The organism is Streptomyces sp. NPDC048643, assembly GCF_040650615.1.
GTDB lineage: Bacteria > Actinomycetota > Actinomycetes > Streptomycetales > Streptomycetaceae > Streptomyces.
This window is the reverse complement of sequence record NZ_JBEZHO010000059.1, coordinates 1-55,637: the sequence shown is the minus strand read 5'-3', so window position 1 is coordinate 55,637 and position 55,637 is coordinate 1. Positions and strand designations below refer to the sequence as shown.

Below are 55,637 nucleotides of genomic sequence, written 5' to 3'. Positions count from 1 at the left end.
GACGGAGGCGCCAAGACCGCCTGGGAGATCATCCGCTGGCCGCTCGGGCTGCTCCTGGCCCTCATCTCGGCGAGCGCGATCTTCCGCCGCTCCCCGCGCCGTCAGCAGCCCGGCTACACCTGGCTCGCTTTCGGCGCCGCCGTGTACCTGGTGCTGTGGACCGCGCTGACCTGGGTACTCAGCCTCTACCTGGACATCAGCGGCTCCTTCGACACCATCTATGGACCGCTCAGCGCGTTCATGTCGCTGGCGCTGTGGGCCTATCTGACGTCCATTGCCCTGTTCCTCGGACTGTCCTTCGCCGCACAGCTGGAGGCCTCGCGGGCCCGACGCCCCGGTCCGATCCAATCCGACCCGGGAGTCTGATGCCTGTGCGTGTCGCCGTCCGCACCCTTCGAGAGCGCCGCCGCCGTGAGGCAGACCGCAGGTTCGGCGCCCGGCTTCTCGGCTCGGCCGCCGTCGCGGCCGTCGCCGCCGTGCCCTTCGGTCTGCTCCTGGTTCTGGTGGAGGGGCGGTGGCAGCCCCTGCGCCGGCTGGACTCGGATGCGGCGCACTCGCTGCACGCCACCGCATTGGACCACCCGGCGTGGACGAGCACACTGCGGTTCCTGTCCGACTGGGTGTGGGATCCCACGACGCTGCGCGTGGCCGTCTTCGCGCTCACCGTGTGGCTGCTGTACCGCCGGGCGTGGCGGCTCGCCGCCTGGTCCGCCGTCACGGCCGTGGCCGGCGGCGTTATCGGACTCCTGGTCAAGACGATCGTGGAACGGGCGCGCCCGTCGCTGGAGGACCCGGTGGCCCAGGCCCCTGGTTTCTCCTTCCCCTCGGGTCACGCGATGACCGCCACCACCTCGTTCGCCATCGGGCTCCTGGTTCTGCTGCCCATGGTGCCGCGCTCGTGGAGGGTGTTCTGCTGGTGTGTCGCCGGACTGTCCGTGGTGGGCGTCGGCTTCACCCGGGTCGCGCTGGGCGTGCACTGGTTCAGTGACGTGGTGGGCGGCTGGCTCCTCGGCATCGCCGTGGTCGCGCTCACGGCCTGGGCCTTCGAAGCCTGGCGCACCGATGCCGGCCGCGGTCACGCGGACATCGGCGGCGGCCTGGAGCCCGAGCTCATCCACGATCACCCGGAACCGGAACCGGGACGGCGCTAGAGCACATGGCTCAAGGGCGGCGGGCGCAACAGCGCCCGCCGCCCCACGTATGTCCCGACCCCCAACCCGGGCCGTCGCGTGCTCAGCGGTCCGTCGGGGTCAGCGGTGCGGGTGCCCCTGGTCGGGGTCGCCTTCCGGGGTCTGCCATCCGTCGCCCTGCTGTGCGGGGTCGGCCGTACCGTGCGGCACGTGCGCTGGATCCTGCACCGACGTGGAGATCTGACGCCGGGCGGAGCGTCGGCTGCCGACGAAGAACGCGATCAAGAGCCCCACGACGATCACGACTCCCGCCACGATCAGCCACAGGGCGCCGGTGGAAGACGCGGCCAAAGTGGTTTCTGCTGCATTGATCATGCGGTCCGGGTACCCCTACCGGCGGGGAATCATCACGTTCGACGGTCACGGCACCCGTCTGGCCGTCCCGGGCGCCGTTCCACGGACGAGCGGCACCAGCCCGACCGGGGCCCTTCGCCCGTCCCCCGTTGGCTAATAGCTGTCGTAGGTGGGCTTGCCGTTCGACCGGTAGACGGCGACGACAGTGCCGCTTTTCGTTGTCGAGACGCTGACCGGTTCCAGGGCGGTGGGGATCGCTCCGTCGGCAAAAAGCCGCTTGCCGGTGCCGATGATCACCGGGTGGATGGTCAGCTTGTACTCGTCGACCAGGCCGTGCCGCATGAGGGTCTGGGCGAGGTCGCCGCTGCCGACGACATTGATGTTGCCGCCGTCGGACGCCTTCAGCTTGCGCACGGCATCGACCGTGTCGCCCTCCAGCAGCGTGGAGTTCTGCCACTCGACGGACGTCAGGGTCCGAGACGCCACGTACTTGTGCATGCTGTTCATCCGATGGGTGAACGGGTTCTCGGGATCGGCGGTCGGCCAGTACGACGCGAAGATCTCGTACGTCTTGCGGCCGAGCAGCATCGCGTCGGAGTCCTCGTACCAGCCGGCGATGGCCCCGCCGACCTCGTCGTCGGACACCGGCTTCTGCCAGCCGCCGTAGGCGAAGCCGCTCTCGGCGTCCTCGTCCGGACCGCCCGGCGCCTGCATGACGCCGTCCAGCGTCAGGAACGTACAGAAGATGATCTTGCGCATGGCGCGCTCCCTTCGTCGACGGGTAGACGACGCAGCCGCCTGAAACTCATCGGCGGAGCCTCCGCGGCGCATCACATTGCCTCGGATCGTCCACCGTCACGAGCACGGTACGTGCTGTCGGACCAGGCATCCTCGTGCAGAGACGCCGGTGCCCGTACGGCTGCGCGCAAGGGCCAGGGCTTGGGGCCGGACGGGATCAGCCTGGCAGACGGTGGCGTTCTCAACGCCGCACAGTGGCGTTCTCATCGCGGAACATTCGGGCCGTTGCCTCCCTCCGCGGCGGCTTCAATGACCAGCCCAGACCCGCGTCTGGTGTCTGATGAACGTGGTTCAGGGACGCGGGTGTGGAGGTGGTAGCGGCAGTGTCAGCTGCACGGGTCAGTGATGTGACGGGCTACAGCTTGAGGTTGCTCGAGCGGCTGGTGCTGGTGGCAGGGGTGGCGCTGGGGCTGCTTGTCCCGACCCTGCACAGCGCCACGTTGGTGCGCGCCGGCTCGTCCTTGGGGATGGACGCCACGGATCGGGCGGCAACGCAGATTTTGGTGGTTGCCGCGTCTCTGGCCGGGGTGTTGGCGGGAGGACGGGCCACTGACGTGTGGGGCACGCGCCGTGTCGCTCTGGTTGGGTTGACCGCCGCCTGCGCGGGAGGGGTCGGGCTGGCTGCCGCGCCGGTCGTCTGGGCTTACTGGGGCGGCGTGTTGCTGCAGAGCGCTGCCGTCATGGCCGCAGTCGTGGGGTTTCTGGCCTCGGTGCCGGTTGCGCAACTGACGGGCCGGATCCGCCACCAAGTGGCGGGAGCCTTCGCCGCCCTGGCCGCGGCTCTGATCGCCGGCGTCGGGCTGGCGTTGATCGCCGAGCGAGTCGGCGGCTGGCGGGCGGGCGAGTCGGTGCCGGTCCTGCTGTGCCTGGCACTGCTCATCGCCTCGTTACGACTGCGCTCGCTGACAGGCCCGCCACCCCGGCCCCGTCCCGCACCGGAACGGTTCGCGATCCGTTCCGTGCTCGTCGTCGTGCTGGGAGCCGGCCTGCAAGCCACCCCGCTGCGCAACTGGCTCGACGCCCAGGTGGTGGTGCTGCTGGCCCTCGCACTCACGGTGTTGTTCGCCTGCTCATGCGGCGAGTGGCCCGCTTGGCCGCTCCGAAGGAGACCCAGGAACGCCGCGGCGCCGACCAAGCGGCACGCACCGGTCGCGGCGGCGGTGACCGCCGGTGGGGTCTGGGGCTTCGGGCAGTCCGCGCTCGCGACGGTGCTCCTGGTCCTGCTGAGCGAACGTGGCGCAGGGCAGGCGGCCGGCCTGATCGCCTTCGCGGGCTTCGGTGCGGGGTTTGTCGTGGCCGGACTCGTCTGCCTGCGGCACGCCGTCACCCAACGCACCGCCTCCGCTCTGGGGCTGACGCTCGCAGCGGTCAGCGTCGCACTGATGTCGACGCTTCCCCACCACCAGCCGGTCCTCGCGACCACCCTGGCCACGGCACTGGCCATGGTGGTCGGCACCGGGATCGCCATGGCCCAGGTCGCCTCGGCCACCGAGTACCTGGCCGCCCTGCCGGCCGGATCGCGCGGTGTCGCCGCGGCGGCCTACCCGGCAGCCGTCGTCCTGGGCGGCGCCGCGGTCTCCGGCATCCCCTACGAGACGGTCATCACCGACGCCACCCGCGTCGCCACGATCAGCCAACTGCTGTGGATCACGGTCGTCGTCCTGGCCCTTGCCGCCGTGCTGCTCGGACGCTCGGCAGTCGCCCTCGCGGTCGCCGGCGCCGCAGCAGTCCAGTACGTCCTGGTCACGCTGCTGAGCGAGCCCCGCTACGCCCAGCGGCCACTGTCCCTGGCGGTGTTCGTCCTCACCGGCGTCATCGTCGGGATCGCCGTGTGGATCCGCGGGCGCCAGAGCGAGCGCCTGGCCCGCACCATCGCCGGCGCGACCGCACTGCAGCAAGCCGTCCTGCGGCACCCGCCCGAACACGTCGGCGACCTCGAGCTCGCGTGCCTGTACCGTCCGGCGACCACCGACTCCGGAATCGGCGGCGACTTCTACGACGTCGCCCGAACCGACCACACCACCCGGATCCTTCTCGGCGACGTCCGCGGGAAAGGACTGGATGCCCTGCGCATCGTCAACGACGTTCTGGGCTGTTTCCGCAGCCGCGTGCACGACACCGCGGACCTCACCGAACTGGCCACCCACCTCGACCGCCACGTCGCCCGCACCGCTGCTGCCCGCAACGACACCGAACTCTTCGCGACCGCACTGCTGCTCGAACACCACGACCACAGCGACGAAGTACGCGTCCTCAACTGCGGCCACGTCCCACCCGTACTCCTCGGCCAACAGCGGGCCGAGGAAGTCGACCTCCCCGTCCTTCTGCCACTGGGCTTCGCCGCACTCCACCAGCACACCAGACCAGCCCCCACCTCCGTGCCCCTCCAGCCGGGCACCGTCCTTTTGCTCTCCACCGACGGCCTGAGCGAAGCCCGCAACGCGTCCGGCGACTTCTACCCCCTCCTACCGCGCCTGCTGGACATCCCGGCCGGTGACCTGTCTCGCCTGCTTAGCTCGCTGGTGGCCGACGCGCAGCAGTGGACCCTTCGCCTCACCGACGACATCGCCCTTGTCGCGATCGCGCCCCGAGTCGGCCCGTGAACCCTCTCCCGGTCAGACAACCCTCACCACCACATCCCCGAGGAACCCATCCGAGCCCGGCTCAGGACCGAACCAGTGGCGCTGGAGCGACGAGGAGCATGTGCAAGGCCGCCACGTCGGACCTGTGGCGGTCATGCGTTCTCGCCGATCCTCCGACACCACGTGGCCGACAGACAGAGCCCACGTTGGCCGTCTGTGCCTCGGCCCGGGCGTACCCGCCAAGGGCCCCGGATCAGGCGATCACTTGGTCGAGCCTGCTGGTGCTCGCCAGGCTCAAGTGCTCGTCCTCACAGATCACTTGCCCGCTCACGAGAGTATCGCCGGCGTCGGCCCCGGCGATCGCCTGGAGCAGGGCACACCAGCATCTGTTCGAGCTGCCGGCTCACTCGTCATCGACCGCCCTTCTGGTACCCAGACGCCGACCCGGGAGGCAGACTGCGCACATGCAGCTCCCCGCCGAAGCCGTTGCCGCCACCGTGCTGATTCAGGTCGTACAGATCTCCGGCCTGCCCACAGAGCGGGACGTCGCCTACCCAGGCAAGACGGTTGCTCACTGGACCGGGAGCGAAGCAGCCGCTGCCCTGACCCTGATCGAGAGTCTGCCCGGCAGTGCGCAGCACCGCTGCGGCTTCTGGCCCGGCTGGAGCGTCCGGGCGTACGACGACTCTCTCGACCTGGCCTTGTTCGAGGCGGCGTTCTGCTTCACCTGCCACGAGGTCCGCATGCACGGCACGGCTGTTCCAGCGACTCTGGCCACGCAGTTCTTCGACCCGGAAGCCCCGCCGGCCCGGAACTTGCTGTCTCTCTTCCGCACCACAGTTTCGTAGCCGCCCGCCCGGGTGAGCGCTACGCCTGGCCCCGAGGCAATAGGGCGCGCGGTGGCCAGCCCCGACCAACTGGACCGGCCACCACGAGAACGACTGCTCCAACGGCAATGTCATCGCCCATGCAGCCGACTCCCTGCCCCTCGGCCACTGACCGTCAGACGACGTTCGGTCCCCCGCGACAACGTCCGCCAACGCGTCCAGCCCGAGCCATCCCTCCCGGTCCCACGGGGAGGCCGTCCCGTCCGCGGCCCCAGTTGGCGGGAAGCGCTATTGGAATTGCGCGGTATGCCGCTTCTGGCGCGTCCAGCGGCTACGGCGTTCGTTGACACAGCCATCGCGCAAACAGGGTGCGTGAGTTGCGTCAGGGCCCGAAGCTGCCCGGGGTTCGGGCCCTCACGCCCGAGGTGTTGAGGGGCCGTGATCCGCGGAGGGAACCAGTCGGCCGGTGGCCGCTACGCCGGTCGCCTCCGCTGGTCGCGGCGACATCCGCCCGGAACGCTCTCGCGTCCCGGGCAGCCAGCACGGTCAATAGGTGGCCAGGGAGATGGCGATGTAGTGCGCGGTGAAGGCTGCCACGGTCAGCGCGTGGAACACCTCGTGGAAGCCGAACCAGCCCGGTGAGGGGTCGGGGCGCTTAAGGGCGTAGACGACCGCGCCCGCACTGTAGAGAAGCCCACCGGCCACCACCAGGGTGAGTACGGCCGCTCCGCCGTTGTGCAGGAAGTCGGGCAGGTAACGCACCGGTGCCCACCCAAGAGCCAGGTAGCACGGGGTATAGAGCCAACGTGGGGCTCCCACCCACAAGACCCGGAAGGCGATGCCGACCAGCGCACCCGTCCACACGATCCACAGGAGCAGGGATCGCTGTCCCGCCGGGAGGAGTTCCACCGCGAGGGGCGTGCAGGTGCCGGCGATGATGAGGAAGATGTTGGCGTGGTCGAGACGCCGCAGGATCGCCTCGCCGCGCGGCCCCCAGGTACCGCGGTGGTAGATGGCGCTCGTTGCGAAGAGCAGCCAGGCGGTGACCGAGTACACGGCGCAGGCCGCGGCTGCCTGTGAGGTGGGGGCCAGGCAGATGAGCACGATGCCGGCGGCCACCGAGGCGGGGACCATGCCCGCATGGAGCCAGCCACGCAGCTTCGGCTTGATCGGCTCGACCAGGTCGGACGCACGCTCCACCAACGCCGCGACCGGGTGAGCGTGCTCTTCTTCGTCGGCTTGCGATCCGATGGACCGCCCGCCTTCACGACCCTCTCCACGCCCTGAGGAAACATGGATGTTTTCGGTTTCAGCGGCGTCGCGTGACACTGCTTCGCGTCCTCCTTCGGACTCTTGGGCATCACCGGTGATCATGAAGGCATGCTAGAAGGTGACACTCGGACGGTAATTGGGGAGGGCGCTCGCGAACCCCGCGCTCACCGTTAACGGCCTGGTTGTCCGCAACGGTTCGTACTGCATCCTCGTTGATCCTGGCGTCAATCGGGTCTGCCGGAGCCGAATAGACCAGCCCGTCGTGGGAACGATCAGGGTTTCCGAACGGGCATTGGGCCCGCCTACGCGCAAGGATCGTCGATGCTTCCTGAGGTCCGACCCCACGTATCCACGCCCCTCACGACCCAGCTGGAACACCAGCTGGGTCTGGCTCCGCATCTTGAGGCGGGCCATCTCGACGTGGAGCGCGTCGCCGGCATCGCCGTCGTCGCAGCCGCCCACTCCGACGGTTACGCCGCCACCGGTCATCTCCTCGGGCTGCTGGCCGCGCTGCCTGCCCCCACCAAGGCGGGAGAGCGCTTCTGGTCGGAGCTGTGGAGGTCGTCGGGCACCGCGTATCTGCTGCCCGCCAACATCAAGTCCCTGGTGTTGCGATCGTTGACCGGAGACGGAACTGCCCTGGCCCGGCAGATCCTCTCCGCCGTCGACCAGATGACCCCGCCCCAGCGCCTCGCAGCAAGCGAAGTGATCGGTCAGGCCCTCGTCGAGTCCGACGATTTCCCCGACCTCAAAACAGAGGTCATCGGCGAGCTCTGGCTCAGAGATCTCGAGCTCACCGCCTGGCGCGTCCTGCACGCAGACCGCAGGTCCGACGATCCCGCCGGCCGCAAGGCCTTCCTCGACGCCTGGACAAGCGTCTGAGGTTGTCTGCGATGCGTTCACGACATGCCCAAGGCACCTCGACGCCGTGCGGGCGGCTCTGTGGTGCAGCAACCGACGGATTAAGGCCTCAGAGCTGCCTGCAGTGAAGGGCCCGGGTGGCCGGCCAATATAATCTGCCTCATGTCCAAGCCTGACGAGCTGCTCGTTTCCGTCGCCGCCCTGGTGGAGTCCGGGCAGAGCAACCAGATGTCCCTGACCGTGGTCACCGGTGGTGCAGTCATCACCGGCCGATTGGCTCCCGAAGCAGTGTGGAGGCAGAGAGTGTCGGACGTACTGACAGACTCCGCCCGCCTGGGCCAGTTCTCCAGCGTGTTCGCCGCCCCCGCGAAGAGGGACGAACCACCCACCCACCTGCACTTCCACGTCGCCCGCATCCTGCAGGGCACCGTCGGAATCCCCGAGACGGGCGGCATGTACCGCGTCGCGATCGCCGATGTCAGCGCCTGGACCATGGGCGACTTCAGCTATTCCGACCACTGAACGATCACTGCGACACGAATCCGCTACAAGGAGGCTTGGCCCGGCGCCCGTGGGCTCGGGCTCAGCCTGCTGTCCTGATGTCGGTTCGCTGCGCACCTAGCCGGTCACGCGGACACGGGGGTGCCGAGCATCGCGGAAGCGTGCTGCAGGGAGCTGAGGACGCGTACGGGTGCGGTCTTGGGCAGGGTGCGGCAGGTGAAGCCCAGCTGCGTCATCGCGCGGAGGACCTCGGCGGCGGTGAAATCGCGGCGGTCCTGGCGGGTGACGACCTGGCCGACTTGCTTGACGGGGTAGTGGCGGCGGCCGACGATCACGGACTCGCCAGAGCCCGGCTCCGGCTTGATGCCCTTCATCGACTCCAGCACTCCGGCCTTGGTGAGCTCGAAGGGGAAGCGGGCGATGACGCAGCGCATGTGACCTCACAGAGAGAAAGAGGGATAACGGGTCGGCCAGGGTGTGACGGTTCAGCAGGAAAGGGCGAGGACGCCCAGAGCGCTGCCTCGCTCGTCGACCACCGGCAGGGCACCCAGCCGCTGCCTCGCTCGTCGACCACCGGCAGGGCACCCAGCCGGCGGGCGCGCATCGCGTGCTCAGCCTCGGCCATCGTGGTCACGGGTGAGGTGAACGCCCCGTGGTCGCTAAGGAGGTCGCGCAGGCGGACGCGGTCCGTGTAGGCGGAGCTGTCGCGGATCGCGGTGAGTTCGGTGTGGGTGACCAGACCGGTGCACTGGCCGTCCTGGTCGCAGACGACCAGCCGGCCCGTGCGGGCGGCGGCCATGACGGACAGCGCCACCTCTACGCTCATGTCGTCACAGACCTGCGGTCCGGTCGCATCCATGACATCAGCCACCACCAGCGTGGCGTGCACGGGGCCGGCGCTCGCCGGGCGGGGCTGCATCTGAACCAGCGTCAAAAGGTGCCTCCTGAAGAGATGGGTCAGCTTCCTGATCACCAAAGTTCAGGCCGCCGCATCGAAGGCGGTCTGGCGTGCGCCCGCGCGCCGGCCCGTCGAGGAGGGGCGGCGCCGGCCTCGGGAGGTGGCGCCGCGCTTGGCGCGTTCGGCCACCGGTGCGGTGATGACGACCGGGATGCCGGACGGGGCCTGGGCGCCGGTGATCCGGTGCAGGGCCTCGTCGCCCGAGTGGATCTGAGTGGTCTGCGGCCGGATCCCGGCGTCCGACATGAGGCGGACCATGCCACGGCGCTGGCCCGGTGTGACCAGGGTGACGACGCTGCCGGACTCGCCGGCCCGGGCAGTGCGGCCGCCGCGGTGGAGGTAGTCCTTGTGGTCGGTCGGCGGGTCCACGTTCACGACCAGGTCGAGGTTGTCGACGTGGATTCCGCGCGCCGCGACGTTGGTCGCCACCAGGACAGTGACGTGCCCCGTCTTGAACTGCGCCAGCGTGCGGGTGCGCTGCGGCTGCGACTTGCCGCCATGCAGCGCCGCGGCCCGTACACCGCTGTTGAGGAGGTCCTGCGTCAGCCTGTCGACGGCGTGCTTGGTGTCCAGGAACATGATCACGCGGCCGTCGCGGGCGGCGATCTCCGTCGTGGCGGCCTGCTTGTCGGCGCCGTGGACGTGCAGGACGTGGTGCTCCATCGTTGTGACCGCACCGGCCGAGGGGTCGACCGAATGCACGACGGGGTCGGTCAGGTAGCGGCGCACCAGCAGGTCGACGTTGCGGTCCAGGGTGGCGGAGAACAGCATCCGCTGGCCGTCTGGGCGTACCTGGTCGAGGAGCGCAGTGACCTGCGGCATGAACCCCATGTCGGCCATCTGGTCGGCCTCGTCCAGCACCGTGATGCCCACCTGGTTCAGCCGGCAGTCGCCGCGGTCGATGAGGTCCTTGAGCCGGCCCGGGGTCGCTACGACGATCTCGGCCCCGCCGCGCAGCACGCTCACCTGCCTGCCGATCGACATCCCGCCCACCACCGTGGCCAGCCGCAGCCTGACGGACCGGGCATACGGAGTGAGCGCGTCGGTCACCTGCTGCGCCAGCTCACGCGTCGGGACCAGGATCAGCCCCAGCGGCTGGCGGGGCTCAGCACGTTGTCCGGCGGTACGGGCGAGGAGGGCGAGGCCGAAGGCGAGGGTCTTGCCGGAACCGGTGCGCCCACGGCCCAGGACGTCGCGGCCCGCGAGGGAGTTCGGCAGCGTCGCGCCCTGGATCGGGAACGGCACGCTCACGCCCTGCCTGCCGAGTTCGGCCAGCAACTGCGCGGGCATGGAGAGATCAGCGAAGCTCTCCACGGCAGGCAGCGCGGGGGTGATTGTCTTGGGGAGCGCGAACTCACCCTGCACCGCGGCGGGCCGGCGGCTGTAGCCACCGGAACGGGCAGGGCCGCCGGAGCGGCCCGGTGCCGGCGAGCCGAAGCGTCCGGCGGCCCTGCCTGCGGCGGCACTGCCATTACGGGTGCGGGGCGAGCGGTCGTTCGTACGTGTGCGATTCATGCGGAACCTTCCTCGATGTGGCACATATCAAGGAATTCCCGCAAGCGATGAGCAGCACGGAATTACAGGTATGAACCGATGGCAAAGCAAATCCGGCCGACGGTAATCCGTCGGCAACGTAAATGCTGAAATAGGTGACGCGGCGGGGACGTAAAGTCTCGGACGCCGGGTCGGTGCAGCTTTCAGGATGAGTCTGCATCCTGAAGGAGTAGCCGCTTGAGAATGCGGATACTTCGAGCCGTCCAGCAGGGCGGACCACTGCGGGAAAAAACGTGTAGCTGGGGCCCGCACCCCGAGGGGTGCGGGCCCCAGCTACACGAGTGCGTCAGGCCGGAACGATGTTCTCGGCCGTCGGGCCCTTCTGGCCCTGCGCGATGTCGAAGGTCACCTTCTGGCCTTCGAGCAGCTCACGGAAACCCTGGGCGGCGATGTTCGAGAAGTGGGCGAACACGTCAGCGCCGCCACCGTCCTGCTCGATGAAGCCAAAACCCTTTTCCGCATTGAACCACTTCACGGTACCAGCAGCCATGTCATATCTCCTTTGGGGCAGTACACCGGTGTCCGCACCGTGCGGGCACCGTGTCGCCGCGATGATTGCCCCACCCGGAAATGACCGGAAATACAAAAGCGCTCTCCCCGACAGAAGCCGGGAAGGGCACTTGAAGTTTGGGAACCACAACTGCAACTGAGATGGACAGTAGCACGCCGCAACGGCCTCCACCGGTTAAGAAATTCCACTCCACTCATTGACGCAAAAACCCTCACCACACGGTCCGGCAAACTCTCAGCTGACGAGCACAGATATTGGCGCACTTCAAGTGCAGCGTTCCAAAAAAGGAGAGCGGGGTTGTCAGCTGCAACGCAGTTGGCAAACGCACCACCACTGATGTCACCTCACCGCTGCCGGCCTACAGGCGATTGGGGGACCTGGCTGTTCAGAAGGGGCAGACCGGGGACATGGCTCCGGCGCGGCCCCTGATCGGGAGGAGAGGACCGATCAGCATGCCGACCAGGTCAGGGCGGTCAGCAGGACCGTGAGGCCGCTGGAGTCGCAGTATCTCCAGGCCGGTCAGTCCAGGATGAGCAGGTGCCCGTTGGCCAGGGGGAAGATACGTGCGGGGGCGGGCCGTCGTTGCGGTCCTGTTCGCACATCACGTCGAGGAGTTCTGCGATGCTGCAGGCCTGGCGGGCCGCAACGCGGACGGGGTCGAAGCCGGGGCAAGTCCGCTCGGTCATGCGTGGACCCTCCACGGGGCCCGATTCCTGATCCGGGCCATGCACGCGCGGCCGGACGGCAGCAAGGTCCGGTCCGGGCGGATAGGACCCATGGGCGCGGTCGCCGAGTATCCCGTTCTCTCGCGTATGACGAATGACAGCCTTGAAGCTCCGCCTAAGCGGCGGCTCCCGATAGGCGCCTCCACCCCGCGCACCGGCGCACGACCGCGTTGCCGAACGCAGCTGTCTCAGGCCGCGGCCGTCGCATCCGCCGATCCCGCGGCGCGCCGGTACTCGGCGTTGATGCGCTGTGCTTCTTCGAGCTGGTCTTCAAGGATGACGATGCGGCAGGCGGCCTCGATCGGTGTGCCCTGGTCGACGAGCTCACGGGCGCGGGCGGCGATGCGCAGCTGGTAGCGGGAGTAGCGGCGGTGGCCGCCCGGCGAGCGGAGCGGGGTGATCAGGCGGGCCTCGCCGATCGCGCGGAGGAAGCCCTGGGTGGTGCCGAGGAGTTCGGCGGCCCGGCCCATGGTGTAGGCGGGGTAGTCGTCATCGTCAAGCCGGTTGAGCGATTCGTCTGCTGTCATTGCACCCGTCTCATGGAACGCGTGGAGGGGCCCTGGCACCTTTTGTGCCAGGGCCCCGAAGGAACTGCTACACCATCTGCCGGCCCTGGTACTGCGCCGGCCTTCTGTTTCCGCGGGCCCGACGGGACTGCTGTCGGGTGCGCGGGGATCGCGGTTGCTCGACCGGAGACCACCTCACTATCGATGTCCTGCGGTACCCGGGCTCAGTCATTCCACCCGGGCGATCCTGATGGCGCTCGGCTCCTCCGTTCTTTCCCTCTTGATCCAGCGCCTTCGGGAGGCGCTGTCTATTTCTGGTGATGCGAACTGCTCGGTGACCTGCGGAAGCGTCACTCTTCGGCAGCCAGCCCCGTCGCCCGTCCTGCAACTACCGCTCTGGCTTAGAACCCCACTGCCGAACCTCCCGATGCGCGCGCCCGCAGCCGACGCCTTCACCGAGGTACCACTCACCTACCTTCACTGCTGGATACCGCGAACGGCACTAACGGGTACTACACCTTCAATCGCGGTCCTGCTCGTGGCGGCCCCTGATCACCGCAGGCCACCCGGTCCGGCCGTCAGCCCCGTCGCCGACCTGCGACAACCTGGCTTCGAAGCTCCACCACCGCACCGTCCTTGTAACTGCTACTGCGTGACACTGCCCGACAGTTCGTGTCTGCCGGGCCCCGCTGATCTCGACTACGAGAGAAACCATAGCCAGCCGATCAACCAATGTCTACTCCAGCCAACATAGATTTCCGTGTCGTTGGTGAGGAAGTAATCGGGCTCGAACAGGCCAGCCGAAGTCGGCCGTGAAGCAGCGGACAGCGCAGGGACTGGCGGGGGTGGCCGGACGAGCCGACGCCGCACGTACCAGTGCACCGCGGCCGGCTGGGCGACGACCACGACGGCGATGAGGAGGACAGGCAGTATGACAGTAGTTCTCCTGTCGCCCTTGGCATCCTCCTATGGGCCCGAAACGCCAGCGCCGCTGAGGCGATGTCCTCGTCCGCCCGTGGACAGCAGCCCGGGCTGCTCGGCGATCTGTTCCACCCCGGCGCAACCATCGCGATCACCTGGTTCGACGGCCTGGCCACCTTCGTCGAGGGCTCGGCCCGTATGGGCGCCTCCGACCTGCGCAACAAGCACTTAGTGGGCACCCCCCTCGATCACGTTCAACAGCGACAGGGCCTTCGTGGAGACCAACGCCAAGATCGTCGCCGAGAACGTGGCCCTCGAACTGGGAGCGACCACCCACAACCGCTTCCTGGACTAGGTCGAGAAGCGGGACGGCGTCTGGAGGATCGTCCGGCGCGAGAGCAGCTACGACATAGCTACTTCACCTTCCTGGCCAAGGTCCAGGAAGTCGACGAGAAGCAGGACGTGACCCTGCCGCGCGTACCTCCAGGGTGAGTTCCTCGTCGCGGAGGCATTGCTGGAGAAGGCCCCAGTGGGTGTCTTCATCAGCAGAAGCGTTGGTGTCCGGACTCGGTCACGCTGCCGAGGGCAGTATTGCGACCTGTCGGTACCTGGCTGTGGAGTAGCGGGTGTTCGCGCGGCGCCGGGCACCCGCCCACAGCACCACGTGCGAGGGGCCCCTGGCGGGCTGGCAGCACTTCCCACCTCAACCCGACTTGACCTTACCCTCAGGGGCAAGGTTTAGCGTTCTTCGAGGTGAGAGGCATGCAGATCAGTGAGCTGGCCCGCCGGGCAGGCGTGACAACGAAAGCGGTGCGCTACTACGAATCGCTGGGCTTGCTCACGCCGGGACGGCTGGCCAACGGCTACCGGGACTACAACGAGCACGACGTACGACTCACGCTGGAGATCCGGGCGCTCGGCAGTCTCGGAATTCCTGTTGAGCGCACCCGCCCATTCCTGGACTGTCTCACCGCCGGCCACCGACACGCCGACGGCTGTCCGGCCTCGCTGGCCGGTTACCGGGACGCGATCGGCGAGCTCACCCAGCGGATCGAGGGACTCGCCGCCCGCCGGGCGGTACTGGTCGCACACCTGCAACAGGCCGCCCACCGCGGCAGCCACGTCTCACCGGCCGACGAAGGAGAGGACCTGATGACCGACTTCACGAGCCTGCCCGCCGACCTGCCCGTCCTCGAGGACGACGGCGCGGCTGCTCACCTGCCCGGCACAAAGGTGCCGTACCTGGAACTCTGGGGCACCGGCGGCACGGCCGTCCGCCTCGACGCGCTCGGCGCAGGCCGCACTGTCATCTACGTCTACCCGCTCACCGGACGCCCGGGCGTCGACCTGCCCGACGGCTGGGACTCGATCCCCGGGGCCCGCGGCTGCACCCCCGAGGCATGCGGCTTCCGCGACCACCACCAGGATCTTCTCGCCGCCGGCGCAGACAGCGTGTTCGGCCTCTCCAGCCAGGAAACCGACTACCAGCGAGAGGTCGTCGAGCGGCTCCAACTGCCGTTCCAGATGCTCTCCGACCCTGACCGGAGCCTGGCTGCGAAACTCAGCCTGCCCACGTTCGAGACAAGCGGGCTGACGCTCTACAAGCGGCTCACTCTGATCATCCGTGATGGCGTGGTCGAGCACGCCTTCTATCCGATCTTCCCCCCGAACGAGCACGCCGACCAGGTCCTGGCCTGGCTGCGGGACAACCCCCTGTAGACAGCTCGGTGGCGCAGCTGTGGCAGCGCGGGGTTGCTCCGCCGCAGGTAGCAACGCCAGTCGCCCATCGCCGGGCACCTAGGGCGTGTTTTAGGTTTTGAGGATCCCCGCGGTTGCTGAGGCGTGATGATCTCGGTGTGGGGCGTGGGGATCTGTCTGATGAGCAGTGGGCGGTATTGGAGTCTGTGTTGCCTGCGGCGGGTGTGATCCGGAGATCGGAGAACCGGCGGCGGTTGGTGGATGGGGTTCGTTGGCGGGTGCGGACCGGTGCTCCGTGGCGTGATCTTCCCCTTGAGTACGGTCCTTGGCAGACGGTCTACGGGTTGTTCCGCAGGTGGCAACGCCAGGGTGTCTGGGCGCGGGCGCTGACGTTGTTGCAGGCTAGAGCGGATGCGGCAGGGCTCATCTCGTGGGAGGTGGGTGTCGATTCGACGGTGTGCCGGGCCCATCAGCACGCGGCCGGCGCACCGCGGGACGGGGTTGGGCAGAAGGAGCCGCCGGGCGGAGTGGTCCGAGAGCCGGACGATCACGGGCTGGGCCGGTCCCGGGGCGGGTTCGGCACGAAGATCCACCTGGCGTGCGAGCAGGGTCAAAGGCCGCTGGCGCTGCTGGTGACGGTAGGTCAGCGAGGTGACAGCCCGCAGTTCGTGCCGGTTTTGGAAGCCATCCGGGTGCCCAGGGTCGGGGCAGGGCGGCCGCGCAGGACTCCGGTACGCGTGCGGGCGGACAGGGCGTACTCGTCGGCTTTCAACCGGGCCTACCTGCGCAGGCGTGGGATCCGGTGCACGATTGCCGAGCCCGCCGACCAGGTCGGCAACCGTCGGCGGCGGGGCCGCTTCGGTGGGCGTCCACCGGCCTTTCACCGGGAGGACTACAAGGCGCGTCACGCGGTGGAATGCGGTATCGGTCGGCTGAAGCAGCACCGTGCCGTCGCCACCCGGTACGAGAAGCTGGCCTGCCGGTTCGAAGCGACGGTCCACGTCGCGGCGCTTCAGCAGTGGCTCTGACCGGTGGGGATCGATCCGGCTTGGGATTGCGGGGCCTGCGGGCCTGGCGGTTCACGGGCGTTGGATGCAGCGGAAGCCGAGGTGGCAGGTGGAGGTGTCCTCGCTCTCGCCTTGGCGGGCGGCGGGGCGGTAGCGCAGGCAGTAGGAGGGGGCGCAGAGGTGGGAGCCGCCCTTGATGGTGCGGTGGGCGAAGGTCTCTGATCCGCCGTCCGGGCGGTGCTCGACGCGGGGGTTGCGGGGGATGCAGCAGGACGTGGCGGGGGCGGCGGGGTGGCGGATGCTGTGGTGGTCGGCAGTCCATTCCCAGACGTTGCCGGCCATGTCGTGCAGGCCGTAGCCGTTGGCGGGGAAGAGGCCGACGGGGGTGGTGCCGGGACGGCCGGTGGGGGTGTCGGCCCGCCAGGGGAAGTCGCCGTGCCAGGTGTTGGCCATCCGGCGGCCGCCGGGAGCGAAGTCGTCGCCCCAGACGTACGCGGCGCTCTCCAGGCCGCCGCGCGCGGCGTACTCCCACTCGGCCTCGGTGGGCAGGTCCTTGCCCACCCAGGCGGCGTAGGCCAGGGCGTCCTCGTGGGCGACGTGGGTGACGGGGTGGTCCTCGCGGCCGTCCACCACGGAGCCCGGGCCTTCGGGGTGGCGCCAGTTCGCGCCGGGGACGTACGCCCACCAGCGCCGGTAGTCGTCCAGCGGCACCGGGCCGGGTGTCTGTCGGAACACCAGCGAGCCGGGCACGAGCAGGGCAGGGTCCGCGCCGGGATAGAGCGCCGGGTCGAGGGGGCGCTCGGCCACGGTGACGTGGCCGGTGTCGTCCACGAAGCGGCGGAACGCGGCGACGGTGACGGGGTGGACGTCGAGGAAGAAGCCGTCCACCGCCACCGGATGGACGGGGCGCTCCTCCGGGTAGAAGCCGTCGCTGCCCATCAGGAAGATGCCGCCGGGGATCCAGACCATGTCCAGCGATGCGGGCCCGGGCGGGGCCGGCGGGTTCGGGGCGGTGGTGGTCTCGTCCATCCGGTCATGATCCGAGCCGGGTTGCCCGGCCGACTGCCGCCACGCCTTCCAGGCATGTGACCGTTATATGCCTAATGTCATTTCGAATTTTCGGCGACTGCAGGAGGACAGCCATGACCGACGCGACGGCCGACACAGCGATCCCCTACCCCGACCCGCCGTTCACCGGGCACATCGGCCGCACCTACCAGGACTCCACCCCCGACTACCCGCAGCCGGCCGGACCCCCGGCGGGAGCGCCGAACGTACTGCTGATCCTGCTCGACGACATCGGGTTCGGCCAGGCGTCCGTCTCCGGCGGCCCCGCAGCGACCCCGCACATGGAAGCCCTCGCGGCGACCGGGGTCAGCTACAACCAGTTCCACACCACCTCGCTCTGCTCACCGACCCGCGCCGCACTGCTGACCGGCCGCAACCACCACCGGGTCGGCTTCGGCACGATCACCGAGGGCTCCAGCGGCTACCCCGGCTACAACTGCGCCCTGCCGCGCAGCGCCGCCTCGATCGGCGCGATCATGACCGCCAACGGCTACTCCACGGCCTGGTTCGGCAAGAACCACAACACCCCCGACTGGGAGTCGAGCGCGGTCGGGCCCTTCGACCGCTGGCCCACCGGCCTGGGCTTCGAGTACTTCTACGGCTTCCTGGGCGGGGAGACCTCCCAGTGGGAGCCGCAACTGTACGAGCAGACCACGCCTGTCGAGCCGCCGGCCGACGAGAGCTACCACCTCACCGAGGATCTCGTCGAGCGCACCCGCATGTGGATCACCCAGCAGAAGTCGCTCGCCCCCGAGAAGCCGTTCTTCGCCTATCTGGCCACCGGGGCGCTGCACTCCCCGCACCACGTGCCCAAGCCCTACATCGAGAGGTACAAGGGCGCCTTCGACCACGGCTGGGACCGCGAGCGGGAACTCACCCTGGAACGCCAGAAGGCGATCGGCATCGTCCCCGCAGACACCGAGCTCACCGCCAAGCCCGAAGGCATCGCCGACTGGGACTCCCTGCCCGAGGAGGAGAAGCGGCTGTTCGCCCGCATGCAGGAGGTCTTCGCCGGGTTCGTCACCCATACCGACGACCAGGTCGGCCGCCTCCTGGGCGTGCTCGACGAACTCGGCATCAGGGACGACACCCTGGTCGTCCTCGTCGTCGGCGACAACGGGCCCTCGGCCGAGGGCGGGCCGGCGGGCACGGTCAACGCCGTCGCCGCGATGAACGGCCTCCCCGACACCGTGGACTTCATGCTCCCCAAGATCGACGAACTGGGCAGCCGTCTGCACGACAACCACTACCCCGTCGGCTGGGCCTGGGCCGGGGCGACCCCGTTCGCCTGGATGAAGCAGGTCGCCTCACACTTCGGCGGCACCCGCAACCTCGCCGCGATGTCCTGGCCCGGCCGCATCCCCGCCGACGGCGTCCGCCCGCACTTCCACCACATCATCGACATCCTGCCCACCATCCTGGACGCCGCAGGCATCCCCACCCCCACGCACGTCGACGGCATCGAACAGCTGCCCGTGGACGGCGTCAGCATGGCCTACAGCTGGCCCAGCGCGAAGATCCCGCCGCGGCGCACCACCCAGTACTTCGAGCACGGCGGCAACCGGGCGCTCTACCACGACGGCTGGATCGCCTCGGCCCGCCACGGCGTCCCCTGGCAACTGATCGGCAAGCAGGGCGACTTCGACCACGACCCGTGGGAGCTCTACGACCTGTCCACCGACTTCTCCCAGGCCAGAGACCTCGCCGCCCGCCACCCCGACAAGGTCGAGGAGTACCAGCGTCTCTTCGACCAGGAAGCCTGGGACAACAACGTCTATCCCCTTGACGACCGCTTCGCCGAACGGGCCAACGACCCGCTGCGGCCCTCCATGACCCGCGGCCGCACCGTCTTCACCTACTACCCGGGCACCACCCGCGTCCCCGAGGGCAGCGCACCCAAGCTCTACCCCCGCTCCCACCGCATCACCGCCCACCTCACCGTCCCCGACGGCGGCGCCCGAGGCGTCCTCGTCACCCAGGGCGGCCGGGGAGCCGGCTACAGCCTCTACCTCGACGACGACGGCCGCCTTGTCCACCACTACAACTTCTTCGACCGCGCCCACTGGACTGTCACCACCCCCAGCCCCGTGCCCGCCGGCGACATCCAGGTCGGTCTGGAGTTCATGTCCGACCACGACGACAAACTCGGCTCCGGCGGCATCATCCGCCTCGCCGTCGACGGACGCACCACCGCCGAAAGCCGCATCCAGCACAGTGTCCCGGCCCGCTACTCCGCCACCGAGACCTTCGACATCGGCCGCAACACCGGAAGCCCCGTAACCCCCGCATACCAAGGCGCCAACCCCTTCACCGGCCACCTGCAGAAACTCACCATCGAAATCACCGGCTAATGACCCCACGCCAGCCGCACCAGCCCAGAGAGGACACCGCTGCTTCCTGAAACACGGCCTAGCCGCCCCCTCACGAGCCCGACCGTCCGCGACACCGTGGGGTAAGGGGGTAATGGGGGCGTGGGGCGGATCTCAGGCAGCGCTCCACTGGTGCGCGCGACCGCCACGCCACTCGATCCAGCCACCGTCGTCCAGGATGCCGTCGGGATCCTGGACGCCCGCGGCTGCCAGGAAGACGACCAGATCGTGATCGCTGTAGGCGGTCCCGAGGATCTCGTCGCGGCCGTGCCGGTGCACGCTCACGCGCCGGCCGCCCGAGGGTGACGGCCGGTGGACGACGATCGGTGCACCGGTCACCGCTCCAGACTGCCCCCGGCGTGCTCGTGGGGCCAGTCAGCGGTGCAGCTAGGGAGCGCCACCCTGGACCGGCCGTGCGTTTCACGGACTCCCGCAGGTTGGACAGGCGTCGTGTGCCGGATCCGAGTCCAACCTTCGGTGGCGCGCGGTGAGAGGGCCCGGGGTCCGCGCTCTGGTGCCGGGCCCTGACTCATCGCCGCAATCTCACCTACCGCGCCTGCCGCTCTCACGAGCAGCGACAGTACTGATCCTCAGGCCGGAGCGAAGCGCGGCGCGGGCTCCCGATAGCGTCCCCAGCGCCACCCGTACCGAAGGAGAGGCACCTACTCGTGGACCTGGGCATCATCGGGCAGGCCGTCGGGCTGTTCGCCGTCACCAACATCGACGACATCCTGGTACTGGCACTGTTCTTCGCTCAAGGGGCCGGCCGCCCGGGCTCGACCCGGCGTATCGTGCTCGGCCAGTACTTGGGCTTCACCGCGATCCTGGCCGTGGCCGTGGCCGCCGCGTTCGGCGCCACCTTCCTGCCCGAGTCGGCAATCCCCTATCTCGGTCTGCTGCCCCTCGCGCTCGGCCTCAAGGCTGCCTGGCGGGGGTGGAAGAACCACCGCGAGGGTGGTGGGGACGAACAGGAGGCTCAGGCGAGAGAGGGCGGGCCCAGCCCGCTGGAGGTCGCAGCGGTCACCTTCGCCAACGGCGGCGACAACATCGGCGTCTACGTGCCCGTCTTCACTGCGGCCGGCCTCGGTGGCATGACCGTCTACGCGGTGGTGTTCCTCGTCCTGGTCGCGGTGTGGTGCTTCGCAGGACGGTACTTCGCCACCCGCCCCGTCATCGCCAGAGCCCTCGCCCGCTGGGGCCACATCCTGCTCCCCCTGGTCCTCATCGCGATCGGCCTGCTCATCCTCATTGAAGGCGGAGCCTTCGGCCTGTGACGCCCGCTGCGCACGGCCGCAGCACCCGCCCTCCATGCGGACCCTGGCCTGTCCGGGGGCGTCTTCGGCATCGAAGGCGGCCAGGGCGGCACCTGCCGTGGAGTCTCAGCGCTGCTGCCTCCTCCACCTCCAGTTGGACAGCGTGACGTCGTATGCCGGTGTCCTCCCCGTCTACGACCCACCCGTACGTGTCCACAGCCCGTTCCTGGACTCCGCTGCTCTGCCCTGAGTGTCGCGGGGCCAGCTGCACGCCGCCACCGGCGTCAAGGCCGGAGCCTGGGGCCAGGTCGTGTCCGCCCAATGCGGCCTCTCACCCGTGTGACCTTGCTGGTGTCGCGGCAGCCGCCGGCTGGGGGCACTTTGGTGAGGTGGCGGCCCGGAACTGTCCCTCCCCCCTCGTGGTCCGGGCCGCCTCATCCCTCCGGCCGGTCGGCCGGCGTACGCCCAATCACCACATATGCCTTCCGACTGCGGTGATCGCGACGGCGCGATTGAGGTCGGGTGGCGGGGTACGGCCTGACTGCGGGCAAAGCACCCGATTGAGCCGCATTAGGTTGCGAGCGCCCTCTTTGGATACCCAGCCATGAACGTCACCGGCGATCAGCGAGCGAAAAGGCGGACAGCATGCGTGCACTGACCTGGCAGGGCCGACGGGATGTCAGGGTGGAGACGGTCCCCGACCCTGTCCTGCAGCAGCCTGATGACGTGATCGTGCGGATCACCTCCACCGGAATCTGCGGCTCGGACCTGCACCTGTACGAAGTCCTGGGACCCTTCCTCGATCCCGGCGACATCCTGGGTCACGAGGCCATGGGGATCGTCGAAGAGGTCGGCCCCGAGGTGCGTGCCGTCGCCCCTGGAGATCGCGTCGTCATCCCGTTCAACGTCTCCTGCGGCACCTGCTTCATGTGCTCCCAAGGCCTGCACTCACAGTGCGAGACGACGCAAGTCCACGCCTACGGCTCCGGCGCCTCCTTGTTCGGCTACACCAAGCTGTACGGGCAGGTGCCCGGTGGGCAGGCCGAGTATTTGCGGGTGCCGTTCGGAAACCACCTGCCCATCAAGGTCCCCGAAGGGCCGGCCGACGACCGATTCGTCTACCTCTCCGATGTGCTGCCCACCGCGTGGCAGGCCGTCGAGTACGCGGCGATTCCGCCCGGCGGCTCGCTCACCGTGCTCGGGCTCGGCCCGATCGGCGACATGGCCACGCGCATCGCCCAGCACCGCGGGGCGGGCTTGGTCATCGGCGTGGACCTCGTCAACGAACGCCTCGAGCGCGCCTCCGCCCACGGCGTGACCTGCCTGGACCTGCGCCGCCACGAGAAGGACCTCGGAGACACGGTCCGCGAACTGACCGGCGGCCGCGGCACCGACGCGGTCATCGACGCCGTCGGCATGGAAGCGCACGGCAACCCGGCCGTCAAAGCCGCCCAGTGGGCGACCGGACTGCTCCCCGACGCACTGGCTCAGCCGTTCATGGAGAAGGCGGGCCTGGACCGGCTCGGCGCGCTCTACGCGGCGATCGACCTCGTACGACGCGGCGGCACCGTCTCCCTGTCCGGGGTCTACGGCGGCGCCATGGACCCGATGCCTCTCCTGCGCATGTTCGACAAGCAGATCCAGTTCCGGATGGGCCAGGCCAACGTATGGCGCTGGGTCCCGGAGATCCTGCCGCTGCTGACCGATGAAGACACCCTGGGCGTGGACGGATTCGCCACCCACCACCTGCCGCTGGAAGACGCGCCCAAGGCTTACGCCACCTTCCAGGCGAAGCAGGACGGCATGATCAAGACACTCTTGCGTCCCTGAGCTACCGGCAGGCCCCGAAGAAGCCGGGGCCGCCGCTGCACCGGCCGGGCGGGCGCGCACGGCCCATCCCTTCTCAACCGAGGAAGGGATGGGAAACAGGAAGAGATACCCGGCACGGCGCGCAGCGCGAAGTGCAGTGCTACCGGTTCCTGCGCGCCTTCCCACAGCGGCGACGACTGCTCAGACGCCCCGTGCGCGCTTGCGCTCGTCGCGGGCCTCACGCCAGTTCCGTCCAGCCCTCTGGGCGCGGTCCATGTACCAGTCGCGGAACTTCCATGCGGCCACGACGACGGGTGCCGTGATGAGACCGAGGAGCAGGGAGTTGCTCCAGCCCTGGTCTTTGCCGAAGTGCAGATACAGCGTGCCTCCCACGAACGCGAGAAGGAACAGCAGCAGGAACTTCACCGGCCTCGAAAGACTCATGCAGCTCCGGATACCCGCGATCCGGCGTCGCATCAGCTTCCACCGGGGACCCGCGGCGCCCTGCCACCGGACGAGACCGCTTCACCGCCGGGTGGCGGGTACACCGGCACTGCAAGGGAGTTGGGGTCGCGCACCGCGTTCCGACCCTCCCTGGCTTCGCTCGTGACCCGGGTCCCACTCCGGAGGCCGCGGCGTGCGGCTGCTCGCTGACCGCTGGGGCGTGGGTCGGAGCTCAGGCAACGCGCGACGCCGGGCCGAAAAAAGGGTCGCCCGGAGCGCCGGGCGGAGCCCGATGAGCTCGGCATGCCCTGGTAGCCCGCGGTTGTGTTCGGCGTGGTGAAGCGGCGGTCATGTACTGATACCTGAACGTCGTGGTGGCGGCTGCGATGATTCGCTCTCAACACCACCGCACCGGGGGAATCATGAACACTCGCGCCACCATTGCTGCACTTTTGACTGTCGCCTGCTTCGCTGTCGCCGGATGTTCCGGCCCCGGTCATGCTGACGGGGAAGGGGGCGGTGAGCATGCCTCGCAGCCCAGTAGGTTGAGCAGTCCCAGGGCCACGGTAACCCCGGACAACGTTGGGCAGGCTGGTAACGGTATTCCGCCCGAACCCACCGGGGTTGAGCGTGCGCAGTTGCTTCGAGCCCTCGCCGCCGCGAACCCGGCCACCGTGAAGTACGAGGACAAGGCCATCGACGCGGCACGCAATCAGTGCGGGGCGATCAACGGCGGCGCCCAGCGCCTCGACTACTTCGCCGCTCAGCGCTTTACGTACAAGGACGTAACGACGTCCAAAGCGCAGGGCAAGCAGATCAACCAAGCGCTGAAGGAAGGTGGCTTCTGCGAGGCGTGAACCGTTCGTCGCGGTGAGAGCTGTGTCTGAACCTCTTTGCGCTGCTCACAGGCTATGCAGTGCGACAGGTCTCCGGTTGCCGTTCGGACCGGCGTCCATTGACGCTGACCCGAACGGCGGGTGACGGGTTCTGGATCCTTTGACTCAGTTTGTGCTGTGCCTCAGAGTGTGCGGTGCATGACGTGGAGCCCGACATAGCCCTTCGAAGGATGCCGGAAGCCCTCCGGCAACGTGCCAACCACCTCAAAGCCGAGAGACCGATACAGTTTCACCGCATGCACGTTCGTCTCGACGACCGCGTTGAACTGCATCGCCCGGAAGCTGGCCGCTCGCGCCCACTCCAGCGTGTACTCACACAGTGCTCGGCCCACGCCCTGCCCCGAGTGCGCCGGGTCGACCATGTAGCTGGCGCTCGCGATGTGTGAACCGTTGCCCATGTGGTTGTTGTTCATCTTTGCCGTGCCGAGGACCTTTCCGGCATCGTCAGCGGCGACGACCGTGCGGTTCGGGGCCGGCAGGAGCCACCAGTCGCGGCCCTGCTCCGCGCTGAGGTCGATCGGATAGGTGAAGGTCTCACCAGCGGCAACGATCTTGTGGAAGAAGGGCCAGATGACAGCCCAGTCCTCGGTGTTGGCTTCCCTGATCAGCATACGGACAGAATGTCGGCCCGCCCCATGGGACCGCCAATGCTTTTCGCGCCCCGGGGCACATCACGTTTTCGCAGGTCACGAGTTCATGGAGTTGGGTGCCGTTCGAGCAGGAGCCCGGGCGTGCCCCGATCCGGCCGCCGGCGCTCCGTTCGCGTGGCCACCGACTTTGCGAAGACCACGGTTCACACCGCATCCGGACTCCCTGAGCCCGGGCTCCGGCACAGACAGCACGAATCCCGGCAGCCCACAGACTGCCGGGATCAGGAGTGCTACGCGCCTACTTGGGCCGGACGGCGCCCCTGGCCTTCTCCTTTGCCACACGCAGGTCGCCCTTTGACTCCTCGGCGTACCCCTCGGCCTTCATGGACTCGTTGCCCACCGCACCGCCGACGACCTTCTTGACCTTGCCCTCCACCTGCTCGCCCTCCGCCTGAGCCTTCTCGTCCGCAGCCACGACCACTCACCATGGGCCAGTTGCCCTGGCTCGAGTCTTGATCGCGAGGATGACGTCGTTCTTGGCGTCGGAGTAGTCGTTCATATCGTCCCACCGCCGGCTGAGCAGAGCCCGTTTGACGCCCTCGTACAGGGCGCGGTCGTCTGCATTGGTGCGCAAGTGGTCGCGGAGAAGGAGGTACTCCTGGACCGCTGCATCCCCTCGTTCATACACGTGCACGTGGACGTCGCGAGTCGGTGTGCGCACGAGCCGATGCCCTGGCTCGCGAACCCGCAGTTCGTAACCGGCGGCCAGCAGCCCGTCGAGGTAGTCCTCTTCTGCGGTGATGTCGGGCACTGCGACGACGATGTCAACGATCGGCTTGGCGGCCAGGCCGGGAACCGAAGTGGATCCGATGTGCTCGACATCGACGTTTATCGCCGCCAGCGCATCGAGGATCCGGCGCCGGTGCTCCAGGTAGTCCTGAGCCCACCGAGGGTCGTAGCTGTGAAGATTCAGCTGGAGGACCTCTGGACCACCGATGAGCTCGACCGCCGTGACGTCCGGCCGACGCGGCTTGCTGCTGTTCGTCATCAGCACATCTTTCCCGTTGTGCGCCAACTCATCATCTCGATCGGCAGGGCTGCGGCCGCCCACCGGCGGGGAGCTGCCCCGCCCACCACGGCGAGCGGGACTCGCCTGACCGCCAGCCTGCTAAAGAACAGTTGGCTTAGCCATTGAGGTCCCCGGCGGCAGATGAGCAGCGCAGGCTGTGGGCCTTCGCCCGGCCAGTGATCGGCCGTCCCCACGACCCTCACACCTCGTCGGGGTCCTCTTCGGCGTACAGACGGGCGTCAAGATCGGCCGCCCAGGCGACGGCCCAGGCGCGCAGGTCGGCCAGTTGGCCGGGGTTGAGGCCGTAGTCGGTGAAGTCCTTGTCGTCCCACCATTCCGCACCGTTGAGGCGGTCGCGTAGGTCTTCGAGGCTGAACTCGAAGCGTGCGTGGCGGCGGCCGAGTGTTTCGAGGTCGGCGATGGTGTGGTGCTGGGAGGCAACGTGGACGTCGATGAGCTCGCGGACCGCGCCGCGGTCCGCGAGCGCGCGGACCTTGGTGCCGATTACGTCCTCTACGGCCAGCACTGGTCCATATTCGGTCTGCGTGGGCGGACTCCAAAATGCCTCTTTGAGGACGTCCACCTCACATTCCTCCCCGGATTGCGGATCGGTTGCGATGAGGCGACCAGAGATGGCGCCCGTCTCGATCTGGCGGACGCTCCAGCCACGGGTGACGAGGCCGTCACTGACCACGGCGACGATCTCGGCGATCGAGGCGGGATTTCGGTAGCTACGTCGAGGTCCTGCTGATGCGGTCGACCAGACCGTGAGCCTGAACGGCATAGCCGCCTGTGATCACCAAGGGGTACGGAGTGCCGATCGTGAGTACGTCGGCAAGGAGCCGACGGTGCAGTTCGGTCAGGTTCACGCGGCCGGCACGCTTCGGGCGTCGGCCAGCTCGGGGAAGGCGGCTTCCCAGGCTTCCCGCAGTGGCCGACTGACTAGGGTGCGCAGCACCGGCCACTGCCCGAGCAAGAGATCCCGGTTCAGGAAGGCGACCAGGTCCTGGCGCTGCCCTTCGGTCAGGACGGTGCGGTAGAGGCTCATCCGCGAGCGCGGCTGCTCGACGTCATAGGAGCGGCGTCCTGACCAGGCCACATGCAGTGGCAGGTCGACCGAACCGTGGGTGGGACCCGTCAGGTCCTGGAGGCGCGCGGGCAGCCGCTTGGCGTACTGCTCGCGGAGCAGCTCGAACGCGTTAGGTACCGGGAAACGAGAAGAGCCGAGAGCCATGCCTCAATTGTCACCTGCCCCACAGGGCGGGTGACGACTTACGCCCGAACCCGTCCTCCCAACAGCCGGCGCCTCGATGACAGCCGATTTGGCGTTGGATGTGGCGTGAAGGTAGGGCAGGTGGTGCGGCCGAGGAAGGCTTCGCGGATGTGGATCTGCAGGCACGCCGCTGGGGCCCTTGGCGCGGACCGCTGCGCCCTCTCCGTCTACGCCATCCCGATCATGGAGAGGGACGGGGTTGTCGATCCGGAGTCGAGAACGGAACCGTGACCTGCTCGCGGGTGACGGCGCATGTCGGACCGGCTTCGGCGAGGCGAGCCACGTCCCGCTCCTCGGCATCCGTCGGTCAGCTCCCAACGCAGCTTGTCGGCCACTCGCTCCGCCGCATACGCGCACCGGTCCGCCGGCACCGGGAAGCAGACTCGTGCACTTGTCCGCCTTCGACCGGTTACCACCCGAGACCGCGATCAGAGTGTTCGACGCGCCCTGGTCGTTCGCGTACGCCTCACGCAGCATCACACTCCAGCCATCAGCCCCGAGTCCCAGGCCGCGCAGGGCGCTCTTTCGTCTGGGGACAAGGATTCTTTACAGCTGGATGGCTGTGCCTGGTGCGAGGCGCTGGATGGCGATGCCGGTCAGGCCATTCTCGCCCAGGAGATTGGCGACGGAGTGCTGTCCGAGGTCGCTGAGCATGAGTTCGTGGATCTGGACGACCTGTTCGGGCTTGACCGCGCGGACGTAGTCGGCGGCTTCGCTGAGCTTGGTCCAGGGTCCGCTGGTGGGGAGCAGCAGGGTGCGCACGGGGGCGTCGGGGACGAAGTACGCGTCGCCTGGGTGATACAGGGTGCCACCGTCGAGGAGGTAGCCGACGTTGTCGGGGCACGGGACGTCGGCGTGGATCAGCGCGTGGCGGCGGCCGTACACGGCGACGGTGACGGCCCCGACGGTGAAGGTGTCGCCCGCGGCGACGGTGTGGACGCGGCCTCCCTGGCTGCCGAGGGCCGCCGCGACGCTGGCAGTGCCGTAGACCTCCAGCTCGGACCGGTCCGCGAGGGCGGCAGCGACCAGCTTCTCGTCGAAATGGTCGAAGTGTTCGTGGGTGATCAGGATCGCCCGGGCCCGGCCGACGGCGTCCGCCGCGTCCGGGGTGAGGGTGCCAGGGTCGATGACAAGGCGGGTGTCGTCCTTCTCGACGGTGACGCATGCGTGGGCGTGTTTGGTGAGCTGCATGGGGATTCCCTTCAAGTCGATCAAGTTCTACACCCAAACTGTACACCTAGGTTGTAGATTTCGAAGCGAGGTAAGTTGCCTCCATGCCCGACAACCCCCTGGACGACGACCGACTGGCCGAGGAACTCCGGCTCGCCGTCGGACAACTGGTGCGTACCGTGCGCACCGTCGACACCATGCCCCCTGCCGAGTCCGCCGTCCTCGGCTATATCGACCGCGACGGCCCGCTGACGACCGCCGACGTCGCCCAGCGGCGGGGCGTGAGCCACCAATCGGTCGCCAAGTCGGTGAAGGAACTCCTTGCCCAGGGCCTCGTACGCACCGAGGCACACCCCGCGGACGGGCGTAAGCTACTTCTGCACCTCACCGCCGCGGGAAGCGACCGCCTTGCCGAGGAACGGCGCGGGCGCGCGGCCACGCTCGGCAGCGCCATCGGCGACACACTCAGCGCCGAGGAACGCGCGACGCTCGCGGCGGCACTGCCCCTACTGGCCCGGCTGACGGCGCACCTGAGGAAAGCCAGCAGCAGGGCGCGGCCGCCAGACCGGCCAAGGCCCAGTAGTTGCCCGGTTTCCGCTCGTAGCGATGGTTGAGGCGACAGTAGCCGGTCAGACAGGACATGGTGCGGTTCACTGACCCACCGTCGACGGCCGAGGCGTTCACGGGATTCGGTGCCCTTGCAGGCGATGCGAACACCAGTGTGTTTGCCCCACAGTCAACGCCGCAGAGGAGGGATGCCGTAGGCCTTGTCCGCGAGGAGACGTCGACGCCGGGGCACGGAACGTGGCCCTGGACGTCCCGCTTGTGGAGCCGGACCTGGGTGGGCGAGGGCGGCGTCGACGTGGCCCGGGACGCCGGCCGCCGATGCCACCCGTCCGATGGCACCGCTCCCGCACAGACCCCTTCCCTGCGGATGTTCTGTCCGCCACGTCCCCACCGTGAGATTCAACGGCTCACGCTGCGGCTGAACAGCCTGGGGCGGGAGACGGTTCAGTCGCCGAATCCGCCTAGCCCAATTTCCGCAGCACCTCGACGATCGTCGCCCGGTACGCTCGCAGCGCCTCGAGACTGGCGGCATAGCGGTCACGGTGCCTGGCGATGTCTGCGCTCTGCCCCCGTGCCCGGGCGGCGTGCCAGACCTCGGCCGTATGGTGGCGCCGTTTGCAGGTGACGTCCGCCGCAGCGGTCGCTCGCTCCTGCGGTGTGTGCCGGGTGTTGCCGTCACTGCCACGCCGCCAGGCGGTGTCCGAGTACGCGGCCACAGGGTCGGGATAGCGCGTGAATCCTTGTTGTGCCACACACCGGGACCACACCCTCCACCCAGCGCGCAGGCGTGGATCACGCTTGACCACTTCGTCGACCTCGAGCGCCCGCCTACTGGCGTAGAGCCAGTCCCGCTTGACGTCGATGCCGCGCATCAGCCTCTCGTCCGCCTCGGCTTTACATGCGGGGAAGCCCGCATACTCGGCGTTCGTCATCCTGCGGCCCTTCGCCTGCGGCGCCACGGCCGTCGCCGGGTCCCAGCCGTAGCCCCAGCGGCGAGCGGCATCAAGATTCAGGACTCCGTAGTCGGTGGCAACCGCGGTGGCGACGATGGGATCGCTGGGATAACGAGGGTCTAGCGGGAAGTCCGGGTGGCCGCGCTCCGCCATGCACTGGCGGACCAGCAACGCCGTTGCCCGCTTGGACTGCTGGTAGTCCTGCGGCGTGTAGTCGTAGCGGTCGCCCGGGAGGGAGCCGAGGTCCGACGCCGTACGGATGACGCCCGGCCCGCCGGCACCAGAGACACAGAGCGCCGTAATCATCAACGCGGCACCCAGCCGCCACCCCCGGATGGTCATGATCGTGGATGCTAGCGACACGCACGCAACTGCCCATCGTCGGCCCCCACTTCAGCGAACAGACCGTACCGCCCACCGCGCGTCACCAGACTTTCGCGCAGCGCCGCGACGAGCGGAGTGCGAGGGTGCTTATGACTCACGCACCCAGACCCGCAAGAACGCGGCCCACGAGCTCCAGAGACCGCGCGCAGCTATCAGGCGGCCATGCTGCACCTGCTCGGCTACCCCCATGGGGTTGTCATACTTCGAGCGAGAGGACGTGCTGCGCTCCGCGATGGATGAGACCAGCGGGAAGATGCTTCCGGCGATGATCATCGACCTGTCGGCCTTGGCGTTCGGGGACACAGCATTTCTCCACTGGCTCCTCACGGCTCGCCGCGCCCATCAGGAGGCGGGAACGTGCTTGATCCTGGCGGGACCACTGCATTCGCTGGTGACACGGCTTCTGACCATCACCGGCACGATCGACTGCTTCCTCGTGGCGGAAGACGTCGACGCGGCCCTGGTCCTCGCCGACGCCTTGTGCGGAGTGGAACAGGGAAAGTGACCAGCCGAGGCGTGCGCCATCAGTGCGTCGGCCGCGGTGCGCGATCTTACGATCAAGCACGATCCGTGCTCTGTGTGTGCCGTTCTGGGGGAGGATCGAGGGCCCAGGATCGCTAGGTCAGCGGCCCGGCAGCATCATGGCGGCGAGGGACGGTCCACCCTGCCTCCTGACCGTTTCTCGCCGCTCACGCGCCTGTCGGCGGACAGGAAGCGCGATGAGCGAGCGTCGCGCTCGGGGAAGCGTGACGCGGGAGGGCCCGGACTGGTCTCCCCGTAGGTCCGGGCCCTTACCTAGCGCATCAGCAAGGCCGGGCTACCTGGATGCCGGGCATCTCTGCGGCTCCCGAGGAACGGACCGTACCGTCGGACACCGTCCATCTGAACCCGGCCGCGTCAACAGCTTGGCAGGGAGTACGGGGCCGGGCGGCGTCATCGGACGTCTGTACGGGGGGCTCGGTTTTCTGTACAGCGGGATCTCCGTAGAGCGTACGGAACAGGATGCCGGTCGTGACCACTCCCCCACCGCCGATCAGCGAGCCGCCCCCTCCGCACTGATCTGCCCCGCTGACAAGGGCCGCCCCTGCGGCGCCTGCCAGCGCAAGACCCACCAGTGCGGTCACGGCGCCAGCCCGCTCCGCCCGTGGTGCATGACTCCCGTACAGGAGGGCTGACAACCGGCCGTCCGCTTCAACAACACCCGCAGCTGAACCTCCAGCTCACCGCCGCAGACATGTGGGGGCGTGCCTGAGAGTCGATGATGTCGTTGGACACGTCGTCGCGCGCGGAATCCGGCTTCACCCTTCGGAAGCGCGCTACAGAGGGCCCGAAACCTGTGCACCGGACTCGGGCCGTCACCCATGCGACCGCGCCGGTATGGCGGCGAGCGTGGAGGGGGGCGGACCTTGGCGGGAGGCGGCCCATTCTAACGAACGCGGGCGAGTTCCGGGACGCGGGTGGCAACGAGTTCCACGTCAGGGGCTGAGCTCTTGCTCCAGGTTCGGCCGCGCGCCCGCTTTGCCTTACTTCAACCGCTGCATACTATCTGCGCCGAAGCCTTGCCAGTCGACCGTCATGGCTGACGCCGTGAGTCCGTAGACCCGACCCACAGCCCGGTCGGTATTGCCGTCGTCGCACTTGAGCCTGATGACGTACACCCCGTCGTCCTTCGCCACCCTGCCCCGGCAGTGATGTTGACCCATCGTCTCGGCTCTCAAGCCGGTCACATGGAGCACGAGCAGCTCGGGGCCCGAGGAGCTCCATTCGCCGACGAGCGTGACTGCCGCGGCATCGCTGGTGCCCTCAGCGCTGGGCAGGGTGGCTACGCCGTCCGCGGTCGGCGTGGCAGTCGGCTGCGGGGAGGACTTCGCGTCCGCTCCCCCCGCGTCACCGCAACCGGCCAAGGCGACAATCGTCGCCACGACCCCGGCGGCCCGCTGTATCCGCTTGATCACGTCGCCCCTCTCAAGGTCCGCGCTGAAGACCAGCTACAGACAGATGTGCTGGTCAGCGGGCTGAGATTAGCAGCACACCGGGGCGCCGTTGCACAGAGCATCACGCAGGCCTCGGCCGGCCGCGTGACCGTGAGGACCACGGCCCGGTATCGCCGGGGGTCCTCACTCTCGGCCCGGTCTCGGAGTACGACTCGAGGCCGGACCACCCCCAACGCATGAAGTAGCCAACCGGCTGCTTCATGCCAGCCGTCCCGCGGCTTCGCCGGTCGGGAAGAAGAGCGTTTTGACCTGTGAGAACGGGGCTACTCACGTCCGTGCGGCTCTGGTTGCGCCGTGGAGAGGGAAACCCCTGAAGGGGACGGACAGGGGAATCGCCGGTTGGGGCCGGCGAAATGGCAGCGTCGGCCCGTTCCGGAACCCCGCCCCGGGTTTCCGAACGGGCCGACCCGACGCTCCCACGGGTGCCGTTCACGACGTCACGCAGGAGGACTGGCCGTCGATCGGTTTTCGCATCCGCTGGGTGCGTTGATCGCAGCCGTGCCCATCGAAGATCACCCGCGAGTACGGAAGGTGGCGCGCGCGGGGTCTACATCCGGTTGCGGGTGTGGGCGGTCGACGGCACCTGGGAGCGGTCTTCACCGAGCTGATGACCGAGGCCGACGCCGATGAGGGCCTGAATGGGGCGGTCTCGGTGGACTGCACCGTCGTGCGCACTCATCAGCGCGCGGCCGCGGCCCACAGAAGAGGGCCCTGGCCGGCGAGCCCCACGACCGTGCCACCGGCTGCTCCCGCAGAGGACCGAGTACCAAGGTCTGCCCGCGCCCCAGGCGGGACCTGGCGGCTCCAAGTTCAAGAAACGGGCAGTGTGATGCTGTCGATCGCGGCGTCGGCGATTCGGTTCCTGGTCTTCGCGTCGACCCCTGCCTTGGCGAGCGCTTCGAGCCCGCGATGCGTGGTGAGGATCAGTCCGCCGAGCGCCTCGGCGTTGGCGGCCGGATCCACGTGACCGGCGCGCTGCGCCTGCGCGACAAGCCGGCGGCAGCTGTCGAGCAGCATTTCGTACGCCGCGAGTGACCTGGTCGCGATGGCGTCGTTCTCCGACGCCAGTTCGGCCGTGGCTTTGGCCAGCAGACAGCCAGGTTGACCGGTGTGGTCGTCCGGCGCTGTGAGCCATGCGCGGAGGCGGTCGAGGGCCTGGTCCTCCGGGCCTTCGAGCAGGGCGGCGGCGCTCTCGTCAGAGTCTGCGCAGTATGCCTCGAATATTCGCAGGAACAGGGCCTCCTTGTCGCCGAATGCGCCGTAGAGGCTTCCCTTGCTGAGCCCTGTCGCGCGGGAGAGGTCGTCGACCGAGGTGCCGTGGTAGCCGGTTTCGTTGAATTGTCGGCGCGCAGCGGCCAGGACGTCTTGTTCGTTGAATTTCCTTGGTCGCCCCATGTCTGCACAATACGCCGTTTTGAACCATCGGTCCAAATCCTTTCTGAACGTTCGGTCCAGAAGCTGTTATAGTGGACCGTATGTTCAGAACTAGCACTTCACCCGACCCCACCGAGTTCGCAGGAAAGCGCGCGATCGTGACGGGAGGCAGCCGCGGGATCGGCGCGGCCATCGTGCAGCGGCTGCTCGACGGCGGCGCGACCGTCGTCACCACGGCACGTAACGCCTCCGACGAGACACCGAAGGCCGCCACCTTCATCCAGGGCGACATCGGCACGCTCGCCGGCGTGCAGGCATTCACTGCGGCAGCGCTCGACGCACTCGGCGGCGTCGACATCGTGGTCAACAACGCGGCAGCGGCACGCGCCCACATCGGGGGAATCTCATCCATCCCCGATGAGGAATGGATCGACGCGCTCAACCTCAACTACCTGTCCGCCGTGAGGGTCAACAACGCGCTGCTGCCGGCGCTGCGCGAGGCCGGGTCGGGCGGCGCGATCGTCAACATCTCATCGGGAGCGGCCCTCACGCCGGCGCCGCCACTGGCTCACTACGGTGCCGCCAAGGCCGCCCTCAACACCTACGGCAAAGCGCTCGCCTCCGAACTCGCGCCGGCCGGAATCCGCGTCACCACCATCATCCCCGGCAACGTGCTCACCCCGGGTGCCGACGCGATCCGCCAGAACTTCGCCGACGCGATGGACGTCCCGCTCGACGCCACCACAGCGGGCATCCCTCTGGGTCGTCCCGGAGACCCGCGCGACATCGCCGAGGCCGTCGCCTACCTCGCATCGGACCGGGCCCAGTGGGTCACCGGAGTAAGCCTGACGGTCGACGGCGGTGAACTCCCCCTCATCTAGCTCCCGATCCGGGCGTCGGCCCGGCCGCCGCTGAGGTGGATGTCCTCGTAGAGGCACACCGACTCCTTGGGGCACGCCGCCTTGCCCTGTCCCTTGATGACCGTGGCTCGGGGGCGTCGGCCACCTGAGTGGGGGCGGCAGCAGCGGGGCTGCTGCCGCCCCCACGAGTGGGACGCTCTTGAAGATCGTGTTCGGTGGAACGAGCGACCGCACCGCCGGTCACTGCGACCGGCCCAGCGGGGTGAAAATCCCTCGTCGAACGGGCACACGGCCGCTACGAAGCCGGGGCAGGCAAAGACGAGGCTCTCGGCGGCGCCTACTTCCGGGTCCGACGGCCTGATCGTCCGCGACCCCGGCATCGACAGCGCACCCAAGTGATCGCCGGACTCATCGAGACGGCCACGTGCGCCGACAGCTTCCAACGACTCGACCATGATTGAGCACGGCTCCTGACCGCAGCTATGAAGCGTCTCCCCCGGTCCCGGCTACGCACAGCAGCTGCGCGCAGGCGGCGGATGAGAAGAAGGTGTGCGTTCACCCGCCCGCTGCTGTGCGAGCGCGATGGATCACGCGCGCCCGCACTGTGTTCCTCTCCTCAGCCGAGTCCCGGACCGGGCGGATGCAGGCGGGCCGTGAAGACGATGACGTCGTCGTCCGCGTCCGTACCGAAGGCGTCGACCAGTTCGGTGCACAGGGCTTCCGGCTCCCCAGCTCCGTCGGCCACTGCGGCGCGCAGGAGCTCCATGCGGTCGCGGAGGTCGCTGACCCGCGTCTCGATGAGCCCGTCGGTGATCATGACCAGCCGGCTGCCCGGTTCGATGGGGTGGCTGACAGCTTTCGGCTGCGGCAGGCCCAGGCCAAGGAGCGGGCCGTGCTCGCTCAGGTAGCGGGGTGCCCCGTCCTGCGCCATGAGCAGGGGCGGGAGATGGCCGGCGTTGGCGATGTGCAGACGTGCGTTGCCCGGGTCGACCAGCACGATGCACACCGTGGCGGTCCATCCCGGCTGATGCAGCCTCAGGAGGCGGTCCAGGTGCTCCAGCAGAACGTGCGGAAGGTGGTCCTGTGCGGCGTACGCGCGCAGCGCGTGGCGTATTTCGCCCATGACCATGGCTGCCTGCAGTGAGTGGCCGACGACGTCCCCCACCGCGAGCAGGAGGCCCTTCTGCGTGGTGACGGCTTCGTAGAAGTCTCCGCCGATCTCGGTTGTGGTGGCAGCCGGGAGATAGCGCACTGCCAGTTCCACGCCGGGTGTCTGAGGCAGGGTTGCCGGTAGGAAGGTGCGCTGCAGCGCCAGGGCGAGTTCGTGCTCCTGTCCGAAGCGCTCCACGACGTCCTTGTGCTCGACGCTCAGTTCCGCGTAGAGAGCCATCACCCCGGCGTTGGTCTCGGTGAGTTCCTCGTTCAGCCGTTCCAGCTCGTCGCGCTGGGCGTGGGCTTCCTGGAGTGCGTTGATCAGGTCCCGGGACTGTGCCTGCAGGTCGTCGATCGCGCTGGCCGGGCCGTCCGACTCCAACAGTGCGAGGACCTGTTCCACTTTCAGGTCTCGCGCGGCGAGCTCGGGGATGGCGCAGACGATCTCTATCCGGCCGCCGCCCGAGTGCTCCGGTTGGCCGGGGGCCGGCTCGTAGCGGGTCTGCGGCAGCAGCCGGGTGACGGCGGTCAGCGACTCGCGGCTGGGGGCGCGGTCGTCGCGCCACTGCAGGAGGGTGCGCAGCGTGGGCGGCTCCTGCTGCAGGCTGAACACGGCGGTCATCGCGGACGGGCGCAGCAGGTCCCGTCCCAGTTCACTCACCGCGGTCGCGAGGCGCACCTGCTCCCGGTCGTCCAGGCCGACGGCCTGGGCGATGGTCTTGGCGTGGCGGCGCAGCGCGAAGATGTGCTGCTCCGTGCCGAGGGGTGTCACCAGCAGGGCCGTGGCGCCGGCGGCTCGGGGGGCGGGTACGGTCACCGGGCGGCCTTGATGATCACCGCGCTGGCGTCGTCGCGTCGGGTTCCGGCTTGCCGCATCAGGGCGGCGGCGATCAGAGCGGGCGGGTGATGGAGCAGGCCCGCCAGATCGCTGTGGGTCCAGCGTTCGCTGAGACCGTCGGAGTGCATCACCAGGATCCCGTGGGCGGGCAGGCGGTGCTCGTAGGTGCGCAGTTGGTGCATCTGGTGTCCGGTGATGCCGGGATGGGACAGCAAGGTGCTGCGGCTGGTGCTGGTGACCAGTGCGGCGGTGATGTTCCCGACGCCGCAGAACAGCAGCCGGCCGTCCGGTTCCAGGCGGGCGATGGCCACCGCCGCACCGCGTGTTCCGCGCAGAGCGCGGTGGACCTGCTCCATCGCCTGTTCCGGAGTGCGGGCCGTGCCGGTCTTGAAGGCGTGGACGGCCGCCTGCGCGGCCCTGGCGGCCATCGGGCCGTGGCCCAGCCCGTCGCAGGACATGACGAGTACACCCTGGCCCGGCCCGGCGACGGCGGCGCGCACTGCCGCAGGACGTCCGACCCTGCCCCAGCGTGCGGAGGAATCACGCTCCGAGGCGGCAGTCGTCCGTGCTGTAGGCGGTCGGCCGGTCAGAGCAGCCCAGTCCGGAGCTGTCCTGGGAGCGGCGGGTCGGTTGGTGCCCTCGAAGCCTGGCTGGGATGTCTGTTCGCCGGTGTCCGTGCGGATGGACCAGGCATCGCCGCAGACCTGCTCGCCGCTGATGGGACGGCTGATGCCTCCCACCATCGGCTCTCCGGCGACGGAGGGGTGTTGGGGGCGCGGCCAGAACCGGGCGACCTGCACGGTCCCCAGGCCGGGTTGGGAGTGGATGTGGAAGGAGTCGGCCAGGCGCTGGACGGCGCCGAGGCCGATGCCTAGGGTGCCGGCCGTTGACATGCCGTCCTGCAGGGCCGCGGGCACGTCAGCGATTCCCGGGCCGTTGTCCACGGCCAGCACTTCCACGCCGGCGGTGGCTTCGTTGCGCAGGACGCGCAGGAGCAGGGAACCGTCAGCGGCGTGCTTGGCGATGTTGCCCGCCAGTTCGGCCACCGCGAGCACGAGCTCGGAACTGCGCTGCTCCCCCAGGCCGATGCGCCGGCCCAGGGCGGCAGCCGCGCCGCGGGCGGCTTCCGGCTGGTCGCGGAACCAGGCCACGTCCTCGCAGTCCAATATGGGCGCAAAGCCGGGGCTGGTCATCGCTTCCACTTGGTGATGGTCACGGTGGTCCCCTGTCCTGGGCTGGTGTCGAGGGCGAAGTCGTCGACCAGCCGCCTGGAGCCGGACAGGCCAAGGCCCATGCCGCCACCGGAGGTCCAGCCGTCGGTCAGCGCCAGGTCCACGTCGGGAATGCCGGGCCCGCGGTCGCTGAAGACCAGGCGCACACCGCGCCGGCCGCGTTCTTCGACGAGGTTGGCGGTCATGGTGCCGCCGCCGCCGTGGATGAGGGTGTTGCGGGCCAGCTCACTGGCGGCAGTGATCAGTTTGGTCTGCTCGACCAGAGAGAAACGGCACTCCAGGGCCAAGGCACGCACCAGTTGACGGGCCTGCACCACGCCGGCGTTGGCGGTGATCTCCAGCGTTTGAGCACCGCTGGAGGCGCCGTTCACAGGCCTGCCGCAGTATCCGGCGCGACGCCGTCAGAACCAGGGTCGGTCAGGCCGTCGGGATCGGACTCCCCGAGGGACTCGGCGCGGGCATGTTCGAGCACCCGCAGGCCCTTGTCCAAGGTCAGGGCGGTGCGCACGCCGCCGAGCGACAGGCCGAGTTCGACCAGGGTGATAGCCACGGCTGGGCGCATGCCCACCACGACGGTCTGCGCGTCCAATAGGCGCGAGATGGAGGCGATGGTCGACAGCATGCGGCCAACGAAGGAGTCCACGATGTCCACCGCGGTGATGTCGATGACCACCCCGTGGGCGCCCGTCTCGACGACTTTCGCGGCCAGGTCGTCCTGGAGGAGCATCACCGACTGGTCGTCCAGATCCGTCTGGATGGAGACGAGCAGGACCTGCCCGATCTGCAGGACCGGAACGCGCTCGGTCATCGGGCACCGGCCTGCGGGGCTGTGCGGGAGAACGTGACTCCGGAGCGGCGCAGGGCGTGCCGCAGGGCATCGGCCAGGGTGGCCTTGGTGACGATGTCACCGAAGTTGATGCCCAGGGCCACGATGGTCTGCGCGATCTGCGGGCGGATGCCGGAGATGGTGCACTCCGCGCCCATCAGGCGGGCCGCGACCACGGTCTTCAGCAGGTGCTGGGCGACTTCGGTGTCCACAGCCGGCACACCGGTGATGTCGATGATGGCCTGCTCGGAACCCGTATCGATGAGCGCCTGGAGCATCTTCTCCATCACGACCATGGTTCGTGCCGAGTCAAGGGTGCCGACCAGCGGGACACCGATCACTCCGTCCCACAGCTTCACGACCGGCGTCGACAGCTCCAGCAGCTGCTCGGCCTGCGCCGAGATCAGTTCCTCACGGGTACGCGTGTAGACCTCGATGGTGAACAGGCCCAGCGTGTCCAGGAGCGCACCGAACTTCAGGTAGGCCTGCAGGTCACCGTCGTCGCCGCCGAGGGAGGGCTCAAGGACCTCCTTGAGGGCGAACACGCTCACCGCTGTCTCGGTAGGGGTGAAACCCTGGTGTGCGCGGTTGCGCGACAGTTCGGTCAGCAGCGCACGGACCTCGCCGAACGCCTCCCCGCGGCCGTCCAGGCTCCCGTCGCCGAGGGCGGCCACCAACGCTGTGTAGATCTCCTGCAGTTCCTGCTGCACCTCGGCGCGGCTCACCCGTCCGCCCAGGGAACCGGTGACCTTGTCTGCCCACTGCGCGCCGAGGTCTTCACCTCGAACCGTCAGCAGGTTGACCAGACGATCTGAAATGCCGTCACCAGCCACAGAGCACATCCTTCTTGTTTCAGGAGGCCGGGTGGCCTTTTGTCCGAACCTTAAGCCATTGGAGTGACCTGAAGGCCCGGCTCCAAAACCGTGATGTGCGACTCCTTTCAGTCCGCTCACGAGCCAGACAGGGAACCCGCAGAGGCGAAGTCGTCACTGCTGGTCACGATCATGTTTCGTTCGAGTCTCCTGGCGCGCTTTCCCACGACGGGGGCAGACAGATCTCGTCGGCCTCCAGCAGCCGGCCGTACGGGGCTGGAACGGCGGGAGGGGCCTGACGTGAGCGTGACCGAGGCGACCAAGACCCAGGTAGAGGGACGTGTACTGTCGCTGCCGGAGATCGCCGACCCCTCGCGGGTCACCCTGAAGCACGCCCGGCAGTTTTCCAAGATCTTCGAACAGCAGAACGGGCCGGTGTGAGCACCGCCCGGCTCCGCCGGGAACAGCCCGCGCGACGCTGCGCACGGCAGGCGAGGAACTGAGGTGTCCGGCTCCGCGGACCTGAATCCGCGATGCGGCACAGCCGGACGACGCCGACGCTCAAGGGCCCGTCCAGGCGGTCGAACATGCCCGGGGCCTGCGCGACCTTCCGGCGTAAGCGCCGTCCCCACGCTCGCGGTGAATTACCGGCCGACAGGCTGGACACCGAAGGTGCCGGCGGCCGCCACCAGACGCATTTCCTCCAGGGCCGAGACCTGCTGCTCGGCCCGTTCGAGCAAGGTGTCCAGGCGGTCGGCATGGAGTCGGCCGTCAGTTTCCGCCAGCACGCGCAGGACACGCCAGCACGCAGCCTTTCCTTCCACGCCCACGAGCAGGGCTTCCAGCTCGAGGACGTCGCTGAGCGGGGACCGGGAGAAGAGATGGCCGTTCAGCTTCAGGCGGCCCGCCTTCTCTGCCAGCCAGCCGATGGCGACCTTCGCGTGGTCGGTGGACACGTTCAGGTCCGCCATGATCTGTATCAGCGCCTCGCGGTCCTGCTCGACCTGCTGAGCAAGTTCGGCCAGGGCTGTTCCCCCGTCCCGCCCCTCTTGGGCTCGGACGGCCCGGCCCAGGAGTTCGGTGCCGGTGGTCGCGCCCGTCAGATGGTCGTTGAGATAGATCGCCAGGAACTCGGAGCCGTCAGAACTCGCTGCGGTCGCGTCGCCGTTACCGGGTGACGCGTCGGTGTCTGCCACTGCGCTCAGCTCACGGCTGACAGTGGCGCCCAGCTCGGCCCAGCTCTTCTCGAACTTGGACAGCCCCTCGCGCTCAAGGGCCTCCGTCACGTCCGCGAAGTCGATGCCGACCGCTTCCAGCGCGTCGAAGTGGGCGAGTGCCGCCACGTGGTCGTCGCTCTGCGGGCGGCCGGGCAGCGTGCCGTGGTCGGCGAAGGCGTCCAACGTGGCGCCCGGCATGGTGTTCACCGTGCCCGCGATGGCGAGTTCGCTGACGTAGCGCGTGTCGGGGTAGGCGGGGTCCTTGACACCGGTCGAGGCCCACAGGGGCCGTTGCGGGCGGGCGCCGGCAGCGGCGAGGCGCTGCCACCGGACTCCGCCCGTGACCTCTTCGTACGCGCGGTGGGCCAGGCGTGCGTTGGCCACCGCCGCTCCGCCCTTGAGCGCGCGGGCCTCCGGTGTACCGATGGCGTCCAGACGCCGATCCACCTCGGTGTCCACCCGCGAGACGAAGAACGATGCCACCGAGTGGATGCCTCGCAGATCGCGTCCGGCGGCGAGAGCCTGCTCCAGGCCCGTCATGTAGGCATCCATCACGGCGCGGTAGCGGTCCAGCGAGAAGATCAGCGTGACGTTCACGCTCATCCCCTGTGCGATCACGTCGGTGACGGCTGCGAGACCTTCTGCGGTGCCCGGGATCTTGACGAGCAGGTTCGGTTCGGCGACGGCCCCCCACAGCTTCGTGGCGTCCGCGACGGTGGCATCAGCATCCCGGGCGAGCCGCGGGTCCACCTCGAGGGACACCCGTCCGTCCTGACCGTCGGTACGTCGGTAGATGGGGGCGAAGACCTTGCAACCTGCCCGTACGTCGTCGGTGGTGAGCGCGAACACTGCTGCGTCGACATCCGCGCCCTCTCGGCCCAGACGGCGCAACTGCTCGGAGTACCGCTCTCCCTTGGACAGTGCGGAGGCGAAGATCGTGGGATTGGTGGTGACCCCTACGACGTGCTTGTCCGCGATCAGCTGCTCCAGTCGACCATCGGCCAGGAGTTCGCGCGACAGATCGTCGAGCCAGATCGAGACCCCGGCGGCGGACAGATCCGCCAGCGGAGCGTAGGACGCGTGAACGGTCATGAGGGACCTCCGAGAAGATGCAAAAGGGCACAGGCCCACATCGGGACCCCCGCGCCCCGCATGTCACTGCCTGACGTACGAGTACCGAGTTCGGAGGCAACCAACCGGGAATCGGGCCGAAGAAGGCAACAACCGTGCCGGGGATCGCAACGATCGCTAGGTCGCGGTGTCGAGACGGCGCAGTGGGGCTCCGGCCTCGTGAAGGCTGCGGAGGGCCTGCCGGTACGAGCCGATCAGGCTGGTCTCCAGGTAGGCCACACCCAGTTCCTCGCAGTGGCGGCGGACGATCGTCTGGGCCCGGCGCAGATGCGGGCTGGGCATGCTGGGGAAGAGATGGTGCTCGATCTGATAGTTCAGTCCGCCGAGTGCGATGTCCAGCATGCGACCGCCCCGCACATTGCGTGAGGTGAGGACCTGACGGCGCAGGAAGTCCGGCCGGTCCTCACCGGTCAGGATCGGCATGCCCTTGTGGTTGGGGGCGAAGATCGAGCCGAGGTACACACCGAAGAGGCCTTGGTGGACTGCCAGGAATGCGACGGCCATCGCGGGCGGCAGCACCAGGAAGAGGGCCGTCAGGTAGGCCACGAAGTGGCCGATGAGCAGCACTCCCTCCAGGCGACGACTCTTGAGCGTGTCCTGCCCGAGGCCACGCACGCTCGAGACGTGAAGGCTGATGCCTTCCAACGTCAGGAGCGGAAAGAACAGATATGCCTGCGAGCGGCCGATCAGCCGGGGGATGCCCGTCGCGGCACGGGCCTGGTTCTGCGACCAGACGAGCAGGTCGGGCTTGACGTCCGGGTCGAGTTCCTCGTGATTGGGGTTCGCGTGATGACGGGTGTGTTTGTCCTGCCACCAGCCGTATCCCATGCCGATGCACGCGTTCCCGGCGACACGCCCCGACAACTCGCTGGCCTTGCGTAGTCGAAACACCTGTCGGTGCGCGACGTCGTGGGCCACGAGAGCCACTTGGCCGAAGGCCACGGAGAGGAATGCGGCGATCGCCAGGGTCCACCAACTGGCCCCGACCAGAACGAAGGCGATCCAGCCGCCCGTGTAGAGAGCAGCGACGGTCGCGATTCTCGCGGTGTAGTAGCCGGGTCGCCTGTTCATCAGGCCGCTGGCGGCGATCGTCTTCGACAGGCGTCCGAAGTCGCTGCCTCGTGCCTGTTCAGGTCGTGCGAACGTCTCCGCTGTCATGGATGGCCCAACCTTTCGTGGCCGACGACACCCGGGGCGCTTGCTCGGGGCGTTCGTTCCACGCACCCCACGGCGGGGTCACGGCCAGAGCGCCTCCGCTGAGAGACGGCACGTGCAGGTTGCGATGGAGCCAGGCTAGCGCGCGGGACGTACGTCCCCTGTGAGTCCGCGGGGAAGTTAGTGCTGAAAGGGGACCTCTCACCAGCCCTGACCTGAGCGTTCACACGCCATACGCGTTCTGATCCGATGCCCGGCGGTAAGCCCGGGCAGCCCCGGCGGGGGCTCCGAAAGACCCGCGGACGGCCGCAGCATGGCACACGTGCCCGTGGAACTCGACGGGCAGCCATGGCATCACCCTGTGGGCGTACCACGCACGCTCCGTCGGCCCGCCTCCGAGGCAGCTCGACCCCGGGCACACCGCCGGAATCCTCGTCCGACCTGCGGGCAATACACGCGCCGCACGTGTGGATCACTGCCAGGAGGGCACTCAGGGCGATGAGAGCCACGGGACCCCCGTGCCGACAGGGACAGAACTCGCCTCGACAGCGGACCAGGGCCGCAGAACACCGTCGAGATGCGCGGACACAGCTTCCGCTCCCTCAGGTCTCAGCCGACTCGGCCCGGGCGCGCGAGGAGGTCCGTGTCACCCCACGCCGCACCCGGACACCGGAGGTTGGCAATGGCCACCCATACGTTCACCCCGCTGGTTCCGACCTTCCTCTTGGCGCCCCCCGGCGTCTATCGCCCTCAGCACGACACCCGACTGTTGGCACGTGCCCTGGGCAGGGAGGACATCGGTCCGCGCACCCGAGTGCTGGAACTGGGAGCGGGCAGCGGTGCCCTCGCGCTGGAGGCAGCGAGACGGGGAGCCACAGTCACTGCGATCGACATCTCCAGGCGTGCCGTCATGGCCACACGCCTCAACGCGATTCTGGCCGGGCAGCATGTCACCGTACGGCGCGGTGACCTCACCAAGGCGGTGGCCGGCCGGTCGTACGACCTGGTGATCAGCAACCCCCCGTACGTGCCGTCTCCCGATGCCCGCCTCCCTCAAAGGGGTGCTGCTCGGGCCTGGGACGCGGGCCACGACGGACGGCTGCTGCTGGACCGGATTTGCGATGCCGCCCCCGCGGTCGTGGGGCCGAGCGGGGCACTGCTGCTGGTCCACTCCGGGCTCTGTGGGGTCGACGCCACGGTGGAGCGGCTCGGGCGTGCGGGCATGTCCGCACAGATCGCGGACAGAGCGATGGTGCCCTTCGGGCCGGTGCTGCGATCCCGCCTGCCCTGGCTGCGCCGGACCGGCCTGGTCGGCGAGGAGGCCGAGGAGGAACTGGTGGTCATTCGTGCCGAACACACCTGAGCGCCCGCGTCGCGTCCGCCTCGACCCTGAGGGACCGCTGCTCGTGGAAGGGCCCGTCGAAGTCGTCGGCGAGGACGGCAGCGTGGCGGTCTCACACCGCTTCACCGTCGCCATCTGCACGTGTCGACGCAGCCGCACCTACCCGTGGTGCGACACCAGCCACCGTCGCCGCACCAAACCGGACGAGCGAACGGACGGGACGGAGCGGACCACCTAGTCGGTCGCGCACGCCCTGACAGACCTCCAAGCCAGGACCGGGCCCGCGTCCGGGACGAAAGGACACACGTGATCTCCACCCGCCAGGAATCCCGTCTGCACAGCCCACCGCTGCCCACCCCGCGCGGGCCGCTCTCCGCCGCGGTCGTCTCCGTGCTGCGCAACCACCGGCAGACGCTGCCGGGCAACGACGTCGTGACCGCGGCGGGCCCCTACGGCGACGATCTGCACCTCGCTCTGTACGTGCTGTACGAGCTGCACTACCAGGGTTTCGAGAGCGTCGACGACGAACGCGAATGGGATCCCTCCCTGCTGGACCTGCGCCGCCTGCTCGAACAACACTTCCTCGCCGCCCTGCGCGCCGACGTCCCGGGCCCGGTCCCCGTGAAGCAGGCGCTCGAAGACCTTCAGACCGAACCGGTCGGCCACGACGAGACGAGTGTGTCCCACTATCTGCAACGTGACGGTGAACCGGCCCAGTTGGCCGAATACGCCGCGCTGCGCTCGCTCTACCACCTCAAGGAAGCGGACCCCCACGCCTGGGTCATCCCCCGGCTGCACGGCCGCGCCAAGGCGGCGATGGTCGCGGTCGAGTACGACGAGTTCGGTGGAGGACGCCCTGAGAACATCCACGCCCGGCTGTTCGCCGACCTGATGGACGACCTCGGCCTGGATACGGCATACGGCCACTACCTCGACGCCGCGCCGGCCGCGGCTCTCGCCATCGTGAACCAGATGTCCCTGTTCGGGCTGCACCGAGCTCTGCGAGGCGCACTCGTCGGGCATTTCGCGACCGTCGAAGTGACGTCCTCACCTGCCTCACGCCGACTCGCCGGAGCGTTGAGCCGCACGGGCGCCGGGCCGGCCGCCATCCGGTTCTACGACGAGCACGTCGAGGCGGACGCGGTGCACGAACAGATCGTGCGGCACGACGTGGTGGGCGGCCTGCTGGAGAGTGAGCCCGAGATGGAGGCGGACATCGTCTTCGGCATCCAGAGCACCACGCTCCTGGAGGACCGACTCGGTGTGGAACTCCTCAACGCCTGGCACGCCGGGCGCAGCGCTCTCCGCGAACCCCATGGCCGGTCCCATGAGCCGAATTCGAGCGTGTCCCCCCTGCAGTGACCGGCGGTGCACCGTAGTCGAGGAGCCCGTCACCGGCCGGGTGTCATCAAGTCAAACCACCACACCTGCTGTTCCCGGCCACAGGGCAGGGCGGATGCAGCCCACCTGCTTCCATCTCGCAACGAGCCACGAACCCGAGCACACATCGGCGACCCGACATCCGTCTTGACCTCGTTGGCATGGGTACTCGGCGTTCATGAAAGTGACAAACTGGGATATCGCCCTCCCCAACGCGGCCTTCGGCATGATCGGCGCGCTCGTGGGCGGTCTGGTCATCGTGGGGGCCCTCGTGTGGGCGGTTCAGATGGGCATCAAGGCACGCCGCCGTCAGCCGCCCCCGCCCGAGCCGAAAGAGCAGCCGACTCGGCCGGAGTCGGGCTCCAGGCAGGAAACTTCTGAATTGCGTGACCCTGACGACTTCTCCGCAGCCGGGGACGATGGTCGGCGCCTCACTCCGCACCAACTGCACAACTCCGGCACCACGCGCGGCGAGAAGCAGGAACGTCCGCGCTGGGACTCCCGGGCCTAGAACGTCGTGTCCAGCTCGGGATCGTCCCAGGGATGCGTGACGGCGCATCGCCACAACCGCAGGGGCCACTCACACCGCAGTGCTGCCCAGGCATCCAGAGGAGCCTTGAAGCAGCCATGGTGACCTACGCACTGCAGCGCGGCGTACTCGTCCTGACCCTGGACGACGACCCGGGAACCCGCGTCCAAGAACTGCCCGGGCGCATAAGCGACTTGGTGCGCGCCCATGACCCTCGCCCCGTCGTCATCATCCTCGGTGGCCATGCGACTGATCCCGTGATCACCGCGGTTCAGCACGCCCATCGCATGTGCAGCGAGCTCGGCATGCTGATATCCGTCGTGACGCACAGCGCCGGGGCTCGACGCGCCCTGGATGCGCAGCCCTTCGATGTCGGCACGCGGTTGGTCATTCACGCTCGCACCGACACGGCCATCACCACGGCGCTCACCACTGCGTGACACCGCCAATTGTTGGCCCTTCGCGCTGCCACTTCGCTTCCGCCGCTCGGGCTGGCGAACGCGCTCTGGCCCTCACCACGGCATCCGACACCATCGCCGCGGTCCGCGACCTGCTTGACCTTCGATACCGGCGTGGACGACGACACTGCCGTTCTGGCCATTCACGTCCCCCGACCCAGCGGTGAAGAGGAGCAGTGGCCCAACAGCTGATCCGCACCAGCACCGCCGGAGCGGTCATGGAACTGACCCGGGACTGGATCATCACACCGCACCCGAGTCCCACGCGTGATCGCGCCCGCCTGGGCCGACGGCCCTGACAGGGCTGCGTCAGGCCGGGTGGTGTCATCATTCAACGGCGGGCCCCGGCCATGACTGTTTTGAGGCATTGGTGAGATTTGCACCGGTGGCGGCGTCGCGCTGGGAGTGACGGGTGCCGTGCCAGTCCAAGCACATGACGGTCGCATCGTCTTGGAGGTGGCCGTTGTTGGCCGCGACAATCGCTGCGATGAGGGTGCGGGCTGCCTCGCGGGGGTGCAGGTCGCGGGTCCGTACGATCAGCTCGGACAGCTCGATGCTGTTGGCCTTGCGCTCCAGCATGCCGTCGGTGAGCATGACGAGCCGGTCCCCGGGCCGCAGGTCCAGCGACTGGACTCGGTAGGCGTGAGGCGTAGGGAAACCAAAGGGTGTATCGACCTTCGGGGCGATCTCCTGCACCTGGCCGTTCCGCATACGCAGCGGCCAGGGGTGCCCGGCGTTGACGAACTCGGTCGTGCCGTCGAGCAGGCTGATGCGCAGGAGCTGGCCCGTGACGTAGCCCTTGCGGCTGTGGTCGTGGATGGCCTGGTCAGCCTGGCGGGCCTGTTCGGCGAGGTCGGCGCCGGCCCGCCGCGCCCGGCGCAGGGCACCCACCAGCAGGGTGGCCAGCAGCGCAGCTTCTACATCGTGCCCCATGGCGTCGGTGACGGAGAGCTGGACGGTGTCCCGGTCGATCACGTAGTCGAAGGTGTCACCCCCGACCTGGTCGGCCGGCTCCAGCGCCCCGGCCACCGCGAACTGCGCCGCCTCGCAGGCCAGCGATGCCGGGAGCAGCCGGTGCTGGATCTCGGCGGCCAGGCTCAAGGGGGTGGTGCGGCGCCCCCACTGGTACACGTCGGTGTAGGAGCGGTTGGCGATGACGAGGTACCCCAGCGCGTGTGCGGTCTCGCCGATCTCCCTCATCACCGTCGCGTCGGGTGCCGTTGGCAGGAATAGTTCGAGCAGGCCGATGGCGTCCCCGCGGTTGGTAACCGGGGCGACAATCCGCACCGGCGTGTCCTCGCCCTTCTCCTCCACGCACGGTCGCTGGGTGCGGAGCACGTCGTCGTAGAGGGTGCCCTGCACCGTGATGCGCCGGGCGGGCGTACCGGTGTCGACGCTGCCCGCCGTTCCCAGCCTCACCACCGAGCTGCCGGTGAAATCAAGGATCAGGAACGACACCGATTCGGCTTCGAGATGCTCCTTGAGCATGCGCGCGACCACGTCGAGCGACTCCACGGGGGCTGCGGCCTCTGCCGCCTCCAGGGTCCCCGTCAGGGTCATCGGCGTGCCCCGGCGGTTCTCGCCCCGGGAACGGCCGGAGGCCTGCCCGCCGTCCGGCCTGCGTGCGGTCACTTCGGCTCCTCAGTGCTCGATGACGCTCAGGACGCTGTCCGAGCAAGTTCTGCGCTGTCGGGGAGGGTGGTGCACCGAATGCTGGCGGCCTGGGCGATCAGTCGCCCGCGGCCCAGCTCATCCACGCCGCCAGGCAGCCCGAACAGAGGATTACCACGCAGGACGCCAGGCCACGCAGCTTTCGCAGCCGTGTACGAAGGGCCGCATAGCGGGCCTCGTACTCGTCCTCCAGAATGCGGCTGCGCCACACCGGCCGCCATCGTCATCTGGGTGAGCCGCCTCCATTCCTCGGCGTAATGGCGCGCGGATCCTTTCTGCGGGCAGTCGCCAGCCAGGCCATCCGGTCGGTGAACCGCTCCTCTTCGCGCCGTGCAGCCTCGAATGCAGCCTGCAGCAGCGGAAAGCCTTCGACATCGCCGACCCCTGCGGATGCCGACGCCGACGGCCCTGGCGGACACGCACCCCTCACGTCACTCGCCGGCGGGGGCGATGGCGTGACGCCGTCGGCTGTGCTCTTTCCGATCGATGTTGGCGATGGCCTCGTGGTGAAGGTCGAAGGCGGGAGAATTCGAGCGACCTCGGGGCAGGGCGAAGGAACCTAACGAGGCTTGACTACCTCTCCGAGTCATTCACCGGGGTGACCATCGTGGCTGCTGCGGGGGCCAGCGGTCAGACCACGAGGTCCGGACCACCGGCCCTCCACATTGCCACTCGATGACAGACAACTCTGGCGCCGTCGACCTCGTCCAGTTCCCCCAAGCCCGCGTTCCGCAACAGCTCCGTCAGGCTGGTGCGGCGTACCAGCGGCTCGCCATCCAGTCCCACCTGACTGCCCGCACGCTTGGTGGGCCGGTAGACGATACGAGCACGGATGGTTCGCTCACCGCCATGACCTCAGCTTCGGCTGCCCTTTGCTGCGCTCGCGGCGGATGACGCCGCGGGTCGGTGTCCGGGACGCAGTGCGAGGTCGCGCCGGTCGGGAGACTGGCCGACGGCGGCGTGGTGGAAGCCCGGCGCCTGCGACGGGGACTTGGGAGACGCGATGGCCGCTCGGTGTCCGCGCCCGGACGTCCTGGCCGCAGCAGAGCTGGGAGTGGATACGGGCGCCTTCGCCAGGTAAGAGCGAGCAGTTTCGAGTGCGTCGGCGATCTCTCGGGTTCCGGTGGACACGCACAGGGTGTAGGCGAGATCCCGCAGACGCTGGCCGCAGGGATCTGCGCCACCGGCGAGTGCCTCCTCGGCGAGGAGCGTCTCGTACTCCTTGACGAGCCGGCGCAACGTCGCGGGCAGGGGCATCAACATGGGTGCAGCTCCTTGGTCAAGAGGCTTCGGCGAACGATGTACGGCTACTGAGCGGACGTCAGTCCAGGGGCCGGACGGGGCCGACCTCCTTGATCACGTCGAACGTCACGCGGCGGCAGGCTCAACGGGATGCCCCAACGCCTCCTTGCGCACCTGCCGGCAACTGCGGGTGATGAGCCGGGAGACGTGCATCTGGGAGATGCCGAGTTTCTCGGCTATGCGGCTTTGCGTCATGTCTTCAAAGAAGCGCAGGTAGAGAACAGTCCGCTCCCGTTCGGGCAGTCGGCCCAGTGCCTTCTTCGCAGCCTCGCGGTCGACGACGACGTCGAAGGCCGAGTCCGTGGTGCTCAGGGTGTCGCCGAGGCTGTAGCCGTCGTCACCTGCGGTCAGTTCGGCATCCAGGGAGAGGGTGCTGAAACTCTCCAGCGCCTCCAGACCCTCGGCGACCTCCTCCTCGGTGAGACCGGTGTGCGCCGCGATCTCAGCAACGGCCGGTTCGGGGCTGCCGGGGCGCTCGGTCAACTCACGGCGCGCGGCACGTACCTGGTTGCGCAACTCCTGCACTCGGCGCGGCACCCGCACGGCCCACATACGGTCCCGGAAGTGCCGCTTTATCTCGCCGGTGATCGTGGGGACGGCGTAGCTCTCGAAGGCGCCACGCGCCGGCTCGAACCGGTTGATTGCCTTGATCAGACCGAGGGCGGCCACTTGACGCAGGTCCTCCATGGCTTCGCCCCGGTCACGGAAGCGGCTGGCGATCCGGTGTGCCATGGGCAGCCAAGCGGCCACCAGCTCTTCGCGTACGGCGTCGCGGTCGGGACCGTCGTCCAATTCCACCAACCGTGCGAAGAGGGCGGAGGTGTCGGGGGAGTCATCGTGGGCGTGACGCGCACTGGCCTGTGGAGTCACGGAAGGGCCGTCGCTGTGGGGACGGGCTGCGATCACATCAGTGAGCATGGGGAATCGCTCCTGAACGGCTGGGTCAGGCGTGCCCGGTGACTGGTTCCGAACACGGCCCGAACGATCTTTCGGGTGTTCGCATCACGCGCGGAGGTCTACCCGGCCCCGCTCGCAAACCGCAGCAGGCCGGCGAGGAATCCCCGCGGGCGAGCGCCTTCGGTCCGAAGCGCGATGTCCCTTTGCCCCTCGGTCAGGGGGGTAAACACCACCTGTTGCGCGCCGGGGCAGTGTCACCGGAGCTGTCGATCAGCGCACTGCACGCCCCAAGCGTCGATGAAGGGCTCACGCCTCGACCGCCGCGGATACGGAAGGTAAGGGGCTGCTCACGGGGCCCGCCCGCCATCGCCGGTCGTCGTCCACGATCTTCAGTAGACGGGATGCACGCAAGCTCATCGGGTGACGGGCGCGTTCTCGGGCCGCCGTGGGGCCTACGGTGACCGGCGTACGTCCGCCGCCGGTCTTTCCATGTCAGGTCCGCTGGCCGATCGCTGGCGGTGCTCGCTCTCGCGCATCTCTCCGGTGTGGCGGTCGATGTCGGTGACGCGGTCCGCGAGGTCGGGGTGAGCGGGCCGTAGGTGGGGGCCTGTCGCGGAGAGGGGGCCCAGGAGTTGGGCCGGGTCGCTGTCGCCGAGTGCGGTGTGCAGGGCCGTGAGCGCTTCTGTCGCCGTGGCGGGGAGATCCGGCAGGGCGGTGATGGTTCCCGCGAGCTGGCGCAGCGTGGCGGCGTGGTCGTTGGCCCAGGACGTGACGGTGCGGTCCGCGGCGCGCTGGCCTCGGGTGGCCTGCACGCGTTGTTCTTTGGTGGTGCCGGCTTCGCCGGGGCGCACGCGTAGGTAGCGGCGTTCGGCGGCCTGGCGGCTGGAGACGCCGAGGGGGTGGGCCAGGTCGGCCCAGCTGGCGCCGGCTTCCCGGGCGGTCTCGATCAGGGCGGGCTCCCAGTGGGCGAGTTGTTCGCGCAGCTCGCGCAGGAGGAGCAGTGCGGCTACGGCCTGCTCGGGGTCGTCCGTGGAGGCAGCGTCGGCGGTTCGTGCCGTTCGCATGGCCTGGGCGATGGCCTTGAGCGCGGTGACCGCTGCTCCGAAGGAGGCCGGTGCCGGGGCCTTCTCGTCGCTCATTTCCTCTCCTTCCCAGGTCGCAGGCTTGTCATCCGTTGGATGACTTCGGAACTTGTCGTCGTTCAGATGACATGCTACAACGGTGTCAGGTGAAGCGCACAGCAACTGCTGAACTCATCTGGAGGTGTATCCCGTGTTGATGCGCACCGACCCGTTCCGTGAACTCGACCGCCTCGCCCAGCAGCTGATGGGTCCGCGAACGTGGTCCCGCCCCTCCGCGATGCCGATGGACGCCTACCGAGACGGCGACCGGTACGTCATCGCTTTCGACCTGCCGGGCATCGACCCCGACGCTCTCGACATCGACGTCGAACGGAACATGCTCACCGTGAAGGCGGAGCGCCGACCACTCCCCCGGTCCGAGAACGCCCAGACGGAACTGTCCGAACGGCCGCTCGGTGTCTTCTCCCGCCAGCTCGTCCTGGCCGACACCCTCGACACCGAGCACATCTCCGCGGACTACGAGGCCGGCGTACTGACGCTCAATATCCCGATCGCGGAGCGGGCCAAGCCCCGCAAGATCAGCATCCGCGGCACCGGTGACCGCAAGGAACTCGACAGCTGATCCGCCGCCCCCCTGCTGTCCGGGGCCCACGGAGGGTTCGCCCACCACTTCGCCGTGGGCCCCGGCGGCAGCGGCTCCGCTCCATCACTCCACGCCGGTGAACCGATTGCCGCGAGGAACGCGCGATTCACGGTGTTCACCCGGGGCAACCGGTTCACCGCAGCAGGAATAACGGTTCACGCAAGGAAAGTCGTCGCGCCATGGCTCTTCTCTCTCCCCCTGCGTCCTCTGTTCCGACGACCGTCACCTTCGACCAGATGCTGGAGAAGGTGCGCTACGAAGGCGTCTACCCCACCCGCCGACAAGCACAAGACGTCGTACGACGCGTCCTTGAGGCCCTCGGCCGCCAGCTGACCGGCGACGAACGTGTGGAGCTCGCCGGCCGCCTCCCCCAGGAAGCAGCCGGGTACCTCGCCTCACAGATCCCCACCGGCAGGCCGCTCACCGGCTGGGGCTTCGTGAAGGACCTCGCCGATCGAACCGGGGGCACCCTGGCGACAACCCGCTGGGACACCGGATCGGTCCTCGGCGTCGTCGCCCGCCTCGCCGGAGACGATCTCACGGCCCGGATCATCGGACAGCTCCCCGACGGCTACGACTTGCTCTTCGGACGCGCCCAGCTTGCCCGGGCAGCCTGACACCGGCCCAGATACGGCACCACTGGACAAGAACGGCACGCGAATCTGAGTGGCCGCGTGCCCGCCCCCAGCAATGGCGGCAGCCCGCACGCCCGCCCACCCAGGACGCCCCTACTCGGTGCTCCAGTGGCACAACAGCACCTTGCAGCAAGCGTGCCTGCTCTCGGACCCCAGGAGCGGGCTCCCTGGGGGTCCGCTCACGTGCGGAGCTGGAGCTGCGCGGGATGGCAAGCGGTCACCTCGTCATGGGGAGCCAAGCGACCGCCCGGTCTCCTGTCCGCGTCGAGGAGGCACTGGCGCTTCACGCGCGCGTGGCCGCCCTCTGTGCTCGGTTGCTGTCGGCCAGGACCGGCCTGAGTCAACCCGTCGGGTGAACCTGCGCTTCATGCGGGCGAGGCGGCGCGTCGCGATCCCAGAAGCGGGTACTCAGCGAACCTCCTGTCATCGCGACGGGATGTCGTTCCCCGCTTTCCTCAGTGATCGGAAACTCGCGTGAGTGCCAAGAAGAAGAATCCCGTGGCGGCAGCAGCCGACAAGGTCGCCGAGAAGGTGCAGGAGATCGCTCATCCCGGCAATGAGATCCCGGGCGCGCCGAGCCCGGTGCCGCCTGCGGTCGATGAGCCGACCGAGCCGGCCGGTCCGCTGCCGCCCAAGTCCGACCAGCGCGGCCCGGACACGTACAGCCCCACCGGACAGAAGACGGGCACCCCGCAGGCAGAGGTGGCGCAGGGCGGCGAGTTCCTCACCACAGCTCAGGGCACGCGACTCTACGAGACCGACCATTCTCTGAAGGCGGGGCCGCGGGGACCGGTGCTCCTGCAGGACCACCACCTGCGCGAGAAGATCATGCACTTCGACCACGAGCGGATCCCGGAGCGGGTCGTGCACGCCCGCGGCGCCGCAGCGCACGGCATCTTCCAGGGCTACGGCACTGGCGAAGGGATCAGCAAGGCCGCGTTCCTGGGCAAGGACGTCGAGACGCCGGTCTTCGTGCGCTTCTCCACCGTGCTGGGTTCGCGCGGTTCGGCCGACAGCGTCCGCGACACCCGGGGCTTCGCGACGAAGTTCTACACCAGCGAGGGCGTCTTCGACCTGGTCGGCAACAACATCCCGGTCTTCTTCATCCAGGACGCGATCAAGTTCCCCGACGTCATCCACGCCGGCAAGCCGCACCCGGACCGGGAGATCCCGCAGGCCCAGAGCGCCCACGACACCTTCTGGGACTTCGTCACCCTGCACACCGAGGCCACGCACCACACACTGTGGAACATGTCCGACCGCGGCATCCCGCGCTCCTACCGGATGATGGAGGGCTTCGGCGTCCACACCTTCCGCCTCCAGAACGCCGAGGGCGCGACGACGCTGGTGAAGTTCCACTGGAAGCCGAAGCTGGGCGTGCACTCCCTGGTCTGGGAGGAAGCCCAGATCACGGCCGGGGTCGACCCCGACTTCCACCGCCGGGATCTCGCCGACGCGATCGAGGCCGGGGCCTTCCCGCAGTGGGAGCTCGGCGTGCAGACCTTCCCCGACACCGACGACCAGATGTTCGAGGGCATCGACCTCCTGGACCCGACGAAGATCGTGCCGGAGGAGCTGGCCCCGGTCCAGCCGATCGGACTGCTCACGCTGAACGCGAACCCCTCGAACTACTTCGCCGAGACCGAACAGGTCGCCTTCCACGTCGGTCACCTCGTCCCCGGCATCGACGTCACCAACGACCCGCTGCTCCAGGGCCGCCTGTTCTCCTACCTCGACACCCAGATCAGCCGGCTGGGCGGCCCCAACTTCGGCCAGCTGCCAATCAACCGCACCCACGCCCCGGTCAACGACATGCTCCGCGACGGCATGCACCAGACGGCAGTCCACCGAGGTGTTGCGCCCTACCGGCCCAACTCACTCGACGGTGGCTGTCCCTTCCTCGCGGGCGCGGACAACGGCGCCTACATCGAAGTTCCCGAGGAGGTACCCGCATCCCGCAAGGTGCGCGACGCGGCAGCCTCCTTCGACGACCACTTCACCCAGCCACGACTGTTCTGGCTGAGCATGACGCCCACCGAGCGCGAGCACATCGTCGCCTCCTACACCTTCGAACTCAGCAAGTGCTGGGAGACGGCGATCAAGGAACGCGCCCTGCTTGTTCTGGCGAACATCGACACCGAACTGTGCGCGCAAGTCGCCGCCGGCCTGGGTCTGCCCGCCCCCGCACCGACCGTGAAGCTCGCCGACCCGGTTCCCAGCCCGGCACTCTCCCAGCTCGGCGGCACCTGGCCACTGGACGGCCGGATCATCGGCATCATCACCGAAGGCGACCAGAACCTGACCGGCGTGCGCTCAGTGCGCCAGGCCGTCCTGGACGCCGGCATGGTGCCCCTGGTCATCGCCCCCACCGGTGGAATTCTCGACCCCGACGGAGAGCCAGTCACCGTGCAGCGCACCTTCGCCAACGCCCGCTCCACCGAGTTCGACGCCCTCCTGCTCGCCGGCGCGCCAGCGGTCGGAGCCGACGGCTACGGAGCCCGTGACGCCAAGGTGGACGACGATGTCGCGATGGCTGTAGGCATCGACTCCCGCGTACTCCTCATGCTGGTGGAGGCCTACCGCCACGGAAAGGCAGTTGGGGCGTGGGGTGATGGCGTGGACGCCCTGGCCACTGCCGGTATCGCACTCGACGCACCCGGCGTGGTGAGCGCCGACAGCGCTGACTCGGCATTGGAACAACTCACCGAACTCCTGAGCCACCACCGCGCCTGGGACCGCTTCATGCCCTCGGTCTGACCCGATTCGATGGCGGCCTCCTGCCTATTCCGCAGGGGGCCGCCATCAGAGGACTGCCTGAGCCCGCTGTCCGGCCCAGACAGCACGAATCCCGGCAGCCAACCGGCTGCCGGGATCAGGAGTGCTACGCGCCTACTTGGGCCGGACGGCGTCCTTGGCCTTCTCCTTGGCCGCACGCAGGTCGCCCTGGGACTCCTTGGCCTGCCCTTCGGCCTTCAGGGACTCGTTGCCCACCGCACCGCCGACGACCTTCTTGACCTTGCCCTCGACCTGCTCACCCTTGGCCTGAGCCTTCTCGTC

General features: G+C 68.6%; 52 protein-coding genes and 6 pseudogenes (1 of these 58 running past the window's edge). 25 read left to right on the top strand and 33 right to left on the bottom strand.

Going from position 1 to position 55,637, the window contains the following annotated elements; translation table 11 throughout:
- Positions 1 to 366, top strand: partial view of a YihY/virulence factor BrkB family protein gene (locus tag AB0C62_RS36700; RefSeq protein ID WP_362980761.1) — the 3' end only. The gene continues 588 nt to the left of window position 1, outside the view; only the last 366 of its 954 coding nucleotides appear in the window; the start codon falls outside the window, past its left edge; its stop codon occupies positions 364 to 366.
- Positions 366 to 1,151: a phosphatase PAP2 family protein gene (locus AB0C62_RS36695; protein WP_362980759.1), complete on the top strand. Its 786-nt coding sequence runs from the start codon at positions 366 to 368 to the stop codon at positions 1,149 to 1,151. Before AB0C62_RS36700 ends, AB0C62_RS36695 begins: the two co-directional genes overlap by 1 nt.
- A 99-nt stretch (positions 1,152 to 1,250) precedes the next feature.
- On the opposite strand, the gene AB0C62_RS36690 is transcribed toward AB0C62_RS36695, so the two are convergent.
- Both AB0C62_RS36690 and AB0C62_RS36685 read right to left on the bottom strand, forming a co-directional pair.
- Positions 1,251 to 1,505: a DUF6479 family protein gene (locus tag AB0C62_RS36690; protein ID WP_362980757.1), complete on the bottom strand. Its 255-nt coding sequence runs from the start codon at positions 1,503 to 1,505 to the stop codon at positions 1,251 to 1,253.
- 132 nt (positions 1,506 to 1,637) lie between these two features.
- Entirely contained in the window at positions 1,638 to 2,243 is a 606-nt protein-coding gene (locus tag AB0C62_RS36685) for a dihydrofolate reductase family protein (RefSeq protein WP_362980756.1), read from the bottom strand.
- Between the two features lie 719 nt (positions 2,244 to 2,962).
- On the opposite strand from AB0C62_RS36685, the gene AB0C62_RS36680 reads away from it, so the two are divergent.
- Together AB0C62_RS36680 and AB0C62_RS36675 are read left to right on the top strand one after the other, a co-directional pair.
- On the top strand, positions 2,963 to 4,885 hold the full coding sequence (locus tag AB0C62_RS36680; protein WP_362980755.1) for a PP2C family protein-serine/threonine phosphatase: 1,923 nt from the start codon (positions 2,963 to 2,965) through the stop codon (positions 4,883 to 4,885).
- A 443-nt stretch (positions 4,886 to 5,328) separates the two neighbouring features.
- Positions 5,329 to 5,712, top strand: a complete 384-nt coding sequence (locus tag AB0C62_RS36675; RefSeq protein ID WP_362980753.1) for a hypothetical protein — start codon at positions 5,329 to 5,331, stop codon at positions 5,710 to 5,712.
- A 525-nt stretch (positions 5,713 to 6,237) separates the two neighbouring features.
- Here the strand turns inward: AB0C62_RS36675 and AB0C62_RS36670 are convergent.
- Positions 6,238 to 7,065: a hemolysin III family protein gene (locus AB0C62_RS36670; protein WP_362980751.1), complete on the bottom strand. Its 828-nt coding sequence runs from the start codon at positions 7,063 to 7,065 to the stop codon at positions 6,238 to 6,240.
- 219 nt (positions 7,066 to 7,284) lie between these two features.
- Here AB0C62_RS36670 and AB0C62_RS36665 point away from each other — a divergent pair, with 219 nt between their 5' ends.
- Both AB0C62_RS36665 and AB0C62_RS36660 read left to right on the top strand, forming a co-directional pair.
- The gene (locus AB0C62_RS36665) at positions 7,285 to 7,845 is read left to right on the top strand and encodes a hypothetical protein (protein ID WP_362980749.1); all 561 of its coding nucleotides are present in this window, start codon (positions 7,285 to 7,287) and stop codon (positions 7,843 to 7,845) included.
- 141 nt (positions 7,846 to 7,986) lie between these two features.
- The gene (locus AB0C62_RS36660) at positions 7,987 to 8,346 is read left to right on the top strand and encodes a hypothetical protein (RefSeq protein ID WP_362980747.1); all 360 of its coding nucleotides are present in this window, start codon (positions 7,987 to 7,989) and stop codon (positions 8,344 to 8,346) included.
- Positions 8,347 to 8,450: 104 nt separating this feature from the next.
- Here the strand turns inward: AB0C62_RS36660 and AB0C62_RS36655 are convergent, their stop codons facing one another.
- The 5 genes and pseudogenes from AB0C62_RS36655 to AB0C62_RS36635 all read right to left on the bottom strand — a co-directional run bounded on the left by AB0C62_RS36655 (position 8,451) and on the right by AB0C62_RS36635 (position 12,600).
- Positions 8,451 to 8,759 (bottom strand): SCO5918 family protein, encoded by a 309-nt coding sequence (locus tag AB0C62_RS36655; protein WP_362980745.1) that lies wholly within the window; start codon positions 8,757 to 8,759, stop codon positions 8,451 to 8,453.
- A gap of 119 nt (positions 8,760 to 8,878) precedes the next feature.
- Positions 8,879 to 9,259: pseudogene (locus tag AB0C62_RS36650) on the bottom strand (CBS domain-containing protein); the annotation flags it as partial.
- A 45-nt stretch (positions 9,260 to 9,304) separates the two neighbouring features.
- Positions 9,305 to 10,798 (bottom strand): DEAD/DEAH box helicase, encoded by a 1,494-nt coding sequence (locus AB0C62_RS36645; RefSeq protein ID WP_362980743.1) that lies wholly within the window; start codon positions 10,796 to 10,798, stop codon positions 9,305 to 9,307.
- 325 nt (positions 10,799 to 11,123) lie between these two features.
- On the bottom strand, positions 11,124 to 11,327 hold the full coding sequence (locus AB0C62_RS36640; RefSeq protein ID WP_340471040.1) for a cold-shock protein: 204 nt from the start codon (positions 11,325 to 11,327) through the stop codon (positions 11,124 to 11,126).
- 934 nt (positions 11,328 to 12,261) lie between these two features.
- A complete protein-coding gene (locus AB0C62_RS36635) occupies positions 12,262 to 12,600 on the bottom strand; it encodes a MerR family transcriptional regulator (protein ID WP_362980741.1) in 339 nt (112 codons plus the stop codon).
- A gap of 1,662 nt (positions 12,601 to 14,262) precedes the next feature.
- Here AB0C62_RS36635 and AB0C62_RS36630 point away from each other — a divergent pair.
- Positions 14,263 to 15,219, top strand: coding sequence for a redoxin family protein (locus AB0C62_RS36630; RefSeq protein ID WP_362980739.1), 957 nt, complete (start codon positions 14,263 to 14,265; stop codon positions 15,217 to 15,219).
- 137 nt (positions 15,220 to 15,356) lie between these two features.
- On the top strand, positions 15,357 to 16,226 hold the full coding sequence (locus tag AB0C62_RS36625; RefSeq protein ID WP_362980737.1) for an IS5 family transposase: 870 nt from the start codon (positions 15,357 to 15,359) through the stop codon (positions 16,224 to 16,226).
- 51 nt (positions 16,227 to 16,277) lie between these two features.
- Here AB0C62_RS36625 and AB0C62_RS36620 read toward each other — a convergent pair whose 3' ends face one another.
- Positions 16,278 to 17,234 (bottom strand): formylglycine-generating enzyme family protein, encoded by a 957-nt coding sequence (locus AB0C62_RS36620; RefSeq protein ID WP_362980735.1) that lies wholly within the window; start codon positions 17,232 to 17,234, stop codon positions 16,278 to 16,280.
- Between the two features lie 113 nt (positions 17,235 to 17,347).
- Between AB0C62_RS36620 and AB0C62_RS36615 the strand changes: the two genes are divergently transcribed.
- Positions 17,348 to 19,624 carry an arylsulfatase gene (locus tag AB0C62_RS36615; protein ID WP_362980733.1) on the top strand — a complete coding sequence of 759 codons (2,277 nt, stop codon included), beginning with the start codon at positions 17,348 to 17,350 and terminating at the stop codon, positions 19,622 to 19,624.
- Between the two features lie 132 nt (positions 19,625 to 19,756).
- On the opposite strand, the gene AB0C62_RS36610 is transcribed toward AB0C62_RS36615, so the two are convergent.
- Positions 19,757 to 19,981 carry a hypothetical protein gene (locus AB0C62_RS36610; RefSeq protein WP_362980731.1) on the bottom strand — a complete coding sequence of 75 codons (225 nt, stop codon included), beginning with the start codon at positions 19,979 to 19,981 and terminating at the stop codon, positions 19,757 to 19,759.
- A 329-nt stretch (positions 19,982 to 20,310) separates the two neighbouring features.
- Between AB0C62_RS36610 and AB0C62_RS36605 the strand changes: the two genes are divergently transcribed.
- Together AB0C62_RS36605 and AB0C62_RS36600 are read left to right on the top strand one after the other, a co-directional pair.
- Entirely contained in the window at positions 20,311 to 20,916 is a 606-nt protein-coding gene (locus AB0C62_RS36605; RefSeq protein WP_362980729.1) for a cadmium resistance transporter, read from the top strand.
- Between the two features lie 624 nt (positions 20,917 to 21,540).
- Positions 21,541 to 22,725 (top strand): zinc-dependent alcohol dehydrogenase, encoded by a 1,185-nt coding sequence (locus AB0C62_RS36600; RefSeq protein WP_362980727.1) that lies wholly within the window; start codon positions 21,541 to 21,543, stop codon positions 22,723 to 22,725.
- Positions 22,726 to 22,905: 180 nt separating this feature from the next.
- On the opposite strand, the gene AB0C62_RS36595 is transcribed toward AB0C62_RS36600, so the two are convergent.
- On the bottom strand, positions 22,906 to 23,148 hold the full coding sequence (locus tag AB0C62_RS36595; protein ID WP_362980725.1) for a hypothetical protein: 243 nt from the start codon (positions 23,146 to 23,148) through the stop codon (positions 22,906 to 22,908).
- A gap of 422 nt (positions 23,149 to 23,570) precedes the next feature.
- Here AB0C62_RS36595 and AB0C62_RS36590 point away from each other — a divergent pair, with 422 nt between their 5' ends.
- Positions 23,571 to 24,005 carry a hypothetical protein gene (locus tag AB0C62_RS36590; protein WP_362980723.1) on the top strand — a complete coding sequence of 145 codons (435 nt, stop codon included), beginning with the start codon at positions 23,571 to 23,573 and terminating at the stop codon, positions 24,003 to 24,005.
- A 161-nt stretch (positions 24,006 to 24,166) separates the two neighbouring features.
- On the opposite strand, the gene AB0C62_RS36585 is transcribed toward AB0C62_RS36590, so the two are convergent.
- The 6 genes and pseudogenes from AB0C62_RS36585 to AB0C62_RS36560 all read right to left on the bottom strand — a co-directional run bounded on the left by AB0C62_RS36585 (position 24,167) and on the right by AB0C62_RS36560 (position 28,167).
- Positions 24,167 to 24,655, bottom strand: coding sequence for a GNAT family N-acetyltransferase (locus tag AB0C62_RS36585; protein ID WP_362980721.1), 489 nt, complete (start codon positions 24,653 to 24,655; stop codon positions 24,167 to 24,169).
- Positions 24,656 to 24,932: 277 nt separating this feature from the next.
- Positions 24,933 to 25,109 (bottom strand): CsbD family protein, encoded by a 177-nt coding sequence (locus AB0C62_RS36580; protein ID WP_362980719.1) that lies wholly within the window; start codon positions 25,107 to 25,109, stop codon positions 24,933 to 24,935.
- A 6-nt stretch (positions 25,110 to 25,115) separates the two neighbouring features.
- Complete coding sequence (locus tag AB0C62_RS36575) at positions 25,116 to 25,682, bottom strand: GrpB family protein (protein WP_362980716.1); 567 nt, start codon at positions 25,680 to 25,682, stop codon at positions 25,116 to 25,118.
- Positions 25,683 to 25,902: 220 nt separating this feature from the next.
- Positions 25,903 to 26,572 (bottom strand): annotated as a pseudogene (locus AB0C62_RS36570) (nucleotidyl transferase AbiEii/AbiGii toxin family protein).
- Positions 26,569 to 26,937 (bottom strand): hypothetical protein, encoded by a 369-nt coding sequence (locus tag AB0C62_RS36565; protein WP_362980714.1) that lies wholly within the window; start codon positions 26,935 to 26,937, stop codon positions 26,569 to 26,571. The pseudogene AB0C62_RS36570 and the gene AB0C62_RS36565 overlap by 4 nt, the downstream one beginning before the upstream one ends.
- Before the next feature lie 585 nt (positions 26,938 to 27,522).
- Entirely contained in the window at positions 27,523 to 28,167 is a 645-nt protein-coding gene (locus tag AB0C62_RS36560) for an MBL fold metallo-hydrolase (RefSeq protein WP_362980712.1), read from the bottom strand.
- A gap of 98 nt (positions 28,168 to 28,265) precedes the next feature.
- On the opposite strand from AB0C62_RS36560, the pseudogene AB0C62_RS36555 reads away from it, so the two are divergent.
- Positions 28,266 to 28,679: pseudogene (locus AB0C62_RS36555) on the top strand (helix-turn-helix domain-containing protein); the annotation flags it as partial.
- Here AB0C62_RS36555 and AB0C62_RS36550 read toward each other — a convergent pair.
- A pseudogene (locus AB0C62_RS36550) lies at positions 28,612 to 28,933 on the bottom strand (hypothetical protein); the annotation flags it as partial. The pseudogenes AB0C62_RS36555 and AB0C62_RS36550 overlap by 68 nt on opposite strands.
- 241 nt (positions 28,934 to 29,174) lie before the next feature.
- On the bottom strand, positions 29,175 to 30,008 hold the full coding sequence (locus AB0C62_RS36545) for a hypothetical protein (protein ID WP_362980710.1): 834 nt from the start codon (positions 30,006 to 30,008) through the stop codon (positions 29,175 to 29,177).
- Between AB0C62_RS36545 and AB0C62_RS36540 the strand changes: the two genes are divergently transcribed.
- Entirely contained in the window at positions 29,926 to 30,555 is a 630-nt protein-coding gene (locus tag AB0C62_RS36540) for an STAS domain-containing protein (RefSeq protein ID WP_362980708.1), read from the top strand. The genes AB0C62_RS36545 and AB0C62_RS36540 overlap by 83 nt on opposite strands.
- Positions 30,556 to 31,573: 1,018 nt before the next feature.
- Here AB0C62_RS36540 and AB0C62_RS36535 read toward each other — a convergent pair.
- Together AB0C62_RS36535 and AB0C62_RS36530 are read right to left on the bottom strand one after the other, a co-directional pair.
- Positions 31,574 to 32,005 carry a hypothetical protein gene (locus AB0C62_RS36535; protein ID WP_362980706.1) on the bottom strand — a complete coding sequence of 144 codons (432 nt, stop codon included), beginning with the start codon at positions 32,003 to 32,005 and terminating at the stop codon, positions 31,574 to 31,576.
- Positions 32,006 to 32,854: 849 nt separating this feature from the next.
- Complete coding sequence (locus AB0C62_RS36530; RefSeq protein WP_362980704.1) at positions 32,855 to 33,439, bottom strand: TetR/AcrR family transcriptional regulator; 585 nt, start codon at positions 33,437 to 33,439, stop codon at positions 32,855 to 32,857.
- A gap of 80 nt (positions 33,440 to 33,519) precedes the next feature.
- On the opposite strand from AB0C62_RS36530, the gene AB0C62_RS36525 reads away from it, so the two are divergent.
- Positions 33,520 to 34,299, top strand: coding sequence for an SDR family oxidoreductase (locus tag AB0C62_RS36525; RefSeq protein WP_362980701.1), 780 nt, complete (start codon positions 33,520 to 33,522; stop codon positions 34,297 to 34,299).
- 595 nt (positions 34,300 to 34,894) lie between these two features.
- On the opposite strand, the gene AB0C62_RS36520 is transcribed toward AB0C62_RS36525, so the two are convergent.
- The 5 genes and pseudogenes from AB0C62_RS36520 to AB0C62_RS36500 form a co-directional block, all read right to left on the bottom strand.
- A complete protein-coding gene (locus AB0C62_RS36520; protein ID WP_362980699.1) occupies positions 34,895 to 36,247 on the bottom strand; it encodes a PP2C family protein-serine/threonine phosphatase in 1,353 nt (450 codons plus the stop codon).
- Positions 36,244 to 37,461 carry an ATP-binding SpoIIE family protein phosphatase gene (locus AB0C62_RS36515; RefSeq protein WP_362980773.1) on the bottom strand — a complete coding sequence of 406 codons (1,218 nt, stop codon included), beginning with the start codon at positions 37,459 to 37,461 and terminating at the stop codon, positions 36,244 to 36,246. Before AB0C62_RS36515 ends, AB0C62_RS36520 begins: the two co-directional genes overlap by 4 nt.
- Positions 37,458 to 37,871 (bottom strand): anti-sigma regulatory factor, encoded by a 414-nt coding sequence (locus AB0C62_RS36510; RefSeq protein ID WP_362980697.1) that lies wholly within the window; start codon positions 37,869 to 37,871, stop codon positions 37,458 to 37,460. Before AB0C62_RS36510 ends, AB0C62_RS36515 begins: the two co-directional genes overlap by 4 nt.
- A 95-nt stretch (positions 37,872 to 37,966) precedes the next feature.
- A pseudogene (locus AB0C62_RS36505) lies at positions 37,967 to 38,308 on the bottom strand (STAS domain-containing protein); the annotation flags it as partial.
- Positions 38,305 to 39,168, bottom strand: coding sequence for an STAS domain-containing protein (locus AB0C62_RS36500; RefSeq protein ID WP_362980695.1), 864 nt, complete (start codon positions 39,166 to 39,168; stop codon positions 38,305 to 38,307). The gene AB0C62_RS36500 and the pseudogene AB0C62_RS36505, both read right to left, overlap by 4 nt.
- 270 nt (positions 39,169 to 39,438) lie before the next feature.
- Here AB0C62_RS36500 and AB0C62_RS36495 point away from each other — a divergent pair, with 270 nt between their 5' ends.
- Positions 39,439 to 39,579 carry a hypothetical protein gene (locus AB0C62_RS36495; protein WP_362980693.1) on the top strand — a complete coding sequence of 47 codons (141 nt, stop codon included), beginning with the start codon at positions 39,439 to 39,441 and terminating at the stop codon, positions 39,577 to 39,579.
- Positions 39,580 to 39,782: 203 nt separating this feature from the next.
- On the opposite strand, the gene tal is transcribed toward AB0C62_RS36495, so the two are convergent.
- Positions 39,783 to 41,447 carry a transaldolase gene (gene tal, locus AB0C62_RS36490; protein WP_362980691.1) on the bottom strand — a complete coding sequence of 555 codons (1,665 nt, stop codon included), beginning with the start codon at positions 41,445 to 41,447 and terminating at the stop codon, positions 39,783 to 39,785.
- A 156-nt stretch (positions 41,448 to 41,603) separates the two neighbouring features.
- Positions 41,604 to 42,644 (bottom strand): acyl-CoA desaturase, encoded by a 1,041-nt coding sequence (locus tag AB0C62_RS36485; RefSeq protein ID WP_362980689.1) that lies wholly within the window; start codon positions 42,642 to 42,644, stop codon positions 41,604 to 41,606.
- Between the two features lie 679 nt (positions 42,645 to 43,323).
- Here AB0C62_RS36485 and AB0C62_RS36480 point away from each other — a divergent pair.
- From AB0C62_RS36480 to AB0C62_RS36455, 6 genes and pseudogenes are all read left to right on the top strand, one after another.
- Positions 43,324 to 44,004, top strand: coding sequence for a HemK2/MTQ2 family protein methyltransferase (locus AB0C62_RS36480; RefSeq protein WP_362980687.1), 681 nt, complete (start codon positions 43,324 to 43,326; stop codon positions 44,002 to 44,004).
- Entirely contained in the window at positions 43,988 to 44,221 is a 234-nt protein-coding gene (locus AB0C62_RS36475) for a CDGSH iron-sulfur domain-containing protein (protein ID WP_362980685.1), read from the top strand. The genes AB0C62_RS36480 and AB0C62_RS36475 overlap by 17 nt, the downstream gene beginning before the upstream one ends.
- A 71-nt stretch (positions 44,222 to 44,292) precedes the next feature.
- The gene (locus tag AB0C62_RS36470) at positions 44,293 to 45,345 is read left to right on the top strand and encodes an iron-containing redox enzyme family protein (RefSeq protein ID WP_362980771.1); all 1,053 of its coding nucleotides are present in this window, start codon (positions 44,293 to 44,295) and stop codon (positions 45,343 to 45,345) included.
- A 202-nt stretch (positions 45,346 to 45,547) separates the two neighbouring features.
- Positions 45,548 to 45,874 (top strand): DUF6479 family protein, encoded by a 327-nt coding sequence (locus AB0C62_RS36465; protein WP_362980683.1) that lies wholly within the window; start codon positions 45,548 to 45,550, stop codon positions 45,872 to 45,874.
- 116 nt (positions 45,875 to 45,990) lie between these two features.
- Positions 45,991 to 46,332 carry a hypothetical protein gene (locus AB0C62_RS36460; protein ID WP_362980681.1) on the top strand — a complete coding sequence of 114 codons (342 nt, stop codon included), beginning with the start codon at positions 45,991 to 45,993 and terminating at the stop codon, positions 46,330 to 46,332.
- A 59-nt stretch (positions 46,333 to 46,391) separates the two neighbouring features.
- Positions 46,392 to 46,542: pseudogene (locus AB0C62_RS36455) on the top strand (histidine kinase); the annotation flags it as partial.
- Between the two features lie 135 nt (positions 46,543 to 46,677).
- On the opposite strand, the gene AB0C62_RS36450 reads toward AB0C62_RS36455, so the two are convergent.
- From AB0C62_RS36450 to AB0C62_RS36435, 4 genes are all read right to left on the bottom strand, one after another.
- A complete protein-coding gene (locus tag AB0C62_RS36450) occupies positions 46,678 to 47,910 on the bottom strand; it encodes a PP2C family protein-serine/threonine phosphatase (RefSeq protein WP_362980769.1) in 1,233 nt (410 codons plus the stop codon).
- A 966-nt stretch (positions 47,911 to 48,876) separates the two neighbouring features.
- Complete coding sequence (locus tag AB0C62_RS36445; protein WP_362980679.1) at positions 48,877 to 49,284, bottom strand: DUF5133 domain-containing protein; 408 nt, start codon at positions 49,282 to 49,284, stop codon at positions 48,877 to 48,879.
- Positions 49,285 to 49,389: 105 nt separating this feature from the next.
- A complete protein-coding gene (locus tag AB0C62_RS36440) occupies positions 49,390 to 50,241 on the bottom strand; it encodes an RNA polymerase sigma factor SigF (protein WP_362980677.1) in 852 nt (283 codons plus the stop codon).
- Between the two features lie 431 nt (positions 50,242 to 50,672).
- On the bottom strand, positions 50,673 to 51,359 hold the full coding sequence (locus AB0C62_RS36435; RefSeq protein WP_362980675.1) for a type III effector protein: 687 nt from the start codon (positions 51,357 to 51,359) through the stop codon (positions 50,673 to 50,675).
- Positions 51,360 to 51,492: 133 nt separating this feature from the next.
- Between AB0C62_RS36435 and AB0C62_RS36430 the strand changes: the two genes are divergently transcribed.
- The 3 genes from AB0C62_RS36430 (at position 51,493) to AB0C62_RS36420 (ending at position 55,337) form a co-directional block, all read left to right on the top strand.
- Entirely contained in the window at positions 51,493 to 51,924 is a 432-nt protein-coding gene (locus AB0C62_RS36430) for an Hsp20/alpha crystallin family protein (RefSeq protein ID WP_362980673.1), read from the top strand.
- A gap of 200 nt (positions 51,925 to 52,124) precedes the next feature.
- Positions 52,125 to 52,562, top strand: coding sequence for a DUF2267 domain-containing protein (locus tag AB0C62_RS36425; protein ID WP_362980671.1), 438 nt, complete (start codon positions 52,125 to 52,127; stop codon positions 52,560 to 52,562).
- 549 nt (positions 52,563 to 53,111) lie between these two features.
- On the top strand, positions 53,112 to 55,337 hold the full coding sequence (locus AB0C62_RS36420) for a catalase (RefSeq protein WP_362980767.1): 2,226 nt from the start codon (positions 53,112 to 53,114) through the stop codon (positions 55,335 to 55,337).
- 132 nt (positions 55,338 to 55,469) lie between these two features.
- On the opposite strand, the gene AB0C62_RS36415 is transcribed toward AB0C62_RS36420, so the two are convergent.
- Positions 55,470 to 55,637, bottom strand: a 168-nt coding sequence (locus tag AB0C62_RS36415) for a CsbD family protein (protein ID WP_362980765.1), incomplete at its 5' end; no start/stop codon positions are given.

Bases quoted from the DNA above. Each gene is read 5' to 3' on its own strand.
- AB0C62_RS36450 (WP_362980769.1), bottom strand. From the start codon at position 47,910: ATGACCCTGACGGGGACCCTGGAGGCGGCAGAGGCCGCAGCCCCCGTG.
- AB0C62_RS36525 (WP_362980701.1), top strand. From the start codon at position 33,520: ATGTTCAGAACTAGCACTTCACCCGACCCCACCGAGTTCGCAGGAAAG.
- AB0C62_RS36565 (WP_362980714.1), bottom strand. From the start codon at position 26,937: ATGGCTCTCGGCTCTTCTCGTTTCCCGGTACCTAACGCGTTCGAGCTG.
- AB0C62_RS36500 (WP_362980695.1), bottom strand. From the start codon at position 39,168: ATGTGCTCTGTGGCTGGTGACGGCATTTCAGATCGTCTGGTCAACCTG.
- AB0C62_RS36540 (WP_362980708.1), top strand. From the start codon at position 29,926: ATGACGCCCGGCCCGCCGGCACCAGAGACACAGAGCGCCGTAATCATC.
- AB0C62_RS36595 (WP_362980725.1), bottom strand. From the start codon at position 23,148: ATGAGTCTTTCGAGGCCGGTGAAGTTCCTGCTGCTGTTCCTTCTCGCG.
- AB0C62_RS36660 (WP_362980747.1), top strand. From the start codon at position 7,987: ATGTCCAAGCCTGACGAGCTGCTCGTTTCCGTCGCCGCCCTGGTGGAG.
- AB0C62_RS36620 (WP_362980735.1), bottom strand. From the start codon at position 17,234: ATGGACGAGACCACCACCGCCCCGAACCCGCCGGCCCCGCCCGGGCCC.
- AB0C62_RS36585 (WP_362980721.1), bottom strand. From the start codon at position 24,655: ATGCTGATCAGGGAAGCCAACACCGAGGACTGGGCTGTCATCTGGCCC.
- AB0C62_RS36575 (WP_362980716.1), bottom strand. From the start codon at position 25,682: ATGACGAACAGCAGCAAGCCGCGTCGGCCGGACGTCACGGCGGTCGAG.
- AB0C62_RS36560 (WP_362980712.1), bottom strand. From the start codon at position 28,167: ATGCAGCTCACCAAACACGCCCACGCATGCGTCACCGTCGAGAAGGAC.
- AB0C62_RS36445 (WP_362980679.1), bottom strand. From the start codon at position 49,284: ATGTTGATGCCCCTGCCCGCGACGTTGCGCCGGCTCGTCAAGGAGTAC.
- AB0C62_RS36645 (WP_362980743.1), bottom strand. From the start codon at position 10,798: ATGAATCGCACACGTACGAACGACCGCTCGCCCCGCACCCGTAATGGC.
- AB0C62_RS36630 (WP_362980739.1), top strand. From the start codon at position 14,263: ATGCAGATCAGTGAGCTGGCCCGCCGGGCAGGCGTGACAACGAAAGCG.
- tal (WP_362980691.1), bottom strand. From the start codon at position 41,447: ATGACCGTTCACGCGTCCTACGCTCCGCTGGCGGATCTGTCCGCCGCC.
- AB0C62_RS36670 (WP_362980751.1), bottom strand. From the start codon at position 7,065: ATGATCACCGGTGATGCCCAAGAGTCCGAAGGAGGACGCGAAGCAGTG.
- AB0C62_RS36635 (WP_362980741.1), bottom strand. From the start codon at position 12,600: ATGACAGCAGACGAATCGCTCAACCGGCTTGACGATGACGACTACCCC.
- AB0C62_RS36440 (WP_362980677.1), bottom strand. From the start codon at position 50,241: ATGCTCACTGATGTGATCGCAGCCCGTCCCCACAGCGACGGCCCTTCC.
- AB0C62_RS36655 (WP_362980745.1), bottom strand. From the start codon at position 8,759: ATGCGCTGCGTCATCGCCCGCTTCCCCTTCGAGCTCACCAAGGCCGGA.
- AB0C62_RS36695 (WP_362980759.1), top strand. From the start codon at position 366: ATGCCTGTGCGTGTCGCCGTCCGCACCCTTCGAGAGCGCCGCCGCCGT.
- AB0C62_RS36480 (WP_362980687.1), top strand. From the start codon at position 43,324: ATGGCCACCCATACGTTCACCCCGCTGGTTCCGACCTTCCTCTTGGCG.
- AB0C62_RS36425 (WP_362980671.1), top strand. From the start codon at position 52,125: ATGGCTCTTCTCTCTCCCCCTGCGTCCTCTGTTCCGACGACCGTCACC.
- AB0C62_RS36690 (WP_362980757.1), bottom strand. From the start codon at position 1,505: ATGATCAATGCAGCAGAAACCACTTTGGCCGCGTCTTCCACCGGCGCC.
- AB0C62_RS36685 (WP_362980756.1), bottom strand. From the start codon at position 2,243: ATGCGCAAGATCATCTTCTGTACGTTCCTGACGCTGGACGGCGTCATG.
- AB0C62_RS36600 (WP_362980727.1), top strand. From the start codon at position 21,541: ATGCGTGCACTGACCTGGCAGGGCCGACGGGATGTCAGGGTGGAGACG.
- AB0C62_RS36665 (WP_362980749.1), top strand. From the start codon at position 7,285: ATGCTTCCTGAGGTCCGACCCCACGTATCCACGCCCCTCACGACCCAG.
- AB0C62_RS36590 (WP_362980723.1), top strand. From the start codon at position 23,571: ATGAACACTCGCGCCACCATTGCTGCACTTTTGACTGTCGCCTGCTTC.
- AB0C62_RS36435 (WP_362980675.1), bottom strand. From the start codon at position 51,359: ATGAGCGACGAGAAGGCCCCGGCACCGGCCTCCTTCGGAGCAGCGGTC.
- AB0C62_RS36515 (WP_362980773.1), bottom strand. From the start codon at position 37,461: ATGACCAGCCCCGGCTTTGCGCCCATATTGGACTGCGAGGACGTGGCC.
- AB0C62_RS36545 (WP_362980710.1), bottom strand. From the start codon at position 30,008: ATGACCATCCGGGGGTGGCGGCTGGGTGCCGCGTTGATGATTACGGCG.
- AB0C62_RS36615 (WP_362980733.1), top strand. From the start codon at position 17,348: ATGACCGACGCGACGGCCGACACAGCGATCCCCTACCCCGACCCGCCG.
- AB0C62_RS36530 (WP_362980704.1), bottom strand. From the start codon at position 33,439: ATGGGGCGACCAAGGAAATTCAACGAACAAGACGTCCTGGCCGCTGCG.
- AB0C62_RS36485 (WP_362980689.1), bottom strand. From the start codon at position 42,644: ATGACAGCGGAGACGTTCGCACGACCTGAACAGGCACGAGGCAGCGAC.
- AB0C62_RS36675 (WP_362980753.1), top strand. From the start codon at position 5,329: ATGCAGCTCCCCGCCGAAGCCGTTGCCGCCACCGTGCTGATTCAGGTC.
- AB0C62_RS36460 (WP_362980681.1), top strand. From the start codon at position 45,991: ATGGTGACCTACGCACTGCAGCGCGGCGTACTCGTCCTGACCCTGGAC.
- AB0C62_RS36640 (WP_340471040.1), bottom strand. From the start codon at position 11,327: ATGGCTGCTGGTACCGTGAAGTGGTTCAATGCGGAAAAGGGTTTTGGC.
- AB0C62_RS36680 (WP_362980755.1), top strand. From the start codon at position 2,963: ATGGCCGCAGTCGTGGGGTTTCTGGCCTCGGTGCCGGTTGCGCAACTG.